The organism is Pauljensenia sp. UMB0895 (assembly GCF_030218905.1).
GTDB classification, from domain to species: Bacteria; Actinomycetota; Actinomycetes; order Actinomycetales; family Actinomycetaceae; genus Pauljensenia; species Pauljensenia turicensis_A.
Window position 1 is genome coordinate 57,672 of the sequence record NZ_JASOQR010000015.1, and the last position, 53,437, is coordinate 111,108.

The 53,437-nt window shown below is 58.9% G+C and carries 42 protein-coding genes, 1 tRNA gene and 1 CRISPR repeat array (1 of these 44 running past the window's edge); of the genes, 27 read left to right on the top strand and 16 right to left on the bottom strand.

The window, feature by feature from the left end; genetic code table 11:
- The 6 genes in view from QP503_RS08170 to QP503_RS08195 are tightly spaced (each overlapping or abutting the next) and all read right to left on the bottom strand, a layout consistent with a single transcriptional unit that may run on beyond the window.
- Positions 1 to 2,742: the 5' portion of a choice-of-anchor M domain-containing protein gene (locus QP503_RS08170; RefSeq protein ID WP_103631549.1), read on the bottom strand. It extends 327 nt beyond the left edge of the window; 2,742 of the gene's 3,069 nt are visible here — the first part of the coding sequence; it begins with the start codon at positions 2,740 to 2,742; its stop codon lies off the left edge, out of view.
- On the bottom strand, positions 2,739 to 3,617 hold the full coding sequence (locus QP503_RS08175) for an anchored repeat-type ABC transporter permease subunit (RefSeq protein WP_103631551.1): 879 nt from the start codon (positions 3,615 to 3,617) through the stop codon (positions 2,739 to 2,741). The genes QP503_RS08170 and QP503_RS08175 overlap by 4 nt, the downstream gene beginning before the upstream one ends.
- Positions 3,614 to 4,336 (bottom strand): metal ABC transporter ATP-binding protein, encoded by a 723-nt coding sequence (locus QP503_RS08180; RefSeq protein ID WP_103631552.1) that lies wholly within the window; start codon positions 4,334 to 4,336, stop codon positions 3,614 to 3,616. Before QP503_RS08180 ends, QP503_RS08175 begins: the two co-directional genes overlap by 4 nt.
- Positions 4,333 to 5,328 carry a choice-of-anchor M domain-containing protein gene (locus QP503_RS08185; RefSeq protein WP_103631554.1) on the bottom strand — a complete coding sequence of 332 codons (996 nt, stop codon included), beginning with the start codon at positions 5,326 to 5,328 and terminating at the stop codon, positions 4,333 to 4,335. The genes QP503_RS08180 and QP503_RS08185 overlap by 4 nt, the downstream gene beginning before the upstream one ends.
- Positions 5,325 to 6,974: an anchored repeat ABC transporter, substrate-binding protein gene (locus tag QP503_RS08190; protein ID WP_103631556.1), complete on the bottom strand. Its 1,650-nt coding sequence runs from the start codon at positions 6,972 to 6,974 to the stop codon at positions 5,325 to 5,327. Before QP503_RS08190 ends, QP503_RS08185 begins: the two co-directional genes overlap by 4 nt.
- Positions 6,971 to 8,599 (bottom strand): choice-of-anchor M domain-containing protein, encoded by a 1,629-nt coding sequence (locus QP503_RS08195; RefSeq protein ID WP_285069500.1) that lies wholly within the window; start codon positions 8,597 to 8,599, stop codon positions 6,971 to 6,973. The genes QP503_RS08190 and QP503_RS08195 overlap by 4 nt, the downstream gene beginning before the upstream one ends.
- A gap of 432 nt (positions 8,600 to 9,031) precedes the next feature.
- Between QP503_RS08195 and QP503_RS08200 the strand changes: the two genes are divergently transcribed.
- The 12 genes from QP503_RS08200 (at position 9,032) to QP503_RS08255 (ending at position 26,946) form a co-directional block, all read left to right on the top strand.
- Positions 9,032 to 10,363 (top strand): galactose-binding domain-containing protein, encoded by a 1,332-nt coding sequence (locus QP503_RS08200; protein ID WP_103632345.1) that lies wholly within the window; start codon positions 9,032 to 9,034, stop codon positions 10,361 to 10,363.
- 426 nt (positions 10,364 to 10,789) lie between these two features.
- Positions 10,790 to 14,476 (top strand): efflux RND transporter permease subunit, encoded by a 3,687-nt coding sequence (locus tag QP503_RS08205; protein WP_285101573.1) that lies wholly within the window; start codon positions 10,790 to 10,792, stop codon positions 14,474 to 14,476.
- Between the two features lie 152 nt (positions 14,477 to 14,628).
- Entirely contained in the window at positions 14,629 to 16,470 is a 1,842-nt protein-coding gene (locus QP503_RS08210; protein WP_103632347.1) for a cation:proton antiporter, read from the top strand.
- Between the two features lie 37 nt (positions 16,471 to 16,507).
- Entirely contained in the window at positions 16,508 to 16,690 is a 183-nt protein-coding gene (locus QP503_RS08215) for a hypothetical protein (RefSeq protein ID WP_285069498.1), read from the top strand.
- 26 nt (positions 16,691 to 16,716) lie between these two features.
- Positions 16,717 to 17,379 carry a DJ-1/PfpI family protein gene (locus tag QP503_RS08220; RefSeq protein ID WP_103632348.1) on the top strand — a complete coding sequence of 221 codons (663 nt, stop codon included), beginning with the start codon at positions 16,717 to 16,719 and terminating at the stop codon, positions 17,377 to 17,379.
- 1 nt (position 17,380) lies between these two features.
- Positions 17,381 to 18,820, top strand: a complete 1,440-nt coding sequence (locus QP503_RS08225; RefSeq protein ID WP_103632349.1) for an alpha-amylase — start codon at positions 17,381 to 17,383, stop codon at positions 18,818 to 18,820.
- Between the two features lies 1 nt (position 18,821).
- Complete coding sequence (locus QP503_RS08230; RefSeq protein ID WP_103632350.1) at positions 18,822 to 19,730, top strand: TatD family hydrolase; 909 nt, start codon at positions 18,822 to 18,824, stop codon at positions 19,728 to 19,730.
- A 217-nt stretch (positions 19,731 to 19,947) separates the two neighbouring features.
- Positions 19,948 to 21,072, top strand: coding sequence for a resuscitation-promoting factor (locus QP503_RS08235; protein WP_006680890.1), 1,125 nt, complete (start codon positions 19,948 to 19,950; stop codon positions 21,070 to 21,072).
- A 206-nt stretch (positions 21,073 to 21,278) separates the two neighbouring features.
- Entirely contained in the window at positions 21,279 to 22,733 is a 1,455-nt protein-coding gene (locus QP503_RS08240; protein WP_141089619.1) for an aggregation-promoting factor C-terminal-like domain-containing protein, read from the top strand.
- A gap of 105 nt (positions 22,734 to 22,838) precedes the next feature.
- A complete protein-coding gene (gene rsmA, locus QP503_RS08245) occupies positions 22,839 to 23,930 on the top strand; it encodes a 16S rRNA (adenine(1518)-N(6)/adenine(1519)-N(6))-dimethyltransferase RsmA (RefSeq protein WP_103632353.1) in 1,092 nt (363 codons plus the stop codon).
- Positions 23,923 to 24,903 carry a 4-(cytidine 5'-diphospho)-2-C-methyl-D-erythritol kinase gene (locus QP503_RS08250; protein ID WP_103632354.1) on the top strand — a complete coding sequence of 327 codons (981 nt, stop codon included), beginning with the start codon at positions 23,923 to 23,925 and terminating at the stop codon, positions 24,901 to 24,903. Before rsmA ends, QP503_RS08250 begins: the two co-directional genes overlap by 8 nt.
- Positions 24,904 to 26,946: an ABC-F family ATP-binding cassette domain-containing protein gene (locus QP503_RS08255; protein ID WP_285101577.1), complete on the top strand. Its 2,043-nt coding sequence runs from the start codon at positions 24,904 to 24,906 to the stop codon at positions 26,944 to 26,946. It begins immediately after the preceding gene.
- On the opposite strand, the gene QP503_RS08260 is transcribed toward QP503_RS08255, so the two are convergent.
- Genes QP503_RS08260 through QP503_RS08270 form a run of 3 tightly spaced genes read right to left on the bottom strand, consistent with a single transcriptional unit; the run spans position 26,921 to position 28,403 of the window.
- Positions 26,921 to 27,235, bottom strand: coding sequence for a DUF4298 domain-containing protein (locus QP503_RS08260; protein ID WP_285101579.1), 315 nt, complete (start codon positions 27,233 to 27,235; stop codon positions 26,921 to 26,923). The two genes, QP503_RS08255 and QP503_RS08260, sit on opposite strands and share 26 nt — an antisense overlap.
- A 2-nt stretch (positions 27,236 to 27,237) precedes the next feature.
- Positions 27,238 to 27,771 (bottom strand): MarR family winged helix-turn-helix transcriptional regulator, encoded by a 534-nt coding sequence (locus tag QP503_RS08265; protein WP_285101580.1) that lies wholly within the window; start codon positions 27,769 to 27,771, stop codon positions 27,238 to 27,240.
- Positions 27,768 to 28,403, bottom strand: coding sequence for a TetR/AcrR family transcriptional regulator (locus QP503_RS08270; protein WP_040318374.1), 636 nt, complete (start codon positions 28,401 to 28,403; stop codon positions 27,768 to 27,770). Before QP503_RS08270 ends, QP503_RS08265 begins: the two co-directional genes overlap by 4 nt.
- 122 nt (positions 28,404 to 28,525) lie before the next feature.
- On the opposite strand from QP503_RS08270, the gene QP503_RS08275 reads away from it, so the two are divergent.
- From QP503_RS08275 to QP503_RS08290, 4 genes are all read left to right on the top strand, one after another.
- Positions 28,526 to 28,596, top strand: a tRNA-Gln gene (locus QP503_RS08275).
- Between the two features lie 39 nt (positions 28,597 to 28,635).
- Positions 28,636 to 29,676, top strand: coding sequence for a bifunctional UDP-N-acetylglucosamine diphosphorylase/glucosamine-1-phosphate N-acetyltransferase GlmU (locus QP503_RS08280; protein WP_006680898.1), 1,041 nt, complete (start codon positions 28,636 to 28,638; stop codon positions 29,674 to 29,676).
- A 37-nt stretch (positions 29,677 to 29,713) separates the two neighbouring features.
- Positions 29,714 to 30,685 (top strand): ribose-phosphate diphosphokinase, encoded by a 972-nt coding sequence (locus tag QP503_RS08285; protein WP_285101583.1) that lies wholly within the window; start codon positions 29,714 to 29,716, stop codon positions 30,683 to 30,685.
- A 164-nt stretch (positions 30,686 to 30,849) separates the two neighbouring features.
- Entirely contained in the window at positions 30,850 to 31,440 is a 591-nt protein-coding gene (locus QP503_RS08290; RefSeq protein WP_103632358.1) for a 50S ribosomal protein L25/general stress protein Ctc, read from the top strand.
- Positions 31,441 to 31,890: 450 nt separating this feature from the next.
- Here the strand turns inward: QP503_RS08290 and QP503_RS08295 are convergent, their stop codons facing one another.
- Positions 31,891 to 33,993: an LPXTG cell wall anchor domain-containing protein gene (locus QP503_RS08295; protein ID WP_285101585.1), complete on the bottom strand. Its 2,103-nt coding sequence runs from the start codon at positions 33,991 to 33,993 to the stop codon at positions 31,891 to 31,893.
- 180 nt (positions 33,994 to 34,173) lie between these two features.
- Between QP503_RS08295 and QP503_RS08300 the strand changes: the two genes are divergently transcribed.
- The 4 genes from QP503_RS08300 (at position 34,174) to QP503_RS08315 (ending at position 37,244) form a co-directional block, all read left to right on the top strand.
- Positions 34,174 to 34,758, top strand: coding sequence for a hypothetical protein (locus QP503_RS08300; RefSeq protein WP_285101587.1), 585 nt, complete (start codon positions 34,174 to 34,176; stop codon positions 34,756 to 34,758).
- Between the two features lie 316 nt (positions 34,759 to 35,074).
- Positions 35,075 to 36,205: a succinyl-diaminopimelate desuccinylase gene (dapE, locus tag QP503_RS08305; protein ID WP_285101589.1), complete on the top strand. Its 1,131-nt coding sequence runs from the start codon at positions 35,075 to 35,077 to the stop codon at positions 36,203 to 36,205.
- Positions 36,206 to 36,251: 46 nt separating this feature from the next.
- Positions 36,252 to 36,980 carry an LOG family protein gene (locus tag QP503_RS08310; RefSeq protein WP_103632363.1) on the top strand — a complete coding sequence of 243 codons (729 nt, stop codon included), beginning with the start codon at positions 36,252 to 36,254 and terminating at the stop codon, positions 36,978 to 36,980.
- 99 nt (positions 36,981 to 37,079) lie between these two features.
- Positions 37,080 to 37,244 carry a DUF3117 domain-containing protein gene (locus QP503_RS08315; protein WP_006680905.1) on the top strand — a complete coding sequence of 55 codons (165 nt, stop codon included), beginning with the start codon at positions 37,080 to 37,082 and terminating at the stop codon, positions 37,242 to 37,244.
- Positions 37,245 to 37,309: 65 nt separating this feature from the next.
- Here QP503_RS08315 and QP503_RS08320 read toward each other — a convergent pair whose 3' ends face one another.
- The 4 genes from QP503_RS08320 to QP503_RS08335 form a co-directional block, all read right to left on the bottom strand.
- Positions 37,310 to 37,939: an O-methyltransferase gene (locus QP503_RS08320; RefSeq protein ID WP_006680906.1), complete on the bottom strand. Its 630-nt coding sequence runs from the start codon at positions 37,937 to 37,939 to the stop codon at positions 37,310 to 37,312.
- A gap of 189 nt (positions 37,940 to 38,128) precedes the next feature.
- On the bottom strand, positions 38,129 to 39,259 hold the full coding sequence (locus tag QP503_RS08325; RefSeq protein WP_179370237.1) for an Mrp/NBP35 family ATP-binding protein: 1,131 nt from the start codon (positions 39,257 to 39,259) through the stop codon (positions 38,129 to 38,131).
- 233 nt (positions 39,260 to 39,492) lie between these two features.
- Entirely contained in the window at positions 39,493 to 40,071 is a 579-nt protein-coding gene (locus tag QP503_RS08330; protein WP_103632366.1) for a DUF1003 domain-containing protein, read from the bottom strand.
- Positions 40,064 to 41,353 carry a magnesium transporter MgtE N-terminal domain-containing protein gene (locus QP503_RS08335; protein ID WP_040318376.1) on the bottom strand — a complete coding sequence of 430 codons (1,290 nt, stop codon included), beginning with the start codon at positions 41,351 to 41,353 and terminating at the stop codon, positions 40,064 to 40,066. The genes QP503_RS08330 and QP503_RS08335 overlap by 8 nt, the downstream gene beginning before the upstream one ends.
- A 95-nt stretch (positions 41,354 to 41,448) precedes the next feature.
- Between QP503_RS08335 and QP503_RS08340 the strand changes: the two genes are divergently transcribed.
- Positions 41,449 to 42,228, top strand: coding sequence for a YflT domain-containing protein (locus QP503_RS08340; RefSeq protein ID WP_006680910.1), 780 nt, complete (start codon positions 41,449 to 41,451; stop codon positions 42,226 to 42,228).
- A gap of 86 nt (positions 42,229 to 42,314) precedes the next feature.
- Here QP503_RS08340 and QP503_RS08345 read toward each other — a convergent pair whose 3' ends face one another.
- On the bottom strand, positions 42,315 to 44,036 hold the full coding sequence (locus tag QP503_RS08345) for a hypothetical protein (RefSeq protein ID WP_179370238.1): 1,722 nt from the start codon (positions 44,034 to 44,036) through the stop codon (positions 42,315 to 42,317).
- Between the two features lie 280 nt (positions 44,037 to 44,316).
- Entirely contained in the window at positions 44,317 to 45,864 is a 1,548-nt protein-coding gene (locus QP503_RS08350) for an aminopeptidase P family protein (RefSeq protein ID WP_460257174.1), read from the bottom strand.
- Between the two features lie 47 nt (positions 45,865 to 45,911).
- Here QP503_RS08350 and QP503_RS08355 point away from each other — a divergent pair, with 47 nt between their 5' ends.
- The 6 genes from QP503_RS08355 (at position 45,912) to QP503_RS08380 (ending at position 52,379) form a co-directional block, all read left to right on the top strand.
- Positions 45,912 to 46,757: a PHP domain-containing protein gene (locus QP503_RS08355; protein ID WP_179370240.1), complete on the top strand. Its 846-nt coding sequence runs from the start codon at positions 45,912 to 45,914 to the stop codon at positions 46,755 to 46,757.
- Positions 46,754 to 47,389, top strand: coding sequence for a MarC family protein (locus tag QP503_RS08360; RefSeq protein WP_006680914.1), 636 nt, complete (start codon positions 46,754 to 46,756; stop codon positions 47,387 to 47,389). Before QP503_RS08355 ends, QP503_RS08360 begins: the two co-directional genes overlap by 4 nt.
- A gap of 256 nt (positions 47,390 to 47,645) precedes the next feature.
- Entirely contained in the window at positions 47,646 to 50,012 is a 2,367-nt protein-coding gene (locus QP503_RS08365) for a glycogen/starch/alpha-glucan phosphorylase (RefSeq protein WP_285101595.1), read from the top strand.
- A gap of 461 nt (positions 50,013 to 50,473) precedes the next feature.
- On the top strand, positions 50,474 to 50,863 hold the full coding sequence (locus QP503_RS08370; protein ID WP_179370242.1) for a GntR family transcriptional regulator: 390 nt from the start codon (positions 50,474 to 50,476) through the stop codon (positions 50,861 to 50,863).
- Entirely contained in the window at positions 50,860 to 51,567 is a 708-nt protein-coding gene (locus QP503_RS08375; RefSeq protein ID WP_179370243.1) for an ABC transporter ATP-binding protein, read from the top strand. Before QP503_RS08370 ends, QP503_RS08375 begins: the two co-directional genes overlap by 4 nt.
- On the top strand, positions 51,567 to 52,379 hold the full coding sequence (locus QP503_RS08380; protein WP_179370244.1) for a hypothetical protein: 813 nt from the start codon (positions 51,567 to 51,569) through the stop codon (positions 52,377 to 52,379). The genes QP503_RS08375 and QP503_RS08380 overlap by 1 nt, the downstream gene beginning before the upstream one ends.
- 149 nt (positions 52,380 to 52,528) lie before the next feature.
- A CRISPR array of direct repeats spans positions 52,529 to 53,396; the repeat unit is 36 nt; unit sequence GCTGGGAATCAGTTACCAGAACTCTTGATATTCTTT.
- Positions 53,397 to 53,437: the final 41 nt, after the last annotated feature.

The following is a 53,437-nucleotide window of genomic DNA, read 5'->3' on the forward strand; positions in this document are numbered from 1 at the left end:
GTTCGACGACAGTAGTGAGCCGGATACGGTCGACCCACCGGTTACCGGGGTTCCGGTCTGCCCGGCACCCTCGGCGAGGCTCGCGGCGGCCGCGGTCGGGTTCTCGATCGGCGAGGCCGGGGCGCTCGCACTTGCTGAGGGGGAGCCCGTGGACGCTGATCCGGTTGACGGGGAGGTGCCCGGAGCGGGCGTGGGCTGGACGGGCCGCTGCGCACCGTTGTTCGGGTTCGTCCAGTTCCTGTGGGACTCGGCGTTGAGCTTCGCGACGAGTTCGTCGATGGGAAGGGTGTCGCCGGGCTCCGGGTTCGGTGCGGGCGAGGGGTTCGGCTCAGGCGAGGGGTTCGGTTCAGCGCCCCTCTTGATGGCGTCATCGCCGACGAGGAAGATCGCATGGAGCGTCTTCTCGATGGTGGAGCCGTCAGCGAGGTGCGCGGTGTAGACAAAGTCGGTCGAGTAGCGCCCGGGCTTTGTGAAGTAGAAGGCCTGGTGGTCGTGTGATCCAAAGAGGTAGTGGAGGACCATGTCGGGCTTCGTCGAGTCGAGTCGGGGCGTGAATCCCTCGAAGAGGGAGGAGACGCCGGTGACGAGGCGACCTGGGCCGGTGAAGTTCCTCATCGCGACCTCGACGCCCTTGCTTGAGAGCTGCGAGTAGTCGACCCGCTGGGTTGAGAAGCCGACCCAGGGGATGCCCTCGAGCTGGGTCTCGGGCAGACTCCACACACCTTCGGGCGCCGCAGCGGCGAGTTCGCTGTAGCCCTTCGCGCCGGCGGGGATCTTCGCGTGCGTCGAGTCGGGGACAGCGTAGGCGAAGGTTCCGGAGGCGCGGTGGACGGGGTGGCGCGGGTCGGCGGTGTCGTCGACGAAGACCTCCGCTTTCCCGTCCTTCAGGGACATCGCCTGATCCATGTGCCCTTCGGTGATGATGTGGATCGCCGAGTCGCCGGGACGGGAAGGGGTGGACGGGTTGGCAGGATCAGGTATCGAGGGATTGTCGGGCTGAACGCCACCGCTCGGTGGCGCATCGGCATCCGGATTCGCAGGGTTTGGAGAGGGCGAGGGCGCCTCGCCGTTGTTCTCCGCAGTGATCGCGCGCAGCGCCGAGATCGCGGCGTCGCCGACGACGAAGTGAGCGGAGCGGGACTTGTAGGAGAAGTTCCCGTCCTTGTCGCGTGTCTCGATGTTGAAACCGACGGTGTAGACGCCTGGCTTCGTGAAGACGTGGGCGAGGGGAACTGCGGCTGCATCGACGGTGAAGCCACGGTTGGGGTCGCGCGTCGTATCGAGGGTGACGTTCATCGCCCCGTCGGTGACGGTCCCCGCGATGTAGCGGCCGCCCTTGGGGCCGTCGAAGGTGTCGACGGAGTAAACGGCTGGCCCGGAGCGCAGATCGGCGGGCATTTGGGTGAAGTCGAATCCGAGCGATCCGTGCTCACCGGAGGTAGGCAGGACCCAGCGGTCGCCGTCGGCGGTCGTCTGCTTGAGTGAGTCGGGGATTTCGAGGATCGGTTCCCCGGGGATCGGCTTGTCGTTCGCGTTCACCTCGAGGGTCACCCGCTTGATCGGCACGCCAGCCCGCACATCGTCTTTGAAGGTCCCCTTGTAGACGTAGTGGGAGGGGGAGGAGGGTGAGGCTGGCGCCTTCGCAGTAGAGCCGAAGAGAGCTTCGATCTGCTTGCGGGCCTCGGCCTGGGTGAAGGGGGGCTCGGGCTCGGCGGGCGTCTCCTCGGCGGAGAGTTCGCCGGAAGCGATCATCTTTTCCTTCACCTGCTCGGTAGTCGTTCCGATCGGAGTGAGGGAGGTTGTGGTGCCTTCGGGCAGACCGACCTCGGCATCGGAGCCGACGAGCCACGTGATGGTCGAGGGCAAGGAATTAACGGCTCTCTGGGTCAAGGTGGACGTGTAGGAGGCAACCATGTCCAGCCGGTAGACGCCCGCTTTCGAGAAGGTCCAGTTCCAGTGGCCGTGGGAGCCAACCTGGAGGGAGAGCGGTGCGAGCGAGGGGTCGGAAGAGAGCCCTCGACTCAGGGAGTTCGTGCCGACGGTGCGCCACACCTCGACGGCTCCGGGCCCGGAGGAATTCGCGATCGAGAGCTTCACCTCGTCAAGAAGGATCCCCTCGGGCTGGGCGACCTCGTGCGCCGTGTCGAAGGCGCCGATGCCAGCCCAGACGGGACGCCAGTTGTCGATCTGCTCCTGGGGGGCACGCCAGACAATGTCGCCGGGCTTGCCAATGAAGTTGAAGAGGCCACCCGAGGGGACGACCATGCGTGAGACTTCCTGGGAGTCGGAGGTACGCGCGTCGGGGGCGAGTCGGACGCAGACGGAGTTTGGGTCCTTGACGACTTTGCGCCCGTCGACAACAGTAACGGTGAAGGTGTCGTCGACACGGGTGACGTAGGCGGCGTCAACATGCGCGTGGTGGAGGAGCTTGCGGCCAGCGCACACGTGGGGAACGCGGCCGTCGGGCCCAGGGGTCGCCTCCGGGTCGGCGCCGGGCGAGCCCGCAGGAACCGTGAGGTCGGCGGGCACGAGGTCCCCGTAGCCAGCCTCTCCGGGCAGGTGCTCGGGATCGTCGGGCGCTCCGGGGGACGAGGGTGCGGCCTCAGCGTTGGTCGAGCCGGAGGCGTACTCCGTGGGAGAGGTCGTTTCTGACGGGACTGCGTGCGCCACGGGTGCGGTGAGTATCGGCGCGGCGAGCAGGGCGGCCGCGGTGAGGAGGCCGGTGAACGGCAGGGGCCTCATGCGAGTGTCCTTTCTGTGGTCTGCGCCACCGGTCGGGCGCGAAGGAGGAGTCCGCGCCCGGGCGAGAGGAGCTGAGCGAGGACGAAGAAGAGGGTCGCGACGAGGACGATCGCCGCGCCCGAGGGGATGTTGAGCGACCAGGAGGCCCAGATGCCGAGGAAGGCAGAGACGGCACCGATGACCGGGCCGATGAGCATCATGGGGATGACGCGGTCGGTGAGGAGTCGCGCGGTCGCCGCGGGAGCGATGAGAAGCGAGAGGACGAGGACGTTCCCAATCGTCTGGATGGAGACGACGACGGCAGTAGCGATGGCGAGGTGGAGAAGCAAATCGATGCGCCCAACGTGCAGGCCCGCCGAGATCGCGAAATCGCGGTCGACACTTACGAGAACGATCCGGTCGTGGAAGAGCGCGAGGGCGATGCCGATTGCGGCGCACGCCCCGAGGGAGATGAGGACATCGGTGTTCGTCACGCCGGTGAGCGACCCGAAGAGGAGCGACTCAAGGGATCCCGTGTAGCCAGGCGTTCGTGCGACGACGACGAGGCCAAGGGCGAAAGCGGCGGCGAAGAAGACGCCGATGACGGAGTCTTCGCCGACCCGGCGGTTCTGGGAGAAGACGGAGATGAGGATCGCGACGAGGATCCCGGCTGCGGCTCCTCCCAGGAGGATCGACCCCTGGAGCGCGAAGGCGATCGCGATTCCGGGGAATACGGCGTGTGAGAGCGCATCGCCGACGAAGGAGAGTCCGCGCAGGACGACGTGCGCACCGACGAGGCCGCAGACGAGTGAGGAGAGGACAGCGATGAGGAGCGCCCTCGGGAGGAAAGCGAGCGAGGGGTTTGCGAGGTCGGAGAGGAAGTCGAGGAGGCTCATCGGCGCACCATCCCGAGGGAGCGGAGGAGTGCGGAGTCCTTAGAGACGTGGAAAGTCTCCATCCACGGCTCCGGCGAGCAGAGGGTGGAGGGCTCGCCCTCGGCCCTCACAGTCCCGTTGAGCATGACGAGTCGGTGGCAGATATCGACGGCCTGCCCGAGGTCGTGCGTTGACATGAGGATTCCGACTCCTGAACGGGCGAGGTCAACGAAGAGGCGCGATAGCGCGTCCTGATTCGGGTGATCAAGCCCGGTGAAGGGCTCATCGAGGAGGAGCAGACGCGGCGAGGTAACGAGCGCCCGGGCGACGAGGATCCTCTGCTTCTGACCGCCCGAGGTCTCGTTGATCGTCCGGTTGCGGAACGCGTACATGCCGACTGCGTCGAGAGCCCGGTAGACGGCCTCAAGGCGCGTCGCACCTCGAGGCGCGCGACGCTGACCGGTGAAGGCGGTCGCGACGAGCTGGGCGGCGCTCATCGGATAGTTCCAGTCGAGATCCTGGCGCTGCGGGACGTAGCCGATGACCGAGCCGCTCGCCTCGATGCTCCCGCGGTAGGGGATGAGTCCCATGATCGCGCGCATGAGCGTCGTCTTGCCAGCCCCGTTCGGCCCGATGAGGCCGACAAGCTCGCCCTCGTCGACTCGAAGGGACACATCCTCAAGGATCGTCCGCCCGCCAAGGTCGACGCGCAGGCTGGACACCTCCAGTGCGCGACTCATCGCTGAGACCCCCGGTCGTCGGCATCATCGGATGCTTCCGGCTTCGGCTCGACGGAGCCGGAAGTCCCATCCTCGACGATCCTCTCAGCGACCCGCTCGCGCTCGTGGCTGCGGCGACGGGCGACGAGGACGAGAGCGACAAGGACGAGGGTTGTGGCGCCGAGCCCCGCGGCGATCCACAGCGGGAGAACGGTCGAGCGGTCGACGGCCGACGGCGAGTCAACGGGAGCGGGCGACTCAGGGGCGTTCGAGACGCTCCACTGGGCTTCGAGTGCCTTCTGCGCGTCGGCGGCGTCCCCGACGGCAAAGCGGAGGACGCGAGTGTCCTCGACAGTGGTGCCGTCGGTGAGCTGGGCCTGGATGCTGAGGCGGATAAGGTGGATCCCCGGTTGCGTGAAAACCCAGTTCGCGTGGGTGTGCGTGTTTGCGTCAACGTGGATCGGCTGCGAGTTCGGCTTCGTCGAGTTCCACAGCTGCTGGGGGCCGGAGAAGTTTCCGGCCTGGACGAAGGCGTGGAAGTCCCCCTCGCCCTCGTGTCCCTCGAAGACGAGGGTCGCGCCCTGGGCGAGTCTGCCGACGACCTCGGGGTCCTGGGTGTTCCAGCCGAGCCACACGACGTTGGCGATCTCAGACTGGGGGACGGCCCAGACCGGGCCGTTCGCCGAGATAAAGGAGTACTGGTCGTCGGCGGGGAGTTCGAGTTTCGCGGCGTCGGAGACTCGTAGGACGACGTCGTCAAGGTGGCGCCAGGTCGGCGTCTGAGCGGAGTCGTCGCGGGCGAGGAAGGTCCACGTGCCGTCGAGGAACTTCGGTCCGAGGTCGACGTGCCCGGCGGAGATCTCGACAGGCGTGCCTTCGGGGGCGACGGTCTCGTTCGAGTCGACAACCTGGGTGAGGGCGGGGTCCTGCGTCGTCGTGTCTGTGGCGACTGAGGCGGGGGCCAGGGCGATGAGAGCCGCGGTGGCGAGCGCGAGTGCGTGCGTGAGTTTCACTGGTCTCCTCGGGTGGGATTCGGGATGGATGCCTCCGACTCGAAGGGCCAGGCGGGTAGCGAGGCGGGGTCGAGGCAGGACTTGATCGAGCGCGTGTTGAACACCATGAGGTCGAGGTAAGTGGGGACCTCGTCGGTGAGCGTGTCGGAGTGGAGCGAGCAGACGGACTTACCGGTCGTGTGCGCGAGTGCGACGAGCTCGCCGAGGTGGGAGCGGGAGATCGGTTCGAGGAAGACTCCGGCGGCTGGCGTCTGCTCGAGGACACGCGTGAGGTTAGCGAGTTGGAGGGCCGAGGGCTCGAGGGACGGGTTCGGCGCGACAAACCCGCCGATCCGCAGCCCGTAGGCCTTCGCGTAGTAGCCGAAGGAGTCGTGCGCGGTCACGAGGGTACGGCTCTTCTCAGGGATAGTGGCGACGACTTCGCGGATCCACCGGTTGAGGGCCTCAAGTTCGGCGTCGCGGGCGACAGCGTTCGCCCGATACTCGGCCGCGCGCGAGGGATCGAGGGCGGCGAGGCGGTCAGCGATGAGGTCAGTGTAGGCGATGGCGTTCTTCGCATCGTGCCACATGTGCGGGTCGATCTCACCGTGGACGTGGGTTCCGATAACGGCCTGGGCGAGGATGCGGGCGGAGGTGCCTGGTTCGGCGAGGAAGCGCCACCGATTGTCGGGGATCGTGGTCGTCGTCGTGTCCGGGACGGCGATGACGATCCGGTCGGGGTCGAGGTCGCCTGCGGGGGCGTCTGCGCGCAGGGTCATCGAGCCCTCAAGCTTCGCTGTGAGATCGGCGTGCCCGGAGTCGAGGACGCTCCGCCCGGTGGAGTGCGGGTCGACGCCGACGGCGAAGACGAGGGTCTTCTCACCGAGCGGAGTGTCGCCCGTCGGCGAGTGGAGCGTCGCCCGCAGAGAGAGCGAGTAGACGCCGGGCTCGGTGAAACCCCACGACATGTGGGTGTGAGCGTTGGTCGGGAGTTCGACGCGGTCGTTCGAGTTGATCCCATCCTTCGAGGCGATCCACGGGCGCGGTTCGCCGAAGGTGCCGGTCGTGAAGGCGGCGAGGTCGCCGGGGCCGGTCGCCGAGACTGCTTCGAAGGAGACGGTTGAGTCGGTTGAGGCGCGTCCGTCGACGCGCAGCCCGAGCCAGATCGTCGCGAGAGAGAGGTCCTCGACGAGGGGAATCGGACGTGCGCCGAAGGGGACGGACTCTTCGCCGAGGGCGACGTGCTGGGCGCCCTTTGGGAGGTTCGCGTCGATGGAGGAGGTGAGTGCGCTCTGCTCGAGGAGCAGTCCGTTGGAGAAAGCGATGTCGGCGTGCGCGATGTCGCGGAGGGCCGCCATCGAGGGCTCGAAGGAGTGCGGATCAACGCTTGCGGGGACGAGCGTCGCGATGCGCGCTCGCGGGGCGACCGCGCGCACGAGGTCGGCGATGATCGGCGTCGTCGCAACGATCCGAGGCTGCGACCCGTCATCGGCCACATCAGCACTGCCAGGTGCAGCGGACTCTGATCGTGCGCCGGGAGGCTCCTCGGCAGAGACTCCGTCGTCCGCGAGGACGGGGGCACATGCGCCGAGGAGCAGCGAAGGAGCGCCGATGAGGAGGGAGAGCACGAGGGCACCCCCAGCGCGACGCGCTCGGGTGCGCCTCACCTTCTTGCCCACCGTCGTGCGGCGAGCCCAGCGAGGGCGAGGAGCGAGGCGAGGACGACCGGGGTGGCGGAGCGTGCGCCGGTCGATGCGAGACCGCCGGGAAGGGCTGAGCCGTCGACGATCTTACCCTCGGCGCGCAGACGATCGATCGTCGCCTGGTCGAGTTCGCAGGGGTGCCCGTCGGCGGTGCGGCCGACGTAGACGGTCGTCGAGCCTGAGCTGCTGCCGCCGAACCAGCGGGCGCCGACGAGCAAACCGAAGTTGCCGGACTCGAAGACGGCGAGTGAACCGGGGCCGGAGACACCGTTGAGCGTCCAGGTGACATCGCCGGTCGTGCGGGCGAGGAGGCTGGGGTGCATCGTGTTTGCGCCGAGCCACGGGACGGAGGGGACCTGGCTTGAGGAGATCATCCAGATCCTCTGACCTTGCTTCGCGATGAACTCGATACCGGCGGGTGCAGTCGTCTCGGCTGCGGAGCCAAGCCCGAAAACGAGGGAGGAGGGAGCGACCCAGCGCGCGGGCTGCGAGCGGTCGTCTTTGACGAGCATGGAGATCGACGAGGGGCTGGCACTCGTCCCGATGTCGAAGTGGCCGGAGTCGGCGTTTCCGGCACCGCCGACGTTGAAGGAGAGGATGCCGGAGGTCGAGACGCGGGCACCGGACTTCAGGGTCGCGGTCTGAGTGATCGAGACTTTGTAGAGGCCGGGGGCGGTGAAAACCCAGTTCGGGTGGACGTGGGTGTTCGCTCGTATCGTGTGGGATCCGCCGACTGCGGTGCTGCTCCCGTTCGAGGTGACGGGGGTGGGGAGGCACTGCTCGGCGGCTGGCTGTACGGGCGCTTGGGGGGCGGTGGACTGAGGCGCTGGCGCGGGGGTCGGGGTCGATCCGGTGCCGGGCGTCGACGGCTCGACGGGAGCCGACGCTCCGGGGGTGGCCTGCGCGATCGCGGTGGCGCCCACGGCGAAGGTGTAGGAGGCTCGGTCAGAGACGAGGTGCCCGCTGGGGGTGTCGACCTCGCCGTGGAGAGTGAGGGAGTAGGTGCCCGCGTCTGTGAAGAGCCAGTTCGCGTGCTCGTGGGCGGGCGCGTTCTGGAGGATCGAGCGCCCGGGAGTGGCCTCGAGGGAGCCCTGCTCGAAGATCGGGGAGGTCGCGCCGAATGCGGCCGAGCGCCAGAGGAAGATGCGACCAGGCCCAGAGACCTCGTCGATGACGAGGCGGATCGCGGTTGGGCGCAGAGGGGCGATGGCGTTCGAGTCCCAACCGGGCCACAGGAGAGCGGGATCCTCGGACTGGGGGAGTGCATAGCCGGCGGTTCCAACGCCCTCGATCTTTTTGGTCGCGCTCGTTTTCGCGGCGTCGGTGACGCCGAGGATGAGCTTTGCGGGGTTGTGGTAGGTCGGTGCGCCCGGAGTGGTGACGTCCTCCTTGGCGACGAGGGAGATCGTCGGCCCGTTGGGGACGAGGGCGAAGACGTCGGCGTGCCCGTGGGTGAGGAGCGCTTTCGTCGTTGATTCTCCGCCCTGCGGGTCGGGCGCGGCGATCGTCGGCGTAGCAAAGAACGCGAGGGTGAGGAGCGCGGTGAACAGGGCGAGGAGGGGATGAATCCCGCGGCGGGTGGCGCGCATGATGAACCTTCTAGCGATAATGAGAACGACTTGCATTATCGTACGGGGTTGTCTGCGAACCGCGCAACCTCGAGTGTGAGGCCCGGATCACGCTCGCTGCGTGTAAGGATGTGAGAAGAGTAATTGATGCCGCCGAGGGGGTGGGCCTGCGCCCACCGCTACATCTGTGGACAATGTCGACGCGATGCCTTAGTTGGCTGGATGTACTTTCGCAATCATCGCAGACTCCACTCAGGCCTGCGACAACAAACCGCCCATCACACAATGAATCAACCACCTCGAACAGTGCACCTAGGGGTAAGTGTGAGTAACATGTGATTCTTCTTTCAAACAATGTAATAATCGATCGATAACCACTATCGTAGGAGCGCCTCAATAAGGGTCGGCCGACGACAGAGTTCATTGGCGAGAAGCATTTCGAAAGGTAAGAAGGTGAACTTCACGAGAACTATTTTGGGTGGGGCGACGGTTGCAGCACTCGCGCTCGCGGGCGCAGTATCCCCGACCCTCGCGGCTCCAGAGAATCTTGCGCTCGGCAAGACAGCGACGCAGGTTTCGACCGGTTGGTACGCCCCCGCCTCGCGCGCCAATGACGGTATAACCGATGGAGTCTTCGACAATGGTTCCGTCTCGCACACTAACTATGCGACCAACCCGTGGTGGCAGGTTGACCTCGGCGAAGAGTTCGCGCTCTCGAACGTCAACGTCTGGAATCGCTCGGACCGCGACCCCTGCCAAAAGGGGGCCTGCTATGAGAGCCTGAAGGACTTCTGGGTCGTCGCCTCCCGCGAGGAGCTACCGTCCAACTTTGATCCGAACGGCCCGCTTGCCGATGGCGTGAAGGCACTCAAGGTCAACGGCGTTGGTGGCTTCCCGTCGAGCGTCGATTTCGGCGGCTTCCAGGCGCGTCATGTGCGCGTTATCCTGCCGGGTCCCTATACCCAGCTTGCGCTCGCAGAGGTCGAGGTCTTCGGTGAAAAGATCGTTAACGGAGAAGCACCGCACATCTCGCCAATTTCGATCGAGTCGGACGACATGGATAAGGTCGAGATAGCGGGAGACGATCAGTTCCGCACCATCACCGCACCCGAGGGGACGACCCTCAACCTTGCGGCCGATGTGACGGGCGATCCCGCCCCGGATCTGCAGTGGCAGATCAAGGAGAAGGGCTTGGACCAGTGGGTTAACCTCGATGGCGACACTGGCCGGGCCACGTCGATCAAGGTCACTCCCAGCACCGACGGTGCCCAGATCCGCCTGCTCGCGGAGAACTCCGCCGGAACCGTCGAGTCCGGGATCGTCGAGCTCAAGCTGAAGGCCGCAGAGCCCGCCCCGAACCCCGGGCCAAACCCGAACCCCGGGCCAACCATTACCCTCGAGAAGAGCACCGCGAAGATCGGCGAGAGCATCGAGATCGTAGGAACGGGCTTCACTGCCGGTCACGAGATCAGCGCGGTTCTCCACTCCGATCCGATCACGATTGGTACCGCAGTCGCGGACGAGCGCGGAGTCGTGCGCTTCTCGTACACGATTCCCGCGACGACGCCGATCGGATCCCATGAGATCATTCTCACCGATGCGGCGACCGGGGTCAGCGTCAAGGTGCCTTTCCTCATCGAGGCCGCAACGACCAAGGAGGCCGCAACGGCCAAGAGCCGCGGGCTTGCCAAGACCGGCGCCGATGTGGCGGGTCTTATGGCTCTCGCCGCGCTCTTTGCCGCGACTGGAGCCGTTGTTTCGACGCGCGCCAAGCGCAGGAGCTGAGCGAGTAGTCGCAGAAAACGGCGTGAGCGGGTCGCCCCTCGGGGCGACCCGCTTCGTCATGCGCGGAGCATTGACAGATTTGTGAGTGTTTGGCGGTGCAGAACAGAGCATTGTGACCCGCCAAAGGTCGAGAAAGCCGCCACACGCGTGTTGGAGGCGGAGGCCGCCACTCACTGTACTGTTCGGGGAGGTTGGTTTGTGTGATGGGTGGGAGGTTCTCGCAGGTTGAGTGGGTGTGTGGTGATTGTGGAAGTGGATTCAGGTGGCCACAGCATCGCGCCGCGGTTGTCCTGAGGCGAGGTGTAGCATCGGGCGTAGGCTCAGCCCGTCAACCGAGCCCTCACCTGCCCGGATTCTCTAGCGTGTCGGACACGCCACCAGGTACCGTGTAAAAATCCGCATGTAATGGAGCAAACGGAGTCGTCAGTGCTGACCGCAAGTGCCAATTTCTTGGTGAGGTTCCGCCATCTGATCTTTGTCATCATGGTGGTGGCGACCGGTGTGTGCGCTGTCTTGACTCCCAGGGTTGGCGTTATCAATGACATGGTGGAGTTCCTGCCCGCGACCTCCCAGATGCGTGCCGGCACCGACATCATGGAGGTTGAGTTCCCCGGCTCCATGGACACGTCGTCGACGCGCGTCATGTTCACCGGCCTGACAGCTTCCGAAGAAGAGTCGACTTTGGCGAAGCTTCAGACGATCCCGAATGTTGATTCGGTGGGGTACGAGGCTCGGACTGAGGATTCAGACGGGATTTATCACCAGGGTGATCACACTCTGTTCATTGTTGAGTCCAAGCATGCTTATGGGTCGGCAGAAGACGCGGCGATCCAGCAGGCACTCACCGATCAATTCGCGATCAAGGGTGCGTTGATTGAGTCGGATAACCCGTCACCGACCTCAGAGCTTCCATTGTGGATCGTGATGGTTGCTGTTGGTTTGCTTGCACTGATCCTGTTTGCGATGTGCGCGTCCTGGCTTGAGCCGATTCTGTTCTTGGTCACAATAGGTATGGCCGTTGTCCTGAATTTGGGGACGAACCTGATTCGTGGGTCGATCGCAGATGTGACTTTCACGATCGGAGCGATCCTTCAGCTGGTCTTGTCCATGGATTATTCGATCATCCTGATGAATCGCTACCGCCAGGAGAAGACGCCTGATGGGTCGCGCCCAGAGGCGATGGTGCGCGCAATTCGGGGGGCTTTTTCGTCGATCGTTTCTTCGTCGATGACCACGGTTGTTGGCCTGCTGATGCTCTGTTTCATGTCTTTGCTGATCGGCATGGATTTGGGTATTGCTTTGGCCAAGGGTGTGTTCTTGTCGATGGTGAGCGTGTTTACGATTCTGCCGACGCTGATCCTGTGGTGCGATAGGGCGATTGAGAAGACCGCGAAGCCTTATCTTCGGGCAAACTTTCATCCTCTTGCACGGTTCGAATATAAAGCTCGTATTCCGATCCTCGTCGCCTTCATTGCTTTATTCGCTGGCGGTGGCGTGATGGCTGGAGGCGCGCCGGTTGCGTACACGCTGGCGAAGGCGGATCCGATTGCGGATGTTTTCGAGAAGGAAAACTCGATTGTTCTTCTGTATCGCAATGGCGATGATGCGATTGCGGGCCAGCTAGCTGAGCGTATTTCCGATACTGATGGGGTTCGCTCTGTCATGTCTCAACCGACGACGATCGGACGCCAGCGTTTTGTCGACGATATGTCTGTTGCCCTGAGCGAAATGGGGAGTGAGGACCTGAGTTTCGACTCGGACATGCTGTCTCTGGTCTACTTCTTAGCGCATGACGGCCAGGCAACTGAGCGTATGAGTCTGCCGGCGTTCATTTCTTTCATTCGCAATAATCGGCTGATCGTGTCACGCACGGATGAAGACACGTTGAATTCGCTGGCGCAGCTGGAGCCCTATCTTGACCGTGATGCTCTGCTGGGGGTGCGAGGCCCCGCAGATTTGGCGAACTTCCTGGGGATGAGCGAATCCGAGGCGCGCGGAATCTACCTGTATCACGCGATCTCGAACCCAAATATTTCGGCCGATTCGATGACGCTTGGCCAGTTCGCTGACTTCATCGTCAACGACGTGCCGAACACTCAATACGCGCCCATGGTCAGTGGTGATGCGCGGGCTCAAGCGGAAAACCTGCAACGTTTCACCGATGCTCAGGCGATGACCACTCCGATTTCTTTCAAACAGATGGCGAATCTGCTGGGGGTTGATTCGTCGCAGGTGCGCCTGCTCTACGCGAAGAAGAAAGCTGAAACGGGGGAGTACGCGAACGATTCGCGAACACTGAGGGCTTATGTTGAAGCGCTCAACGCGGTTGCAACAAACGAACCGCAGGTCAGTGCCCAAATGGGGGAGAGGTCAGCGCAGCTGGCAAGCCTGATGGCATTGACTGATACCACAACGCTCGCTACACCGATGGATGCGCAGGGGCTGGCTCAGTTCCTGTCAATGGAGCCCGAACAAGTGGGGCAGATCCTTGCGATGCGCGCCACGCTTTCGGGGCACGACCCTGCAACCGCGACTACGGCCAGCCCGTGGGAGATGATCGATTTCCTGAACACGCAGGTCCAGGCGGGAGAAGCATCTCCGCTGGCGGGCTCTCTGACCGACGACCAAAAAGCGGGCATCGAGCAGATGTATCAGATCGCTTCCCTTGCCGTGTCCGGTCAGCAGATCCCACTGTCAACGTTCGCGTCCATCGTGTCGATGAACTCGGCTCAGCTTCAGGTGATCATTGCGATTGCGGACTCGCCCGCCCATGCGACCGACTGGCTCTACACTCCGCAGACGATTGCCTCTGACTTGGCGAATGACTCGTCTCTGTCAGAACAACAGCAAGCCGAGGTCTCCACCTTGCATTCGATCATCGATGCTTCGGTTGCGGGCACCTACTTTACGCCCAGGCAATTGGCGAGTTTCCTTGGCATGGACGCCAACCAAGTTCGTCAGCTTTCCCTGCTCCGCACCTCGATGTACGGCGATACGAGTTCGTGGAATATGAGCGCCTATGACGCCGTGAGCTTCATCCTCGACACGATGGCGTACGACCCTCAAACGTCCGGGAATTTCAGTGAAAGCCAGGTGAGCCAGCTGAGTGCCCTGCGTCAGGTCATGCGCGCTGTCGTTGATGACAGTCAGCTGAACCCAACTGAGATGACAAGCCTGCTGGGACAGCTTTCGGCGCTGACCGCTTCAAGTCGCTCGCTCGATACGAATCACGTCGTGCTTGCCTACCTGATTCACGGCGCGCAAACGGCAACAGATCGGGGTGAAACCGCTGGTCAGACACTATCGATCGCGCAATTGGTGGACACGCTGAATACGCAGATTTTGGATGATGCGCGCTTTTCTTCGTTCATCGACGACAAGATGCGCACGGCAATCACCGACGCATCACACCAGATCCGACAGGCCAGAATTCAACTGGTCGGGGACACCTGGTCACGGATGGTCATCACTACGACCCTGCCTGAAGAATCCGATGCGACCGAAGCGTTGATCGGCCAACTGGAATCGGCGTGCGCGGAGGATCTGGGCGGGAACTGCTACCTGGTCGGCAACTCGGTGTTGGTGCACGAGCTCAAGTCGTCTTTCGATTCGGAAATGAGTCTGATCCAGTGGCTAACTGCCGGCTCAATCTTCCTTGTCGTCGCGCTGACCTTCCTGTCGCTGTCGGTTCCGTTGCTACTGGTTCTGCTGGTTCAGTGCGGCGTTTTCCTGACGATCGCCACGATCGGACTGCAGGGATACGACAATTACTATTTGGCCCAGCTGATGGTGCAGTGCATTTTGATGGGTGCGACGATCGACTACGGCATCCTGCTGACAAGCCAGTATCGCGAGGGTCGGAAAGAACTTGATATCCGGCATGCACTGGCTCGCGCATACGACAATTCGATGCACACGATCGCAACGTCCGGGTCAATCATGATCCTCGTGACCGGCATTCTTGGCTTCCTATTTGAGAACCCGACGATCGCGCAGATCTGTCGCACCATTTCGATCGGCGCATTGTGTGCGTCCGCGCTGATTATCTTTGTCCTGCCGGCGTTACTTGCTTTGGGGGATAGGTTCTTCGCAGGTCGTGAGCGTCTGCGCTGATAAATATCGCGCTGATGCCCGTGTGCGCTGATAATCCTCGTACTCACGATCATCTGCACTCGCAGTCATATGCTCTGAAAAGTGCCTGCGCTCAGAACCACCGGCGCTGAGACTGGCGAGAAAACCCGCGACCCCTTCAATAAAATGCGGGTATGAACACCCTGCTGATTGCCGTTGTCGCGTTGATCGCTATCGCTTTTGCTGCGCAGGTGTCGCAGAAAATCGGCGTGGCCTCACCGCTGATTCTGCTTGCACTGGGCATCGCAATCGGCTTTCTACCATGGGTTGATCCGATCGAGTTGGAACCCGATCTGATCCTCGAAGTCATCTTGCCCCCGCTCCTGTTCGCGGCCGGAGTGTCGATGCCAATCATGGATTTTCGGCGCGAACTGAGAATGGTCGCAGCCCTTGCGATCGGCTTGGTGATCATCAGCGCTCTGGTCGTCGGTTGTGTCTTGAACTGGCTGGTCCCGGCTATTTCGCTCCCGTGGGCAATCACGCTGGGCGCGGTGCTCTCGCCGACTGACGCGGTTGCCGTATCGATTGTGAAGAAACAGGGTGTCGCTCCACGCATCATCACCATCTTGGAGGGCGAGGGCCTGTTTAATGACGCGACGGCCCTTGTCCTGGTGTCGTCGGCAACGTCGGCTGCACTTCTGGGTGACGCCGATGCCCTCAACCCCGCGTACCTGCTGAGCGATTTTGTTATCGCGCTACTGACCGCCGTTGCTGTTGGCTGGGTGGTAGGCGAAGTTGGTAGCCGCATGCGTTCAAAGATTAAACAGCCCGCAGCAGACACCGTTTTTTCGTTTGCGATGCCGTTCATTGCCTCGATCCCCGCTGAACACTTGGGTGGTTCAGGCTTGGTCGCGGCCGTCGTTGCAGGTTTGATCGTTTCCTACAATCGCAACGTGCGCATGCCTGCTCTGAACAGGCGGTTTTCCCAGCAGAACTGGCACACGGTGGAATTGGTCTTGGAAGGCTTCGTCTTCCTGATTATGGGGATCCAAGCTTTCGGCATCTTCGAGAAAGTTGAGGAAGGCCAGATCGGCGTTGGATATGCCCTGCTCCTCGCCCTGCTTCTTGGCCTCATCGCGGTTGGTGTTCGCGTCCTCTTCCTCGCGCCCCTCTTGGCGTTCTTGAACCACAGTCAATCGCATGCTCGCGCGCGAATGGAACGTGACGAAGAACGTCTGCGTCTGCATGAAGAGCGCCTGGCGCACGCGAGTGATGTCGATCCTGAGCTTCTTGAAGCCCGAAACATGAGCCCCGAGCAATGGAATGCGGCTGTTGAACGGTGGCACCGCAGGGTTGAACGTGGCTGGCGCCAGCAGAGGCGTCGCGGAAACGACTTGGAATACTTCAACGCCCAGCCCTTGGGCGTGCGCGAAGGGTCGATTCTGGTGTGGGCAGGCATGCGAGGTGCCGTCACACTTGCGGCCGCCCAAACTCTGCCTTTCGCGACCCCGATGCGTAACGTCCTCCTGCTGATCGCACTGGTCGTAGCCGGCGGTTCGTTGGCATTGCAGGGCTTGACCCTGCCGTGGGTGATCCGCTTGGTAAAGCCTCAGATGGCTGCAGATACAGTGAATGAAGAAGAACGCGAGCACCTTCTTCACCTCATGCATTCCTCGCTTAAAGAGAGTGCTCTGGCCGAGGCCCTGCATCCTTCCGCTCTTAAGACACCCATGCCTTTCGGTGGGGTGATCGGAGCAACCATCGTCCAAGCGAGCGTCGCAGAGGGGGCATCAGAAACTGCCTCCACTAGTGAAAGTGATGGGCGTGACCCGGTGCCCGTAAACCCCAGTTCGGACATGAATCCCGAGCAAGGTGCCCTCACCATCGAACAAATGCGAGTCCTTGCCCTCGAAGCGATCCGCGAACAGCGTCAGGCTCTGCTCGAAGCACGTAATGAAGGCGTGTTCTCATCCGCCGCCCTCGAAACGGCAATGGAGCGCCTGGACCAAGAAGAAATCATGCTCAACATCGGTTGATCCTGTCGATCATGCGCAACTTCCCGTGAGTGCGGCGATGATCCTGATCACTATCTCCGTCCGCCCGACGGTGGTCGTCGGCATCGTCCCATCGCGTAAACCGCGCGTGAAGATCCCGTCGAGGCTCTGCGAAGCAAGTCATTTGGCGCGTAGACGCGGGGCAGTAGGTAGTTTCACGCTTGCTGTCAGTGAATTCGTCCATGGTCAGCGCGATACTTGAAGGCAGAAAGCTATTAGGAGGTCCTCATGCCAACCCCGACCACTGTCACAACCGACGCGTCCGTCGGCGTCCTCATCGCGCCCGGACTAGAGGAAGTGGAAGCGCTCGCGGTCGTCGACTGCCTGTATCGGGCGGGCGTGCGCGCTGACCTGATTGCCGTTCCGGCATCAGACAGTCAGGCCGTAGAAGAACCTCGTTCCAATCCTTTTGCTAGCGCGCCGTCGTTGCTGTCGCCTACCCGTTCCCTGTCCGTCACGTCGTCGCACGGCATCACATTGGTGTGTGACCTGCATCTTGATGACGCGGACCTGTCTGAATACACCGTGCTGTTCCTGCCCGGAGGCATGCCGGGCACCGTGAACCTTGAAGAAAACATGAAGATTCAGGCAGAGATTGCTCGTCGCATCGCCTTCGGCAAGCCTGTCGCTGCGATCTGCGCGGCTCCTTCGGTCTTGGCTCACGCTGGATTCCTCGACGGGCGAAACGCGACGGCGAACCCGGGCTTTATGAAGGATCTCGAAGTGGGCGGGGCGCGCGCTCTGACCGATTCGGTTGTCGTGGACGATAACGTGTTCACGTCGCGCGGAATGGGGACGGCTATCCAGCTTGGTCTGAGCCTCGTGAACCATCTGCTGGGCGAAGAGGCTGCCAAGGCGGTTGAAATCGCGATCGTGAAACAGGGCGACTGACATGAACGGCACTTTGTTGCAGGGTTTTTCGTGGTACGTGCCCAATGACGGCTCGCTTTGGCGTTCGATTGCTGATCAGGCGCAGCACCTGTCTGACCTGGGAGTCAGCGCCGTGTGGTTGCCTCCAGCATATAAGGGGCAGGCGGGCATTGATGACGTCGGATACGGCGTGTATGACCTGTGGGATCTGGGGGAGTTTGACCAGAAGGGCGCTGTTCGCACGAAGTATGGGACGCGCGAAGAATATGTGGGGACTATCCAGGCCTTGCATGATTACGGGATCCACGTGCTTGCAGACACGGTTCTCAACCACAAGATGGGTGCAGACGCGTCAGAAACGGTGACCGCAACCCCGATTGATCAGCAGAATCGCACCATTGAAGTCGGCAACCCTGAACAGATCCAGGTCTGGACGCGATTCACGTTCCCAGGTCGTGCTGGCACGTACTCGGATTTTGAATGGGACTGGACGTGTTTTCACGGGACTGACTGGGATGAAGCGACTGGGCGCAAGGGGCTCTGGCTGTTCGAGGGTAAAAAGTGGAACGAAAACGTCGATGACGAGTTCGGTAACTTTGACTACCTGATGGGCGCTGACGTCCACTTGACCGATCCCAAAGTCATGGATCACCTGGTCGAATGGGGAGCCTGGTATCTCGAAACAACGGGGGTTGACGGCCTGCGCATGGATGCGTTGAAACACATGGGACGCGACTTTACGATGGCATGGCTCGACCGCATGCGTGATGTTTCTGGCAAGGAACTCTTCACGGTCGGCGAATACTGGAGCGCTGACCTTGGTGAACTGCGGTCGTTCATCGGTGATGATCGCCGACTGAGCCTGTTTGATGTCCCGCTTCACTTCAACTTCCACCACGCGTCGCGCGCCAACGGTACCTTCGACATGGGCGGAATCTTCAACGGCACGCTGGTGGACGCGGACCCCACGATGGCAGTCACATTTGTGGAGAATCATGATACTCAGGATGGTCAATCGCTGGCGTCGCCGGTCGATAGTTGGTTCAAGCCCGCAGCCTATGCGCTGATTCTTCTTCGCGAGGCCGGCTACCCCTGTGTATTCCACGCCGACCTATTCGGGGCTGAAGGTGAGCATCCTATTGCTCCGGTTGAAGGACTAGAAACCCTGATGAAGATGCGTAAGACGCGCGCGTACGGTGTCCAGTGGGATGCGTTCGACGATTCTCACGTGGTCGGTTGGGCGAGGCAAGGGCAGATGGATGACGCTAGTGACGGTGTTGCTGTTGTTATTTCCGATTCTGGTGAAAGCGCAAAGACTCTGAATGTGGGTGCTCATCATGCCGGTCAGATCTGGGAGTGCGTGATCGGCGGATGTGAACCCGTCCAGATCGGTGACGATGGTTCTGCTTTGTTCCCGGTTCCAGATTCCGGATTGTCCGTCTATTCTCCGAAGGGGGTTTGACGTGGGTAAACGACGTCCTCGCACATGGCCAGAGGTCCCGGCTCCGCTGGCAGAGCCGGTCATGGATAATCACACGCACCTTCCCGTCCATGAGGGCGAAATTCCGAAAGCTGACGGTGTGAAGCTGTCCCTTGAAGAACAGATTGAGCGTGCTCGATCGGTGAATATCACCCGCCAGGTCTCCTCTGCCTGCGAGCTCCCTGACTTCGATCCGATGATTCAGATCGCTCGATCCTTCCAAGGTGTCCAGGTTTCGCTGGCGATCCACCCCAACGAAGCCGCTCTTCACGCTGGAGTCCAGGTCCCGTCACCCGACGGCTTAATCCCGACTCAACGCGATCATCACATTCCCCTTGACGAAGCGCTGTCAGAAGTTGAACGACGTTTAAGTGATCCGACGGTCGTCGCCGTCGGAGAGAGCGGGTTGGACTACTTCCGTACCGCAGACGAAGGTAAGCAAGCGCAAAAAGAATCGTTTGCCGCCCACATTCAGATGGCTGAGCGAGCCGGCCTGCCCCTGCAGATTCACGATCGTGACGCTCACGATGACACGGTTTCCGTCCTTGATGACGTGGCGCGCGCAGATCAGCTGATTGTCTTTCACTGCTTCTCCGGAGATGGGCAACTGGCAGACATCCTGGCAAAGAATGGCTGGTATGCATCGTTCGCGGGCCCCATTTCGTATCCCGCCAATGATCACCTTCGCCAGGGGCTTCTCCGGATGCCCCGCGAACTTGTTCTTGTCGAAACGGACGCTCCCTACCTGACACCCGTCCCACATCGTGGTTCGCCAAACTCTTCGTACGTGATGGCTCACACCGTCCGATTTATCGCGGATCTTTGGGAAGCCAGTGAAGAAGAGGCCTGCCGTCGATTGATGGAAAACTCGCTCAGAGTCTACGGAAAGTAGGGGGTGGGTACGCCTTTTTGGCGGTTGAGAACGCGCTAGCTTCGTCCCATGAGGCATCAAGATCGGTGATGAACCTCGTTAATTTGTTTCGTGAAGATAGACACGAACTGACGCACGCAGATAACAAAACGGTTACGGTAAGTGTGTTAGTCCGTTATCGGCTCACACGATGCACGCATCGAGTCACCCGAGCGGAACCTTCAAAGTCTGGAGCCGCGTGAACATTTCACACCCGAGTAAACGAACCGTCATCACTGGCGCGTCCGCGCTTGCCCTTGCAATGGTGGGAATCGCCGCGGGCGGAGTTGCCTCTGCTCATCATCAGGTCACCCTCGAACTCGACGGTGTCTCACTGCCGGTCGAAGGTTTCTACACCACTGTTGACGATGTTCTTGAATCCGCAGGTGTGAATATTGGCGAGCACGACCTTGTTGCTCCCGCGACCTCAACTCGCGTCCACGACGGCGACATGATCGTAGTCCGCATGGCCTCCGCATACGCGGTGAACATTGACGGTGAAGACCTGACTGCATGGTCGACCGCCGACAGCATCGACGGCGTCTTGGACTCCATCAACAGCGAGTCCACGATTACGTTGGCTGCGGATCGTTCCAAACTGCGTTCTGAAATGCCCGTTGTTACCGACGGTACGCCGATCATCCTTGACGTTGATGGCACACAAACCGAAATCACCGCGTCCGGTAAGGGAGCTGACAAGGTTCTCGCAGATGCTGGTGTCAGGCTCGGCGAATTTGATCGTTTCTCTTACATCTTCAGCGAAGGTAAGACCACGTTGAAGGTCACCCGAGTGAGCCGAGAAACCGTCACCGAAACCGAGGCGGTTGCTTACTCGACCCAAGAGCGTGAAGACGACACCCTCTACCAGGGCGAAACCTCGGTCGTTCAGGCCGGTGTGAACGGCTCTATCACCCGCAAGCTGTTCCGCGAAACAGTCGACGGGCAGGTCACCGTGAACCGTGTGATCTCTGAAACCAAGACCAAGGCAACCAGCGAGATCGTTGCCAAGGGAACCAAGGAGCGCACCGCTTCAACCGCTGCCGCTTCTGCCGGCGCTGGAAGCGCATACTCACTGTCTGCTGATTCTTCTGGTGTTTGGGCAGCCCTTGCGCAGTGTGAGTCGGGCGGTAATCCGGCAACGAACACGGGCAACGGATACTACGGTCTCTACCAGTTCACCTTGTCGACCTGGCGGTCAGTTGGTGGTACGGGGCTTCCGTCCAACGCGTCCGCTGAAGAACAAACTGCCCGAGCTCAAGCGCTGCAGGCGCGTGCAGGCTGGGGTCAGTGGCCGTCGTGCACTCGAGCAATGGGCCTGTACTGACAGGTGACGCGCCTGTACTAACCGGTCATTGGGTCTGAACTGACAGATTCTGCCTGAGTGACAACAGAATCCACGTTGCTGGGTGACGTTGATTCTCAACACGCCGCGGGTGAGCGTTGACTTTCTTAAAATAAGTGGGGTGTAAAGGATCACCTTGCACCTGTTCACCTGTGCAGTGCCCCCGGAATCACGTACCGTGGACACTGGTGAACTACTCACATTCCACTCAAGGAGCTACCGACCTCGTGATTTCACGTTCGATGCTTTCTGAAACCGTCCTGCACCCCACCCGTGCTTTCCTGGGCGGATTAAACCCAACGCGCAAAACAGTCGTTGCCACCGCATGGTTGGCGTCTGCGACGATGGCGGTTGTTGCTGGAGGCGGAATGATGTCGTCTCGCGCCGAGCTGACGCTCGAAGTCGATGGGGTTTCTCAGCCGATTACGACGTGGGGTGGAAGCGTCTCGTCGGTTCTGGCGCGCGCGGGTGTCGCGGTTGGTGAACACGATCTGATCCAGCCGTCGTTGAACACGGTTGCTCCCGATGGGGGAACGATCATCGTGCGTACCGCGAAGGAATACAAGCTGACCGTTGATGGGACGCCGACGACGATTTGGTCGACCGCTTCCTCCGCTCAGGCTCTTCTTGTCAGTTCATCATCCCTTGGTAGCGATGTTGCCGTTGCGGTGGATCGTAGGTCTGTCAGGAAAGATGTGACGAAGATTGTTGAGCGTTCGCAGAACATCACGGTTCAGGCTGACGGTCAGCAGACTACGGTTCAGGTCTCTCCTGAACAGCGTCCCGATGACATCGTCGCGCAGGCTGGAGTCCAGTTGACTCCCAATGACCGCCTGAACGTGAGTGTCCGGCCTGATCGCTCGATGAAAATTAACGTGGACCGCGTGACTCGCGGATACGTTGATGTGGATATCCCCGTTGAATTCAGCGAAACCACCCAAGAGTCTGCGGACCTGTTCAAGGGTGAATCGAAGATTACCCAAGCGGGTGTTCAAGGCGTTGCTGCTCAGAAGCAATGGCAGGAAAGAGTAAACGGCAGGCCCGTTTTTTTCGCCGTGATCAGTGAATTGGTGACAACCGCTCCCACCGCGCAGGTCAGGTCGAATGGTACAAAGGAAGCGACTCCTCAGGCGCTTGCTATCGCCGGAATCGACCCGAAGGCCACGTTGGAGACAACCGTGGACAGTGCGGGCAACTCGATCACCGCATACACGGCAAAGCTTGGAACGATCTCTACCGAAGACGAAGTGAACGCTGTTATTGCATCGATTGAAAGCGCGACGGATCGTGCGAAGGCTCGCGCTGCGTCCGTGTACGGTGTCAGCGTCGCTTCCTATGCTGCTGGCGATCCGCGTGGCATTGCCCAGGAACTGGTGGTCAGTTTTGGCTGGGACATCAGTGAATTCCAGTGCCTTGACAAGTTGTGGACTCGCGAATCTCATTGGAACCCCAGAGCAGAGAACGTGAGCTCGGGCGCCTACGGTATCCCGCAGTCGCTTCCCGGCTCGAAGATGGCGTCCGAGGGTGACGACTGGCGAACCAACCCAGAAACCCAGATCAAGTGGGGTCTGAAGTATATCAAGGGTCGCTACCAGAGCCCGTGTGGTGCATGGGCTCATTCTGAGTCTGTCGGCTGGTACTAATCCTCCGCGTGAATTGTGCGGGCACCGTTCATTGGCATGGCGAGCGCAACCTAGCGCACACTTTCCGCACCGCGGTCCAGCCTGCCTGACCAGTAGAATGACAGGGTGACTCGATCTCGTACCCGCACCCCGAATACTCGCTTGGATCCGACTCTTCCAGAGGGCGTCCAGCCGTCTGAAACCGGCTTGCTTGGCCCGCTTGAAGTGAAAGCGATTGCCGATGCGCTCGGTATTCGCCCGACGAAAGTTTTGGGGCAGAACTTTGTACACGATGCTGGGACGGTTCGTCGCATCGTTCGCGCCGGTGGTGTGGAAGCGGGGGACGAGGTCATTGAGGTTGGCCCCGGCCTTGGTTCGCTGACGCTGGCGATTTTGGAGACCGGTGCGCGCGTGCGGGCGGTCGAGATTGATCCGCCACTGGCTCGAGCTCTTCCGCAGACTGTTGTTGCTCGTATGCCTGAAGCCGCTGATCGTTTCCACGTGGTGAACGCGGATGCGACGAAGATCAACGGTGTTGCTGACTTTGGTGTGGATTGGCCACCTCCGACGAAGCTGGTCGCGAACCTGCCGTATAACGTTGCTGTTCCGGTGCTTCTGGCGATGCTAGAGAGATTCCCGACGCTGACGGATGTTCTTGTCATGGTCCAGTCTGAGGTCGCTGATCGCTTGGCTGCAGGCCCCGGGTCGCGAACCTATGGCGTGCCGTCGGTGAAGGTCGCCTGGTACGGTCAGGCTGAGCGTGCGGGCACGATCGGTCGCAGTGTTTTCTGGCCGGTTCCGAACGTGGACTCTGCGTTGGTTCGTTTGCGCCGCGATGGCGAGCCTCGTGGCGATGAAGACCTGCGTCAAGCAACCTTCGAGGTTTGTGATGTGGCGTTCGGTCAGCGCCGTAAGACTCTCCGCGCTGCGTTGAAGACGTGGGCGGGTTCGCCAGCTGCCGCCGAAGCGCTGTTGGACGTTGCCGGAGTGGAATCGACCGCCCGCGGTGAAGCACTCGGTATTGAAGAATTCGTGCGCCTTGGTCGCGCGGTCCTCGAACTGCGTGCGTGTGGGGTGCTGGCTGCTCGCGTCGATCCTCGTACAGGCAAGTCCGTGGGGTCTTCCCCAATAGATCAGGCCGCCTCCACTGCAGCCCTTGGCGCTGACAATGGGGCGGAGTCGGCGCTCGCTCAACAGCAGGATTCTGCTGATGCGTGAAGTGAGGGCGAGTGCTCCGGGCAAAGTGAATCTGACTCTTCGCGTGGGACACCCCACCGAGGACGGATATCACCCGCTGGTCACGGTCTTTGAAGCGCTCAATATGCGCGAGACAGTCACTGTTCGCACGTCGCGCCGTCTTGGTATTCACGTGACAACAACGGCGTACCTGTCTAACGGTCGGGTTGATGAAGCGACGACTGCTGCAATGGCGGAGTTGGATCCCGAAAACCACTTGTGCGTCAAAGCTGCACGTAGCCTGCAGAAACTTGCTGCGATGGGGCCGTGGGGACACACGGCTGCCGGCATTGAGATCCACGTGGAAAAGCATCTGCCGATGGCTGGCGGTATGGCCGGTGGCTCCGCGGATGCTGCCGCGACGCTTGTCGCTTGCAATGCACTCTGGGAGCTGGGCCTCAACAGCGATCAGCTTGAAATGATGGGACGAACGCTGGGGGCTGACGTTCCCGCATGCCTGACCGGTGGCATCGCGCTGGGAACAGGTCGAGGCGACCATATGAGTCTGCTTGCCGACGGTTCAGACGAACCGCGTCACCACTGGGCGATCGCCTTGGCGCACGGGGGTTTATCAACACCTGCTGTTTTCCATCAGCTTGACCAGATGGGCGGGCCTGGAGGCACGTGGGAGCTTCTTGAAGATCTCAGTGATGAAGCGGGCGCTCTACTGACAGGTTCTGCCGAGCAAGCCGCGCCCTGCCTCGTCAATGACCTGACCGAAGCGGCACTTGAATTGCGCCCCGAACTGGCTAAGACGATTGCTGGCGCGCGTCATGCTGGCGCCCTGGCCGTGATTCTTTCCGGATCCGGCCCGACAATCGCCGCCCTTGCCACCAGCGCGGAAGACGCCCACTGCATCGCCGACGAACTCGCTCAGCTCCCCGCCGTCTCCGCAGTGTTGACGACGTGGGGTGCCGCGCGTGGCGCAATGATTGAGCACGAGGACAACGCATAAATGGCTCACCTTCTAGGAACGCAATCCCTGGCCACAATGGCGGGATCACGCAAACTGCTCGATGATGTCACCGTCAGCCTGTTTGATGGGTCGCGCGTCGGTATTCTTGGCCCGAACGGCGCTGGAAAGTCGACCTTGCTACGCCTGGTGGCCGGGATTCAGGAACCGGACTTAGGCCTCATCACCAAGCGCGACGGTGTCCGCATCGTTGTGTTGGATCAGGTGGATTCGCTCGACCCGCAGATGAGTGTTGTCGACGCTGTCCACCCCGGGCTTGAAGAATACGAGTGGGCCTCGAACGCAACGATCCGCGACATCCACGCGGGTCTGCTGTCCGACATCGACACGCGCGCACTGATTGGGACCCTGTCGGGTGGGCAGAGGCGTCGCGTTGCACTTGCCCGAGTACTCGCCACCGAATCTGACATCGTCTGCTTGGACGAGCCGACGAACCACCTCGATGTTGAAGGCGTCGCGTGGCTGGCCCGTCACCTGAACGCGCGCTTCGCGAAGCCCGGCGCGAATGGTGCTCTGCTGGTTGTCACGCACGACCGATGGTTTCTCGACACCGTGTGCGAGCACATCTGGGAAGTCGTCGCCGGAGTCGACCCGGGTGGCGACCGCCCACAGATCGCTGGCCACGTCGAAATCTACGACGGCTCGTACGCTGCCTATACGCTGGCCCGCGCCGAACGTGTCCGCCAAGCCGATGTGGCTGCCCAAAAGCGCGCGAATCTGCTGACCAAAGAGCTCGCGTGGTTGCGTCGAGGCGCGCCCGCGCGCACATCAAAGCCGAAGTTTCACATTGCTGCCGCAGAAGCCTTGATCGCCGACGTGCCACCACCGCGCGACACCGTTGAACTGGTGAAAATGGCGACCGCGCGCCTGGGCAAAGACGTCCTAGACCTTGAGGATGTTTCGATCGCATTCACGCGCCCGAACGGCGAGGCGAACATCATCTTTGACGGTGTCACCTGGCGCCTCGCACCTGGCGAACGAGTCGGCATCGTCGGTGTCAACGGTGCAGGAAAGACAACTCTGCTGAACCTGCTGCGCGGAGACATCCAGCCTGACTCCGGTCGCGTCAAGCGCGGTAAAACCGTCGAAGTGGCCACGCTGTCCCAGGATACGCATGAACTGGATGCGCTCGCGGATATGCGAGTCGTCGAAGCCGTCGCCGAGGTCGCGCAGACCTCGATCGTCGACGGGCGCGAGGTCAGTGCCGCACAGATGACGGAACGCATGGGCTTTACCCGTCAGCGCGCCTACACGCGAATTAGCGAGATTTCAGGTGGTGAACGCCGTCGCCTGCAGCTGATGCGCCTGCTGATGGCTGAACCGAACGTGCTCCTGCTTGACGAACCGACGAACGACCTTGATACCGATACTCTGGCGTCGATGGAAGACCTGCTGGATTCCTTCCCGGGCACGCTCGTCGTCGTTTCGCACGACCGTTACCTGCTGGAGCGCGTCACCGACCACCAGGTCGCACTGCTCGGCGATGGAAAGTTGCGCGCCCTGCCCGGTGGTGTCGAACAGTATCTCGCCATGCGCGAAGAGGGGCTGGGGCTTACGACTTCTGGCAGTAATGCAGGGGCAACGTCGGCGAATGTATCCGGGAATTCGACAGGTAAGTCCGCGGGCAATTCTGCTTCGAATTCCGCGGGGAACGAGGCCGCCCCGACCATCTCTAACGCCGCCGCTCGCCGGGCGGCGAAGAAAGACGCCGATCGTATCGAACGTAAACTCGAAAAACTGCGCGCCTCGGAAATAAAACTGTCTGATCGCCTCGCCGATTTGGGTGCCCGCGTTGCCACGGATGCCTCGTTGGTCGATGAACTGACACAGGTGGCAGCCGAACATCGCCAGATTCTCGACGAGATCGATGAACTTGAAATGGCGTGGCTGGAAGCGGCGGAACTGTTGGATGAGTTGGGAGCTGACGGCCAGGACTCAGCGACCATCAGGACTCAGCCCAGGCACCGTCAGCACTTAGCCACCGATGAGGACGAAGAGCTCAGTCGCCCAGCAGATCGTTGGTGAAGAAACGGCTGGAATCCGCCAATAGTTTGGCCATGAGGGCGCACTGGCGACTATAGAGGTTCCACACTTCGTCTTCGTCGATCACGCCAAGGCGTTCACCTGCTTCGATTGCGACCTCACGGTTGTTCATCCACGACGACGAATACTGATCCATCAGTGGAATCATTGTCTGATCCAGTGTCTCAATACTGGCCAGCGCACCTTCTGTCTGATCCATCAGCGCGCACGCTTCGGTGTAGCGCTCTTCCATGTGGTGCAGGCGCTCCAACGCTTCAGATTCGCGAGTCACAGTCATTCTTTAGTTTCAAAGGGGGCCAGTAGAACTGTCAGAAGATCAGCGAGTTTCTCGCGCTCGCCAGATGACAGAGGAGCCAGGATTCCACGTTCAGAATCGAGTAGGGACGCAAGCGCGGTATCAACCTTCGTCTTGCCTTCCTCGGTCAGTTTCACCTGAACGACGCGACGATCTTCACGCGCGGAAGAACGCGTGACCAGGCCTTTCTCCTGCAGGCGGTCAATACGGTTCGTCATCGTGCCACTTGTCACCAAGTGCTCGGCGATCAAATCACCCGGACTCAGCACATAGGGTTCCCCTGCGCGACGCAGGGACGAAAGAACGTCAAATTCCCACGTTTCCAAGCCGTGGTCGGAGAATGCGGCTCGGCGGGCGCGGTCGAGGTGCTTGGCCAGACGAGTCACTCGCGACAGAACGAGCATCGGCGTGGGATCCAGATCTGGGCGCTCGTTCGTCCACGCTTCGACAATGCGAGCGACCTCATCGTGCGTCTCGTGCGTCGGGCAGGAAGCGCGATCAGCTGAAGTCATTGCACACAATCCTCCGATCGGACGACCAGCGAGGGGCTGGGACGCATATTGCGAATGCCGTTCCAGACTAGGTTTACAACGTGTGCGGCGACCTCGTCCTTCTTCATTCGCCGATCGTCCAGCCACCACTGTCCAACCTGCGCAATGAGTCCGACCAGCATCTGCGCGTACAGGGGAGCGAGGTTCGCGTTGATGTCCGTGTGCGAGAACTGTTCGGCCAACAGGTATTCAACGCGCGACGCGACATCGCCGAGCACGGAAGAGAATGAGCCCTGCGTGCGATCGGTGGGTGCGTCGCGAACCAGTACGCGGAAGCCGTCCGTGTGCGATTCGATGTAGTCCAACAGGGCAAGTGTTGCGTTTTCTAGAAGGATACGAGGCCTGGCGCTGGACTCCAACGACGTGTGAAGCTTCGTCACAAGCGCCTGAACTTCACGGTCCACGATGACCGCATACAGGCCTTCCTTGCCGCCGAAGTGCTCATAGACGATCGGCTTCGACACCTTTGCCTTCGATGCGATCTCTTCAACGCTCGTCGCATCAAAGCCTTTTTGAGCGAAAAGTGAGCGTCCAATCTCAACTAGCTGTTCGCGCCGTTCGAACCCGCTCATTCGCGTGCGTTTTTCACTCATACGGTCAGTATGTCATCTGAATCGGGTCACGCGGTAGGTGTGAGGTGTGGCGCGAACGAGCCTTTTGTACCCGGCCGACGTGGCACAGCAAGGGGTACATATGGCAGAATCAAAAGGCGTTTTCCGCCCTGGTGTAACGGCAGCACATGGGTTTTTGGTGCCTTTGGTCCGGGTTCGAGTCCTGGGGGCGGAGCTACAAGTGGGTCACCGCCACGATTTTGGAAGGTAAATCATGACCGTTCCTGCAGCTGTCATTGTCCTCGCCGCAGGTCAAGGCACTCGTATGAAGTCCTCTCTTCCCAAGGTTGTGCACCCCGTCGCCGGCCGGTCCATGATTGGACATGCCCTGAAAGCAGGCGAAGGCCTGAACCCCACGCACCTGGTTGCTGTTGTGCGCCACCAGCGTGACCTTGTCGAAGCTGAAATTAAGCGCGTCAGCCCCACCGCTATCGTCGCCGATCAGGATGAAATCCCCGGCACAGGACGAGCCGTTCAATGCGGCCTGGAAGAGCTGGAACGCCAGGTTGGCCAGATTCACGGCATTGTTGTCGTCACCTACGGCGACGTCCCCATGCTGAGCACCGAGACCCTGAAAGACCTCGTCGATGCCCATATCGAACAGGCGAATGTCGTCACCGTCCTGACCTCGCGCGTCGATGATCCCACGGGCTACGGTCGTATTATTCGCGATGCCGGTGGTCGTGTGACCGCCATCGTCGAGCAGCGTGACACCACCGAAGAACAGGCTCTCATCAACGAAATCAACGCCGGTATCTACGCATTCGACGCCGATTACCTGCGCGAATCCCTCGTCAACGTGGGAACCAACAACGATCAGGGTGAGGTCTACCTGACCGACGTCCTCGCGGCAGCCGCCCCCGCTGGAAAGCGTGCGGGCGCTATGGAACTTCTCGATGAATGGCAAGCACAGGGGTGCAATGACCGCGTGCAGCTTGCAGAACTCGGCGCCGAGTTCAACCGACGCATCTGCGAAAAGCACATGCGCGAAGGCGTTTCCATCATCGCCCCCGATTCCACGTGGATCGGCGTTGATGTTGAGATCGGAAACGACACAATAATCTGGCCAGGAACCGTGTTGCGTGGTGCGACGGTGATCGGATCCGAGTGTGAGATCGGTCCCTCAGCGACCCTTGATACCGCGATTGTCGGGAATCGTGCGGTTATCCACAACGCGTGCGTGTCCAACGTATCGGTTGCACCCGATACGATGGTTACACCATTCAGCGTCATCGGACAGTCCAGTCGGGACTGACCGATCCGGGTTCTTTAAGCAAGGGGAGGAACGCCGCATGAGCGGATTGGTCACCAGTGGAGAGAAGAGCCTCGTCCTCGTTTCGGGTCGAGCGCACTTGGAACTTGCCGAAGAGGTTGGCAAAGAAATCGGGTGCGGGCTTTCGCAAGTGACCGCCTACGATTTTGCGAGTGGCGAAATCTACGTCCGCTTCAATGAATCCGTTCGCGGCGCAGACGTCTTCGTCCTCCAGTCACACACGGGCGACATCAACAAGTGGCTGATGGAACAGCTCATCATGATTGACGCTGCCAAGCGTGCCTCAGCAAAACGCATTACCGCTGTCTCGCCGTTCTATCCCTACTCGCGTCAGGACAAGAAGCACCAGGGTCGTGAACCGATTTCGGCTCGCCTGGTCTCTGATCTGTACAAGACCGCCGGCGCTGACCGCGTCATGAGCGTCGACCTGCATGCCTCGCAGGAACAGGGCTTCTTCGACGGCCCGGTCGACCACCTCTTCGCAATGCCGGTTCTGGTTGACTACGTCCGTTCGCGCCTCGACCTTTCCAACACCGTCATGGTGTCCCCAGACGCTGGCCGTATTCGCGTCGCCGAAAAGTGGTCTTCGAAGCTCGGCGGTTGCCCGCTGGCATTCGTCCACAAGACCCGCGATACCACCCGCCCGAACGTTGCTATCGCCAACCGCGTCGTCGGTGAAGTTGCAGGCAAGGAATGTGTCCTGGTCGACGATATGATCGACACCGCTGGCACGATCACCGAGGCCGTCAAGGTCCTCAACAACGCCGGCGCCAAGAAGGTCATCATCGCCGCAACGCACGGCATCCTCTCTGATCCGGCAACGCGCCGCCTCTCCGAATGTGGAGCAACCGAGGTCGTCGTCACCGACACCCTGCCGATTCCGCCCGAGAAGCGCTTCCCGACTCTGACCATCTTGTCGATCGCGTCGCTGTTGGCACGCGCCATCCGCGAGGTCTTTGACGACGGATCGGTCACATCACTGTTCGACTGACTCGCTTTTCACCGCCCTCGTCGGGTACTCTGATTGAGTTGCTCCGGCGAGGGCGGTTTTCTGTATTCCGCCGTTATCGACAGGGCCTTTCGGATCTTTGCCGGTCCTGCCTGGGTTCTTCGACGCTTGAGCGTGAAACCTACATACTCAGGAGGACATTTCTTATGAGCGATAACCCGATCCTTGTCGCCACCACCCGCACCGAGTTCGGTAAGGGCGCCGCACGTCGCGCTCGCCGTGCGCAGATGGTTCCGGGCGTTGTTTACGGCCACGGCGAAACCACCCACCTTGACATTCCGGAACACGACCTGTTCCTGATCGTTCGTGGCAACAAGAACGCTCTTGTTGAGCTCAAGATCGACGGCACGTCGCAACTCGCACTTGTCAAAGACGTTCAGCGTCACCCGGTCAAGCGCAACCTGCTCCACGTTGACTTCCTAGCCGTCAAGGCTGGCGAAAAGGTTGACGTCGAGGTCGCAATCGTCGTCGTCGGCGAAGCAGCCCCCGGCACCACCCACAACGTCGAAGAGCACACCGTGGCCGTCAAGGCCCCGGCAACCGACATCCCCGAGGCTATCGAGGTTGACGTGACCGGCCTCGAAGCTGGCACCGTTGTCCGCGTCTCCGACCTGGTTTTGCCGGCCAACGTTGAGTGTGAACTCGACGCTGAGCAGGATGTCGTCATTATCTCCGAGCTCGCTGCAGAACCTGAAGAAGAAGAAGCTCCGGCAGAAGCCGAAGGCGACGCTGAGTGAACTAGCGCGTAGCGTTTTCTTTCAAGGCGGGCGGGTCGTATGTGCGGCTCGCCCGCCTTGCTGTGTCCAGGGGAGCGTGGAGCGGATCTTTGCCGAGGTAAGGTGCGGCCCCAGGTGGCGGGTGTCTAGTTTTGGGGCTAATGCCAATTGTGTGTTTTTTCCGGGCGTGTTGGAGTGGTTTAGTGTCCTGCCCAGCCTTTGCGGATGTGTAGGGATCCGAAGGTCTAATGCCCGAATAATACGGACTTGCCATAAATAAGAGGGGGTGGCTCATACTGTGTAGTACGAGCCGCCCCCTCTTGGATGTATCCGCTGCGGATTACGTTCTGTGTATGCCCCTGTACTATCGCCAGATCTAACAGTTGTATTGGATCTGGCAGTTATTGTCCATCAGTGATGGTCAATACAGATTGATGCATTACAGATCAGATTGACTTAATCCACCCTTTCCTATTCAGCTCGGCGTTTTCTAGCTCCAACGAGGCCAATGCCTAGCAAAGCGATACCTGCTCCCACGGGTAATAGGGTGATGTCTGCGCCGGTATTCGCAAGCTGTTTTGCCTTTGGCTGTTGGCTGTCGCGCTTGTTATTCGAATTATTCTTCTGCGCACCAGACGGGTCTGTAGCCTCAGAAAGCATTTTCATAGCCTGCAGCTGAGCGCGTAGTTCAGCTAACTTGCGCTCTAGTTCTTCGCTAGATTGTTTAGCTTTGTTAAATTCTGATGTGGCAGATTCAAGAGTAGCTTTAGCAGTTTCTTCAGCTTTTCTCAGCTCAGATAGGTTCTGCTGCGCTTGTTTTAACGCCTCGTTCTTAGCTTCCCAAGTTTCCCGGGCTTCGGCCAAGTTCAGCTTCGCTGCCTGAAGCGCTTCGTTGGCGGAGGCAACAGACGCATCCTTGTCCATGGCATTCTTCAAATCAGAATTCGCTTGGGAAAGCTTATCTGTTGCAGCTCGCTTTTTCTCCCTGGCTTTTTCCTCAGCTTCCTGATCTTGTTGAAGCTGCTTATCCTTCAAATCAGCGTTTTTCTGGGCCTGTTCCTTGTTGCTCGTCGCCAAATTCAGATTATTTTGGGCTTCAGCTAGTAGCCCTTCGAATTTCTGCTTTTCCTGCGTAGCTTCTTTTTCGTCTTGCTTGGCTTTTTCTAGCTTGTTTGCAACTGCCTCTAGCTCATCCGCAGTACGTTTTTTGTTCTCGTACTCTTTTGTGGCAACATCAGCTTGCTTTTTAGCTTCTTTTTGGACGTTTTCGGCTTCGTCTGCTTTTTGGAAGAGATTCTCGGCAGTGTGCGTTTTCGTCTGAAGGTCTTGATCAAGTTGTTTGATGTCAGCTTCTAGAGTTCCTCTTTCAACTTCCTTTTTCAGAAGTTCATTCCTTAAGGTAGGAATTCTTTCTTCCAAAGCATTAACCTCAGCTTTTAGGGCATCAGCTTCCTTTTCGGCTGACTCCTTCTGCTTTTCTGCTCGCTGTTTTTTCTCTTCAGCATTCTTAATTTTATTCTGTGTCTCGGCGGTAGAATGCTTCTTGTCTTCGGCTAGCGCTTCTTCATACTCTGATTGTGCCCGCTTGACATCCTCGTCAAAAGACGCAACTTCTTGTTGTTTCTGCTTTAGATTAGCCTGGAATGTATTTTTCGTATTTTCAAGCCTGTTAATTTCCTGAAGGCTCTGTTTGTTCTCTTCCTTAAGCTTCTCATGGGCAGCCCGTTTTTCTTCCAACTCCTTCTCCAGGGTTTGGACTGCGGACCTAGCGGATACTGCCTCTTCTACGAGCTTGTTATACTCGTTGGTCTTTTCAGTAAGGAATGCTTCCTTTTCTTTTTTGGTTTTCTCAGCTTCGTCTAGTTGACTTTTTGCTTTTTGCAAGTCACTATCAATATTCGGGTGATTTTTCTGTAACTGCTCAATGGTTTCCTTGAGCGTTTTTTGTTCCTGTTCAAGCTGGCTCAACCGGGTTTTAGCGTCATCAATTTTTTTGGTAGCTGAGAGAACTTCTTTTTCAAGCTCAGCAACTTTTTCATCGGCTAGCTTCTTCTCTTGCTGAGCTTTTTCTAGCTTCTGTTGTGCCGAACGCTCGGCTGTAGCCGCTTCCTCAGCCTCTTTTGCAGCTACTTTTTGAGCCTCTTCTAGCTTCTTAAGCTCGTCAGCAGCACCAGAGTCCTTGATAGCTTTGTCCAACTTATCTTCTGCGGCTTGAACGGCTTTTTCAGCTTTTTCTTTTTTCTGCAATAAATCTGCAATTTGCGTTTGCAAATCTTTAACTTCGGCGTCTTTGGCTTCTACTGCCGAAACGGCCTTGTCATATGTCTTCTTTGCCTCATTCAATAAGGCAGTCTTTTCATCAAGATTTTTCTTAGCCTGAGCAGCTTCGTTTGCAGCATCTTTAATAGCAGCTTGTAGCTGCTCACGGGTTAAGGAAGTCTTCGTATCGGTCGAAGAAACTGGGGTGGAGTCCGGTGCTGGTTTAATGGCTCCGAAAGCACTCGGAGTGGCAACCGTGAAACCGATACCCAGTGATAGTGCTGCAGCTAAGCATTTGGTTGTTTTAATATTCAACGCGGTGTTCTCTCTTTCTTTGCGGGAAAATCGCGGTGGAAATATCTTACAAAAATTGTACTTACCTCGCCGTGTCAGTCAACATTTCCCGATTTCCAGTGATATATCTTGCAGATACTTCCGGGCTAATGCCCGAAAGAATCGTGAAACAAAATCCTGCGAGTCGAAGCGAGAATACGAGTGAGTGAAACATCCGGGCCATGTCCGCTGGTGGGTGGTGTGAAGAGCCCGGCCTCGTACCCCAAGCAGGCTGATCCAACGACGTGTGGGATTGCGACGCTTGCTGTGCTTGCTGCCCGTGCGAACACGGATCCCGTGTACTTGTCTTTGCCGCCTGATAAGCGTGAGCGCGCGCAAATTTATCTGCATCGTGTTGCGTCGCGCGTGGGCGTGCCGTGGCCTCAGGCGCTGGGTACGTCGCCGTGGGCGCTGGCGAAATTGGCTTCGAAAGCGACAGGAGAGCGCCACCGTATCGTTGTGCGTGGGAAGCGCTTTCGTGTGGCTGTTGATTCCGCTCTTTGCCGAGGCCGGGATGTCTTGGTTTTCACCGGGGGCTGGGATATGCCCGGGTCGGCGTGGATCCCACGGCATGTGGTGCTTGTGCTTGCGGATGGCACGGATACGAGAATATACGCGGTGTTTGAGCCTTCAAGTGGCAAGGTGTTCCGCGTGAATGCGGATGATTTTTACGCCGGAGCGCCAAGCGCCCGCGCCTCGATGGGGCACTGGAAGAACGTACTGTGCGCGGTTGTGCCGACTGAGTAAGCGGCAAGACCCCAAGCACTACGTGCAAATACCTCGATGTCGCTCATGGGTTTAAGGCTAATATCTGGGCAGGTCACAGGGATATTTTGTGAAGAATTGGTCGGCGCCACACAATGAAACGTCTAGGGGTTTCTTCGCGTCGGGAAAGAAGGGGGAAGACCGGCGTTAGCCGTTCTAAGAAAACAACGAATGTGCGGGTACGTGAGGCTGAAGTGGGGACAAACACGTATCCTCAAAGCAGGTGCCGTCTTCGCCGTTGTGAAATGTGCGATGTCGGTGGTGAAGAACACGTTGTGGGCACTGAGAGGCGACAATCGTGACGCATTTGCGAACAGATGACGTGGTGGACCTGACCTGCGACCTCATCGATATTCCGTCGGTCAGCGGCGATGAAAAGAGGATCGCGGATGCGATTGAAGAGGCCCTACGTGGCGCCTCGCATCTGGAAGTCCTGCGTGATGGAGATGCGATTGTGGCGCGGACGAACCTGGGGCGTTCTCAGCGAGTGATCATCGCCGGACACATCGACACGGTGCCGATTTCCGGGAACGTGCCACACGTTCGCGAAGAAACAGAGGGGGTCGAGAAGGTTCGAGGCCGGGGTTCTGTTGACATGCTTGGCGGTGTGGCCGGAGCCCTGTATGCTGCGCTGAAGGTGAATGAACCGAAACATGACGTGACGTGGGTTTTCTACGATCATGAGGAAGTTGCGGCTCCCTTGAATGGGCTGGGGCGCGTCTATCGCAATCATCCCGATTGGATTGATGGTCAGTTCGCGATCCTCGGCGAACCCACGAATACTCAGATTGAGGGCGGATGCAATGGGACGGTTCGTGTGATTGCGACGGTTCCGGGTGTTGCTGCGCACTCGGCTAGGGCGTGGCGAGGCGATAATGCCATCCACAAGGTAGCGCCAATCATCGAAAAGATCGCCATGTTCGGCAATCCGGTGGTGAACGTTGACGGGTTGGACTTTAGAGAATCCCTGTCCGTCACCCGAATTGACGGTGGTATCGCAAACAACGTCATTCCCGATTCGGTGCGTTTGACCGTGAATTATCGTTTTGCTCCATCGATGTCGCCGGCGGACGCGATCGCTCACATCGAGTCCTACTTTGATGGGGTCGATGCACTCTTCGAAATTGACGACGAATCAGAAGGTGCTCGCCCCGGTGCGGACTCTGTTTTGGTGCAGGAATTCATCGAAACAGCACGTCGAGTCATGGCAGAAGAAGGCAAAGACCTCAGCGTGAGCGCGAAGGTCGGGTGGACCGATGTTGCTCGCTTTTCTGCTCGTGGGATCCCCGCGATCAATTGCGGTCCGGGTGATCCGCTTCAAGCTCATACTCAAGATGAAGCAGTTCCGGTCTCCCAGCTCCGCCACTACGCGAAGATACTGATTGATTATGTGGGGGCGGCCTCGTTGATCAGCGAAGAACGAAACTAGAATCGAAGGACGCGGTCGCCTACCGCCACTATTTCAAGGAGAAAATATGAGCGAAGCTGTACGTCACTCATACCAGCGTGGCCCGGTTGTCCTGCGCGGTAAAGCAATCCCGAAAGAAACATCGGACGCGAGGCTCTTGCAGGCGCAGGAGACCTCGGATTGGCTTCACGCAGACCCCTGGAGGGTATTGCGGATCCAAGCGGAGTTCGTTGAAGGCTTCGGTGCCCTCTCTGAAGTTGGGCCCGCGATCTCGGTCTTCGGTTCGGCTCGCACTCCGGGGAACGACCCCCACTGGACGGCCGCCTACGAAATCGGGCGTATGCTTGCCGAGCGCGGAATAGGTGTCATCACCGGTGGGGGTCCGGGTGCGATGGAGGCAGCGAATAAAGGCGCGTGGGATGCCGGTGGAACGTCTATTGGTCTTGGCATTGAACTGCCACACGAACAGGCGCTCAATCCGTGGATCACAGTGGGTATTAACTTCCGCTACTTCTTTGCACGTAAGACGATGTTTGTGAAGTATTCGCAGGGCTTCATCGTCATGCCTGGCGGTTTTGGCACCATGGACGAATTATTCGAAGCAATGACCCTAGTCCAAACTCGCAAGGTTGGTTCCTTCCCGATTGTCCTGGTCGGTACCGAATACTGGTCAGGGCTGATCGCCTGGATCCGCGAAAAGATGATTGGAGAGGGAACCATTTCCCCCGAAGATATTGATCTTGTGAAGATTGTTGACGATCCTGCCGAAGCAGTTCGTATTGCCTGCGGAGGATGATGAGTCTTTTTCCTCGCGAACTTGTGGTGATTACAGGTAAAATAGGGACGTTACCGTAACGCGACCGCGTTCGCGGACAGTAGGAGCAAGGAGCGGCACATGGCAGCCATGAAGCCAAGGACCGGCGACGGACCGTTGGAAGCCACCAAAGAGGGACGCGGAATCATCATGCGAATCCCCAGCGAAGGTGGTGGCCGTCTCGTCATCGAACTGACCCCGGACGAAGCTTCGGCTCTCGCGGAAGCGCTCGCTCAGGCGGTTTGAGCAGATTCTTATACAGCGCGGGCGTGACTAGCATAAATGCTAGTCACGCCCGTTTTGTTTGTCGCTCAGCGCTTCACCGCAACCGCCAGCCCATCGCCGACGGGCAACAGACAGGGCACGAAGTCTGGGGATTCGCGCAGGAAGCGGATCAGTTCGCGACACATGACGGTTTCAGCGTCGCGACGAGCCGGATCGCACACTTGGTCGTTCCACATGGCGTGCACGAGCGCGACGGTGCCACCGGGGCGCAGGATGCGCACGGCGTGATCCAAGTATTCGGGGGTTTGGGAGATATCCGCATCCAGAACAACTAGGTCGTAGCCTCCGTCGGTCATGCGGGGCAGAACGTCGAGCGCACGACCAGAAATGGTGCGGATACGTTCGGAGCCGATTCCGGTGCGGTTGAACATGGCTCGGGCCTGCTTGTGGAACTCGACTTCGGAGTCGATGGTGGTGAGGACACCGTTGGGGCTCATCCCGTCGAGGAGCCACAGGCTGGACACGCCAGCGCCGGTTCCGACCTCAAGAACCGCGCGTGCGCCGGTCAGGGCTGCGAGCATACGCAGGGCCGCGCCGGTGCCGGGTGAAACGGGGTTGGCGCCGAGTTCGTTTGCTGCGTCGCGGGCTTCAAGAAGAATCTCGTTTTCGGCGATGTAATCCTCGGCGTACACCCAGGATTGAGCCTTATCTGCCATCGAAGGGCCCTTCCATATAAAAGAATCAGTTGAAAGTGATGTCTAGGCATAGCCTAACGCCCTCACGCAAAGCGTGAGGGCGCCTAGTGGGGACAAAGTTACTTATTAAAGGATCCGCCGGGCGTTGGATGCCCAAGGAATCGACGTTGAGTAACGATGTCGAAGTGATTGCCCACGCAGGGCAATCGTTCAGTTCTTGATGGGGGAGACCCCAAGCGGGCGACCCGCTAGGCCTCGTTCCGTCTTGCCCAGTGCTGTTGCCAGCGCGACAAGTTCACTCGCAGCCGGACCATCATCAAGGGAAACGGGGCGTCCGGCATCTCCGCCTTCGCGCAACGCGATGTCCAGTGGGACCTGCGCCAACAGCGGAACCTCGTAACCGAGCTGAGCCGTCAGGCGAGCGGAAACCGATGCGCCACCACCGGCACCGAAGAGCTCCAACTGAGAGCCGTCGGGCTGAGGCAGGTAGGACATGTTTTCGACAACACCGATGACCTTTTGCTGGGTCTGCGATGCGATGGAACCTGCGCGTTCTGCGACCTCGGCGGCAGCAACCTGCGGGGTCGTGACGACCAGGACCTCGGAATTCGGCAGTAGCTGCGCGATTGAGATGGCAACGTCGCCGGTGCCCGGAGGCATGTCAATGAGCAAGACATCGAGATCCCCCCAGAAGACGTCAGCCAAGAACTGTTGGAGTGCGCGGTGCAACATGGGACCGCGCCAGATGACGGGCTGACCGTCGGGCACGAACATGCCGATGGACATGACCTTGATACCGGAAGCGCCGACGGGCGGAATAATCATGCCGTCGATGACCTGCGGGTCGTGGTCGACGCCCAACATACGCGGAATCGAGAAGCCGTAGATATCGGCATCCATAACGCCGACCTTCAGACCTGCCTGCGTCATCGCGGCAGCAAGGTTCGCGGTCATGGAGGACTTGCCGACGCCACCCTTACCGGAAGTAACAGCGATAACACGGGTCAGCGAATTGGGCTGAGCAAACGGGATTTCGCGCTCGGGGCGACCACCGTTCAGCTTCTCGCGCAGAGCCTTCTTCTGTTCGTCGGACATGACACCCATATCAACCTTGACGTTCTCAACGCCCTCAATGGCGCCAACAGCTTTGATGACGTCAGCGTTGATCGTGGTGCGTAGCGGGCAACCGGCGGTGGTCAGAAGAACCTCGACGGTGACGGTGGAGCCGTCAATGGTGACCTGCTCGGCGCTGGTCATGTTGAGATCGACGATGGGACGGTGAATTTCGGGATCGATGACCGTTTCGAGCGCGGCCATCACCTGATCGATTGAGACAGACATGCTCTTATCCTACGTTGGCGTGCGCGCGGGGTCGTTTCCTAAACCAGCCGGTGCACGAAAGTGAGTGTCAAAGCGTGGGTAACCGCCATTTTCCCGCCCCCCAAAGTCAGAAGCTCGTGGCGTGCGGATATGAGTAACGTGGGCGGTGGGTTATTCGAATTCCGCCCAACGTACAAGGCCACTTTCGCCCAAAGTACAGGGCCACGCTTACCCCAGCGGGCGGCCTCGTCCCCTCAAACCTGCGCGGAATCGAACGAGGTGGATTCTTCGGCGGACTCATCGTCGCCCGAAGCGGATTTCTGGGAGGCAAGCAGTTCGGCGTGCAATTCTTCGCGAATCTCCTCACGCAAGGATTCGACCAGATCACGCAACTCGGAACGCACGAAGTCACGGGTAGCAACTTCCTGGGCAGACAGGCGCAGGCTCGCAATTTCGCGGGTCAGATACTCGGTGTCAGCCAGATTGCGCTCGGCGCGCTGACGATCCTGCTGGGCCTGGACACGGTCGCGGTCATCCTGACGGTTCTGCGCAAGAAGAATCAGAGGAGCGGAATACGACGCCTGGGTTGAGAAAGCAAGGTTGAGCAGGATAAACGGATAGGGATCCCACGCATACTTCTGCGACACCTGGTACAGCACGATATTCGCCGTGATCCACGCGACCACGAAGATCGTCATGTACAAGATGAACTTCGGCGAGCCCATGAAACGGGCGGTCGCTTCGGCGAACTTGCCGAAACTATCACCCGATGACTTGCGACGCTTGAAGAAACGGAATCCAGCTTCGCGGGGAGTATCTAGACGTTCAGCCATCAATGCTCCTTGCCATCATGCGGTCAGTGACCTCGTCATCGTAATCACGCCAGTCTTCTGGCAACAGTTCGTCCAACACGTCGTCAACGGAGACCGCGCCCAGAAGGTGCGCGTCTTCATCCACGACGGGAAGGATTGTCAGATTGTACGTTGCCAACAGTCGCGTGACAGTTGCGACGTGAGCCTGCGGGGAAACAGCCTCAATATCAGAGTCGAGGATCGTGCCCAGCAGAGTCTGTGGAGGCTCGCGCAGGGCACGCTGAATGTGGACCATACCCAGGTACGGGCCGGTCGGAGTCTCTTCCGGCGGGCGAGTAATGAACGCGACGGTCGCAAGGGACGTGGGAATATCTTCACGGCGCACAGAAGCAAGCATCTGCGCCACAGTTGCATCCGGGCCCAACACAATCGGCTCGGTCGTCATCAGCGAACCGGCCGTCGACTCGGCGTAGGTGAGCAGTCGGCGAACGTCCTTAGCTTCCTCTGGCTCCATCAGGTTCAGCAGGTGCTGAGCTTGGGCTTCGGGAAGCTCGGAAACGAGGTCTGCGGCGTCGTCAGGCTGCATGACATCCAGAACGTCTGCTGCTCGGGCTGCTTCAAGGCCGGACAGAATGGCAACTCGGTCGTCGTCGCCGAGCTCTTCGAGGACGTCGGCTAGACGCGCGTCAGGCAGTTCCTTCGCAACAGCCATCTGGCGTTCGGCAGGCAGATCATGCAGGAAGTCCGCTAGGTCGGCAGCGCGCATATCCTCGGTCTGCTGAATAAGAGTCGCCGCAGACTGTTCCACGTCGCGACTACGCAGGCCGGTCACCTCAGAAACCGAGACGTTCAGCGTCTCGCCGGAACGAATGAACCCCAGTGCCGTCGTGCGCTGGCGCTGCACGTGAAGCTTCGAAATCACCCAATCCTTCGGGCGACGTCGCTCCATCGCAACGTCAAGGATCTTCACATCGCCCGAACCATCGTTCAAGGCAACAACTCGGTCGAACAGCTGACCAAGCACCAGTGTCTCCATGGGACGCAGTGTGAATGAACGCATATTGAGCAGGCCCGTCGTAATAATCGACCCGGACTCAATGGACGTCACGCGTGTCATTGGCAGGAAAACACGCTTACGCGGACCGACCTCGACGACGAATCCGATGACGTTCGCGGCTGATCCATAGCGGAAAATCACGACGACATCGTGGATCTTTCCAACCTGATCCCCGATGGGGTCAAAGACGGAAGTACCTGCGAGCTTGCCAATGTATACGCGTCGCCCGGCTGTTCTGAGTTCCATAGGTGCGCTGTTCACAGGGACAGCCTATGCCCTCGGGTGGAATGATAGTGGCTAGCACGTAGTGAAAACTGTTCAGTTTGTGAGGAATAAAACCCATGGCGCAACGCTCGAATGACCTGAACTTTGGCATGCCGGTAATGCCGACAGGGACCGAGGTGGCCTCATACCAGACCTACGCGGAAGCTCAGGGAGCGGTCGACTACCTGTCCGACCAGGAATTCGACGTCAAGTCGATTACGATCGTCGGCACCGACTTGCACCTTGTTGAGCGCGTGACCGGTCGGATGACGATGGGACGCGCGGCCCTGTCAGGCGCCTCTAGTGGCGCCTTGTGGGGTGCCTTCATGGGCTTGATGCTGTCCTTCGCGGCACCGAACGGATCGGCGTTCGTGTGGGTTGGCATTGGCATTCTGGGTGGCGCGCTCGCGGGCATCATCATGTCGGGTCTGCTGTATGCGATGACGAGTGGGCGTAGGGATTTCACGTCACAGTCACAGACTGTGGCGTCGCGATACGCGCTACTTGCGTCAGCGGATATCGATCGCGCGTTCCAGATGTTGCAGAAGACGCCGGGTAATCAGATGCGTCCGAAGCTGCGTCGAGTCCGCCCAGAATCCACCGGCCCGACCGAATACGGGTCGCGCCCGGACGAAAAGCCTCGTTTCGGTGTCCGCTTGAGTCATGCCTCTGCGTCTTCCGCATCTTCCGCTTCGGGGAACGAGGCCGATCCTGCTTCCTCAGACTCTCTTTCTTCCGAAGGATCGGAGCCTACTCGCGGTGGAGCCCACCCTGGCCAGCCCGCAGATGAAAAGGCTGATTCCAACGACGCAGACGATTCCAAGCCAGTGTATGGACGCCATCGGGCAGACGACTGAACAGCAAGGTGGGGAGCAGGCAATGCCTGCTCCCCACCAGTGCGTCTGATCCGGTTAGTTGCACTATCGATCAGTCAAGTAATGACTCAGTTGCGCTGTTTACGCGAAGCGAATGAGTTCACTCCCATCAGTGATGCTCCTGCAAGGAAGGTTGCAAGGGTTGTCACCAAGGCGGTGTACGTGTCTGCGCCGGTACGTGCGAGCTTTCCGCTCTTGGATGCTTGAGCGGACGTAGCGTTTGCCTGCTGAGCGTTAGCTACTCCAGATGGTTCTGTCACGGTGGTGCCCGTGGCTGGCTTCTCGCCCTTTTCGTAGAAGACAACAAGGGTTGTGCCGGTTTGAAGGTTTGCTGAAGTTGCAGTGAACACGACGCGTTGCTTCCCAGAAGAATCGCGCAGGACCTTTGCGAGCTGCAGGGAACCGTCGTCAGAGCCGTAGAGGAAATTCGTTGGCAGGTAGCCGGGGAAGTCCTTCACCAGCGGATCGGACAGTGGAATATTCATGTACTGACCGTCAACCACGGGAAGTATTTCCGTGATCGGGTTCTGTGCTTCATCGGTGAAGTATTCCTTGAGAAGAGGCGAGACACCACCGTCAGTGGGGTGTGCGTACATGACCTTGACTTTAAAGGCGCGCTTCGGGTCGAGTTTGACCTCATTCAGTCCTTTGAGTGCGGATTGCAGGGCATCAGTCAACTGTTGCACCTTCTGCTCGTCCATGTACTGCGGAGCCGTGAAAATTTCAGCTGCGGTTGCTTCGATAGCTGCGTGAAGGGCCTCGATCCCGTCCTTGCTGAACGTGTATCCGTCCTTCGGAGTCTTCGCCACTGCCTGGTCGTAGAGAGCCTTCAAAGCATCAAGATTCACTTGGGTGAACGGTTCGGTTTGAAGACCATCGATCGCGGCTCGCAATGCCTTTTCGCTCTCGTCGAATGCGCGGTGCGTGACAAGCGGTGAACCGTCGGCAGGAACCTTAATGGTGGTCAGATCTTTCAAGCTGACAAGCTGTTCTGCCTTTGCCAGAGCAGAGTTCAGTGCGTCGAAGGAATCCTTGGTGTAGCGAGTGGCGTTGGCTCCGTTTTGGTCAATCTTTTTCTGTGCTTCAGTGATTAAGGATTTCAGCCCGTCGCGCTCGTAGGGGAGTGGGAGAAGTTCGGCGTACGTTTCGTTGAGCTTTGTACGCATTGCTTCGATCTCTTCGATCGACGGCGGGTTCTCCGCCTTCTTGGCGTTCTCTACGAAAGCGCGTGCTTCGTCGTTGATGCGCAGATATGCATCAGCCGTTGTAGGGTCGAGCTTGATGCCGTCGTTCAGTGCTGCCTGGTATTCGTTCCAGTGCTCTGCAATTGCTCCTTCAAGGTAGCTGGTGTCGACTTCAGCGGTTTTTGCGGGCAGCGGGATGTCGAAGCTCTTATCTTTCAAGACAAGCTTCACCTTGTCGCCTTTGACCTGGATTGACTGATCAAGCTGGAAGATCGTTTTGTCGTACTTACCGGGCTTAGTGTCTTCCGGAGACACGAGCAGAGGGATGGTCACGTACTCGTTGTACTTGACCTTGTTGCTGTCCGAACGCAGGTACGTCTTGTTGTCAACATCTTCAAGACCAAGATCTTGGACGGTCAGTGGCATCTGTAGCTCCCCGTACAGAATGACTTCCTTCGCCTTGTTCAACGGGTCAACAGAAAGCGTCGCAACGTAGACATCAACGTTGCCGTCGTCCAACTTGACTACGGTCTTTTTGCCGTGGGTCTTGATCCACTCGAAATTGTGCTGGCCAGTGTCAGCAATGGCGGAACTGATTCCTGCCACGCTGCAGAGGATGGAAACACACAACGTCGTAACAATCGTGCGAAGAGAAATGCGTCGTTTTTGCACTCCTCGAGACGAATGCGTCATTAGGTTCTCCTTTTATGTCATAGGTAAGGCGCACCTAAATTAGCATAAGGATTGTGTTGCACTAAAATATTTTCCCCGTTCGCGCTGGAAGAACGAGTTGATATGACGCTGATATGAAAAGGCTGGTGGGGAGCAGGCGCTGCCTGCTCCCCACCAGCGGGAGTTGAAAACGGTCAGTCGAAACTGATGATGCTCAGCTTTGCTGCGCCGCCGCGATCCATGCCTCGACGTCTTCAATAGTGCGCGGGATATTCTCGGAGATTCGCGTGACCGAACCGTCTTCGTTCACGATCACATCATCTTCGATGCGCACGCCGATGCCACGGAATTCTTCCGGAATCAGTTCGTCATCGGCACGGAAGTATAGGCCGGGTTCAATGGTGAAAGCCATGCCCGGTTCGAGCAGTGCCTCCTGGTACATCTCGCGACGCGCCTGAGCGCAGTCGTGAACGTCCAGACCCAGGTGATGGCTGGTGCCGTGAGGCATCCAACGACGATGTTGCTGACCTTCGGCGGACAGGGATTCTTCAACGGTGACCGGAAGTAGACCCCACTCGCGCAGGCGAGTGGCAATGACCTGCATTGCCGCGTCATGAACGTCCTTGAAGCGGGTGCCAGGTTCGTTTGCTCGCGCAAGCGCAGCCTCGCACGCATCCAAAACAGCCTGGTAGACACGTGCCTGGACCTCGGTGAACTTTCCGTTGACCGGCAGTGTGCGGGTGATGTCGGCGGTGTAAAGGGAATCGACCTCAACACCAGCGTCAACCAGAACCAGATCGCCCTCGTTCACCGGACCATCGTTGTCGATCCAGTGCAGGGTGTTCGCGTGATTGCCCGATGCTGCGATCGTGTCGTAGCCAAGGCCGTTGCCCTCTTCGCGAGCAACCGCGCCAAAAGCACCCTCGATGACGCGCTCGCCACGGTGGTGACCGACGGCGCGGGGGAGAGCCTTCAAGATATCGGTGAAGCCCTGATAGGTGACATCGACCGCGCGCTGAAGTTCAGCGATTTCGAAGGGGTCCTTGCGCAAGCGGATTTCCGACAGGCGCTCTTCAAGCTTCTCGTCTGCTTCGCGGGCGTCGTCTCCGGCCTTCAATCCAGCCTGAGTACGAACCTCGTTCACCATTGCTTCAACGTTCGCGTCCACACCGCGCACGATGCGCACGTTGATCAGCCCAGCGTCCTTCGACAGAGCGTCGCGGAGCGTATCGATGTGCTCGCAGCGGAGTCCGGTCTCGGCGCTGACCTCTTCCAAAGAGGGGCGGGCGCCCACCCAGAACTCGCCGTAGGTTGCGTCGGAGTAGAACTCCTGGGAAGAACGTGAAGCGCGCGGGCGGAAGTACAGAACCGGCTCGTGCGGGCCGTCTTCGCGCGGTTCAAGAACGAGGACAGAATCAGGTTCGCGCTCGCCACCGAGGCTCGAAAGGTGTGCGAAAGCGGAGTATGCGCGGAAGCGGTAATCGCAGTCGTTACTGCGTACCTTGTATGTGCCCGCGGGGATTACCAAGCGCTCGCCCTTGAAAGGCTCGCCGGCTACTTTAGCGCGCTCGGGCAGATAGTCGGCTGCTCCACTGCGCTTCATTTCCGTCTGGATACGAGGCCCCCAACCGGAGCCCATGAACGCGCGGAACGCGTCCGACGAGGGGCGACGGCTTCGTCCTTCCCCTCGCTGAGCCATCGATGCGGGCGCTTCTTCCGCCTTGTTTTCTTGCGCTGACTGAGTATTCGTCGTGTCGTTCATAGTCTCCATGATGGCACTTTCGGGCGAAGGTCGATACTCTCAGTTTTATGCTCCGAATTGATTCCCACACTCACACCGCGTATTCAGATGGCACCGATACGCCAACTGAATTGCTTTTCAAGGCTCGCGATGCTGGTCTTGACATGATCGGATTGACCGACCATGACACGTTTGCCGGGTGGGATGAAGGTGAGGCGAGCGTCAAAGAATCGCACGTTGCGTTAATCCGAGGCGTTGAAATGTCATGCGCAGCCTCGGGAATTACGGTGCACCTGCTGGCATATCTGCCGGACCCCACGAACACCGGACTGCTTGATTGCTTCGAGAAAGCCCGAAATTCTCGCAAAACTCGCGCCCAGCGGATGGTTGAAAACCTTGCGGAAGACTACCCGATTACGTGGGATACGGTCCTCGAATTTGCGCCCGATGGTGGGCCAATCGGTCGCCCTCACATCGCGGACGCTCTGGTCGCAGTCGGCGTTTTTGAAAACAGGTCGCAGGCTTTTGAAAAGATCCTGCATCCGTCCGGTCCTTACTTCGTTCACCACTGGGCACCGGATCCTGTTGAAGCGACAGAGCTTGTTTTGAAGGCTGGGGGAGTGCCTGTTCTGGCGCACCCGAAAGCGCGTGCGCGCCAGCGTTTGCTCTCCGACGAAGTCATCTACGACATGAAGGATGCCGGGCTCTTCGGAATTGAACGCGATCACCGCGACCATCAGGCTGAAGACCGCGCGGTTGTCCAACGGTTGGCCGACGATCTGGGGCTTGCGATCTTCGGCTCATCTGACTACCACGGTTTGGGAAAACCGAACCAATTGGGTGAGAATTTAACGGATCCTGAAGTAATTTCTCAGGTTGAAGACGCAGGAACAATGGAGGTAATTCGCCCGTGAACGCATCGTCGTTTTTTGATGTCACACTTTTTGCGACGACGTTTACGACCCTGATCGTCATCCTCGATCCCTTCGGCGCGATCCCCATCTTCCTCGGTTTAACCGGTCGCCTGAAGCCACAGGCACAAAAGAAAGCCGCCAGCCAGGCAACGATTATTTCCTTCTGCATCATCTTGGCGTTCGCCGTTCTTGGCCAGCAGGTTCTTCGTCTCCTACAAATTTCGATGGAGGCGCTGAAGCTTTCCGGCGGTGTCTTGCTGTTCCTTGTCGCAATGGAACTGCTGATGGGCAAAGACAGTGATGAGCCCGATACTGGCGACCCGAACGTCAACGTCGCCCTGGTTCCGCTGGGCACGCCACTTCTGGCAGGCCCCGGCGCGATTGTTGCCGTCATGGTGTCCGTCGCGCAGGCTCACGCCTCTCTTGCGGGATGGATCGCCGTCGTGTCGGCGGTCGTTGTCGCTCACCTGATTATGTGGTTCGCCATGTATTTCTCGCTGATCCTGTCGCGTTTGCTTGGCACCGGTGGCATCATGCTCCTGACGAAGATCATGGGCCTTCTCTTGGCCGCTATCGCGACTCAGCTGGTCATGGGTGGCATCTTCGATTTCATTGCTGAAGCGGCAGTTTAAGGGTTTTTCCTCGAATAAGGGGTGTGTTCCTTTGGGATCTGTCCGGGTGAAACTCGGTTGATTCCCACCGGTAACGGAAACGTTTCCGTAAAACGCGCTACACTAGTCCCCGTGGGGCGAAAACTCCCACTGTGGCTCACCTTTCAAACGACCACTTTTGGCGAAATTGCCCAGAAATAGTCGGTAATCTCGTAGCCAGGGTGTCTTTGCCAAAGCAGCAAACGAGCCACGACAACATTGAACACTGGGAGTACCTATGACTCAGAACCTCAGCCAGACGCTGGCAACGCAGGTCCGCGCGGTCTCTGGCCGTCCGATCGCAAAAGCCACGAAGATGGAGCTCTGGCAGGGCCTGTCAGCCGCAGTCGTTGATCAGATTGCCGACTCGTGGGATACAACGACCGAAACCTACGCCAAGGGTCGTCAAGAGCATTACTTCTCCGCAGAGTTCCTCATGGGGCGCGCTCTGCTGAACAACCTGTCCAACCTGGGCCTTGTTGACGAAGCGCGCGCCGCACTCGCCGAACACGGCGACGATCTCTCTGTTGTTCTCGAAGAAGAACCGGACGCGGCCCTCGGTAACGGTGGCCTCGGCCGTCTGGCGGCCTGCTTCCTCGATTCCTGCGCCACGCTCGATCTGCCGGTCGCCGGCTACGGCATCCTCTACCGCTACGGCCTGTTCAAGCAGTTGTTCGACAACGGATTCCAGACCGAACATCCGGACCCCTGGATGGAAGAGGGCTACCCCTTCGTTATCCGTCGTGAAGAAGCCCAGCGCATCGTTTCCTACGCTGACCTGACCGTCCGCGCAGTACCCTACGACATGCCGATCACCGGCTACGGCACAAAGAATGTCAACACTCTGCGCCTCTGGCGTGCAGAGCCTGTCGAGGAATTCGACTACGACGCCTTCAACTCGCAGCGCTTCACCGACGCTATCGTCGACCGTGAACGCACCAACGACATCTCGCGCGTCCTCTACCCAAACGACACCACGTTTGAAGGCAAGGTCCTGCGCGTTCGCCAGCAGTACTTCTTCTGCTCCGCATCCCTGCAGGCCATCGTCGACAACTACGTCGAACATCACGGCAAGGATTTGACCGACTTCGCGAAGTACAATGCGATCCAGTTGAACGACACCCACCCGGTTCTGGCTATTCCGGAACTCATGCGCTTGCTCATGGATGAGCACGGTCTCGGCTGGGAAGACGCCTGGGCGCTCGTCGCCAAGACCTTCGCGTACACGAACCATACGGTTCTGGCCGAAGCCCTCGAAACCTGGGAAATGACGATCTTCGACCGTCTGTTCCCGCGCATCGCCGAAATCGTCCGCGAAATCGACCGTCGCTTCCGCATCGAGATGGCAGAACGTGGTCTGGAACAGTCGACCATCGACTACATGGCACCGGTTTCCGGCAACACGGTCCGCATGGCATGGATCGCCTGCTACGCCGCCTACTCGATCAACGGTGTTGCGGCCCTGCACACCGAGATCATCAAGCGCGAAACCCTCAAGGAATGGCACGACATCTGGCCCGAGCGCTTCAACAACAAGACGAACGGTGTCACTCCGCGTCGTTGGCTGAAGCAGTGCAACCCTCGCCTCGCATCTCTCCTCGATCGCGTCACCGGTTCTGACGAATGGGTCACGGACCTCTCCGTCCTGTCTCGCTACGTTGACTCTGCTTCCGAGGATGTTCTGGACGAACTCACCTCGATCAAACACGCCAACAAGGTTGACTTCGCGGCGTGGGTCAAGGAACGTGAAGGCGTTGACATTGATCCCGACGCCATCTTCGATGTTCAGATCAAGCGCCTGCACGAATACAAGCGCCAGCTGTTGAATGCTCTGTACATCCTTGACCTGTACTTCCGCATCAAGGATGATCCGACGCTGGACGTCCCGAAGCGCGTCTTTGTCTTCGGCGCAAAAGCAGCCCCCGGCTACATCCGCGCAAAGGGTGTTATCAAGCTGATCAACACGATCGCTGACCTGGTCAACAACGACGAAGACATCAACGGTCGCATCAAGGTCGTCTTCATCCATAACTACAATGTGTCTCCTGCTGAGCACATTATCCCGGCAGCCGACATCTCCGAGCAGATCTCTACTGCGGGTAAGGAAGCGTCGGGCACGTCGAACATGAAGTTCATGATGAACGGCGCCCTGACCCTCGGCACTCTCGATGGTGCAAACGTTGAGATTCTTGACGCCGTCGGTGATGAGAATGCCTACATCTTCGGTGCCACCGAAGACGAACTTCCCGAGCTACGTCAGAACTACGATCCGCGCTGGCACTACGAGAACGTCCCCGGCCTCAAGCGAGTCCTTGACGCTCTGACCGACGGTACCTTGGATGACTGTGGTTCCGGTTGGTTCCACGATCTGCGCTGGTCGCTTCTTGAAGCCGGCTACGAGCCCGCCGACGTTTACTACGTCCTCGGCGACTTCGCGGCCTACCGTGACGCGAAGGATCGCATGGCCACCGACTACCGCGATGCGCGCGCTTGGGCGCGCAAGGTGTGGGTCAACATCGCTCAGTCCGGTCGCTTCTCGTCTGACCGTACGATCACCGACTATGCGAACGAGGTCTGGAAGCTCGACGCAACGCCGATCGGCTGATCTGGCGACGCGCTAGTTTCTGCTAGCTTCTCGCTGGCTTTGTGTTGGCTTTGCGCCGGCGCTCTGCTGGCTCTGACTGTGGGGGCAGGTCCGAAAGGCCTTGTCCCCGCAGTTTTCTGTGTGCGGTCAGGTTGGGGGGGGCGGGATGCCTGCTGGGGTGTGTGCCTCTGCGTGGGGTGTTTGGGGGCAGGTTTGACCGTGTGAAGCGATATTTTCACGCTGTTTGCAGTGGTTCCCGGTTTCGTTGCCTCGTATGACGTTGTCGGTCGCGTACGTGGCTCCTGCGGTCGGGTTTGGTCGTGTGAGGCGCTGTTATCTCTGCTGAGAGCCTGATTTCGTTGCCTCGTATACCGAACGAGTAGAGCACCCACCCTCCGCGTCTGTATTAAGCGCTTGACACAGTGCCTCGCGGACTGTCATAGTATTACTGTATTAATACAGCGATACAGGAAGGAGGGGGTGTGAGTATCGACGATTCTCGACCAATTTGGGTCCAGCTAGTTGAAACGTTTCGGATCAATATCGTGTCCGGAACCTGGCCACCGTCCTCGAAGATTCCTAGTGTCCGCGAACTCGCACTACAAGCGGGAGTTAATCCGAACACGATTCAGCGTGCCCTCGGCGAATTGGATCGTCAGGGACTGACCGAAGCTGAACGTGCGCAGGGGCGTTTCGTCACCGCAGACCAACACGTGATCGATGTGACCAGGGCAGAGCTCGCCCTCGATGCAACTCGCGATCACATCACTACTGTCACGCAACTTGGGCTGAGTCTCGATCGGGCGCAGGAGTTGCTTGCTGAACAGTGGACCGACATCGAACGCACAACACGCGAAGGTGATGCGCAATGACATCAACACATGCACTTGTTCGGGTGGAAAACCTGATGAAAACCTATGCGGGTGGCGCGACTGCCCTGCAAGGTGTGAATTTTGAGCTCAAGCCGGGCACAATCACCGGCTTGGTTGGCGAAAACGGTTGTGGTAAGACGACGCTACTGAAGATCATGGCGGGCGTTCTTTCCGATTGGGACGGGACTGTCCTGATCGCAGGTGAGAAGCCGGGAGCCACCACGAAGGCACACGTCGCATTCCTTCCCGCCTCGGATTTCTTGGATCCGATGTGGGATGCGAATAAAGCGATTGACGTGTACTCGCGTTTCTATTCGGATTTCTCGGCCAAGAAGGCGCGTGAAGGAATCGACTACTTCGGATTGCAAGCGGATCAGCAGCTGAAGTCCATGTCGAAGGGCATGGGGGAGAAACTACAGATTGCTCTGCTGATGGCACGCAGTGCTGAGCTGTACCTGTTGGACGAGCCTCTGTCAGGTGTGGATCCAGCGGTGCGCGACACGATCATGCAGGGGATTCTGCGCGACTTTAACCCGGATTCGGCGATGCTGATTTCCACTCATTTGATTGCTGACGTGGAGCAGATTCTGGATGACGTCATCATGATGCGGGCGGGTACTGTGCTTGTTCACGCGAATGTGGACGATCTGCGAGCCGAGTATGGCCTGTCGCTGGAGGGTATTTTCAAGAAGGAGTACCGCTGATGTTTGGTACGTTGTTTGGGTATGAATTGCGTGAGAACGCGAAGGCGGTTGTGCAAACGTTAGGCATCCTGCAGGTCATGTGCCTTGTTGCCTTCGTGGCAGTCGCTGTTGATTTCCCCGTGTTTTCAGGCTTTTCTAGTAGCTTTGCTCTGCTTGTGGCTCCGATGATGCCGGTTGCTGTTCTACTTGTTCTGGCTCAGGCGTATTGGAAAAGTATGCACGGCCAGATGGCGTACTTTACGCATTTGCTGCCGGTTCGTGGCCGTGATCTTTTCTGGTCGAAAGTGCTGGTTGCCTTGGCGTATGCGTTAGTGGCGATCGTGCTAACCCTGTTGAACTGGGGTGTGCTGGCTCTACTGAAGGCTCACAAGGCGGAGCTGAGCGTGCAGGAGTTCTGGCATCGCACCGCTGTTATTTGGGATCTTCCGAGCTGGATTGTCTGGTTCGCTGTGGTGGCTGTTGTGGTGCAGTTGGTGACGATTGTTCTTGAGGTCGCTGCTGGAATGAGCTTGAGTGCCCGCGAGCGTTGGCAGAAGCATGGCTTTGGAGCTGCGATAGTGGGTTTCGTGATCCTCTATCTGGCGAATCAGGTGGTGACCTTTGTTGCGATGGCATTCTTCCCGCTGATGATGGATGTCAACACGGGCGAGTTACGTTTCGGCTTTTGGGTCACGGACCTGGTGAACGCGCTGTTAGCTGATACGGATCCGCAGTTTGTCGGCATTGGTGCGCCCGTAGGGGCGGTGTTGCTGGCAATCGGTGTCGCATGGTGGGGTGTGCGTTCGATCGAGCGCCACACATCGGTGCGTTAGTTCCACCTTCCGACTGTCGGGCTTCGTCACAATCGACGAGGTTCCGCACAGACCTTGGGGGTAGGGCGCAAATGCGCCCTGCCCCCAAGATGTATTGCATTTAAGTGTGCTTCCAGCTCTAATGGTGTTTTCTTAACTGAAATTATTATTTGGGGAATCAGTTACCAGAACTCTTGATATTCTTTGTATCCCGTGGTTCAAGTTCCACGACCTGCTGGGAATCAGTTACCAGAACTCTTGATATTCTTTTCAAGGCCGGGACATGCGTCGTAGTTTAGCTGGGAATCAGTTACCAGAACTCTTGATATTCTTTTCCTCGACAAAGACAGCCTGATCGACGTGCTGGGAATCAGTTACCAGAACTCTTGATATTCTTTGCCTGCACCGTGTCGGCCGCGAACCGTTGCTGGGAATCAGTTACCAGAACTCTTGATATTCTTTATTCAGGGCATACGGGATTAATGTTGTCGCTGGGAATCAGTTACCAGAACTCTTGATATTCTTTGCAGAACAGTTCCAGGACAAGGCAATTAGCTGGGAATCAGTTACCAGAACTCTTGATATTCTTTCGCCCCTGGGCGAACAAACGACGATCTCGCTGGGAATCAGTTACCAGAACTCTTGATATTCTTTCCCGGCCTGACGGGCACATATCCGCAGGGCTGGGAATCAGTTACCAGAACTCTTGATATTCTTTTCTACAGTCAGCCACCAACAATCCAAACGCTGGGAATCAGTTACCAGAACTCTTGATATTCTTTGTCCAAGCATTCGGGCTTGGGGGATGTGGCTGGGAATCAGTTACCAGAACTCTTGATATTCTTTCGAAGCACACGTCCCGACAGGGTTTTCAGCTGGGAATCAGTTACCAGAACTCTTGATATTCTTTTCGGCGGACTGCTCGCGGCCGCCGCCGTGCTGGGAATCAGTTACCAGAACTCTTGATATTCTTTCTACGGGGACAGGGTGCACATGTTGAGCGCTGGGAATCAGTTACCAGAACTCTTGATATTCTTTTCGGCGGACTGCTCGCGGCCGCCGCCGTGCTGGGAATCAGT

Coding starts and splice junctions, on each gene's coding strand:
- QP503_RS08175 (WP_103631551.1), bottom strand. CDS start 3,617: ATGAGCCTCCTCGACTTCCTCTCCGACCTCGCAAACCCCTCGCTCGCT.
- QP503_RS08180 (WP_103631552.1), bottom strand. CDS start 4,336: ATGAGTCGCGCACTGGAGGTGTCCAGCCTGCGCGTCGACCTTGGCGGG.
- QP503_RS08195 (WP_285069500.1), bottom strand. CDS start 8,599: ATGCGCGCCACCCGCCGCGGGATTCATCCCCTCCTCGCCCTGTTCACC.
- QP503_RS08210 (WP_103632347.1), top strand. CDS start 14,629: ATGAACACCCTGCTGATTGCCGTTGTCGCGTTGATCGCTATCGCTTTT.
- QP503_RS08215 (WP_285069498.1), top strand. CDS start 16,508: ATGATCCTGATCACTATCTCCGTCCGCCCGACGGTGGTCGTCGGCATC.
- QP503_RS08220 (WP_103632348.1), top strand. CDS start 16,717: ATGCCAACCCCGACCACTGTCACAACCGACGCGTCCGTCGGCGTCCTC.
- QP503_RS08225 (WP_103632349.1), top strand. CDS start 17,381: ATGAACGGCACTTTGTTGCAGGGTTTTTCGTGGTACGTGCCCAATGAC.
- QP503_RS08250 (WP_103632354.1), top strand. CDS start 23,923: ATGCGTGAAGTGAGGGCGAGTGCTCCGGGCAAAGTGAATCTGACTCTT.
- QP503_RS08255 (WP_285101577.1), top strand. CDS start 24,904: ATGGCTCACCTTCTAGGAACGCAATCCCTGGCCACAATGGCGGGATCA.
- QP503_RS08265 (WP_285101580.1), bottom strand. CDS start 27,771: ATGACTTCAGCTGATCGCGCTTCCTGCCCGACGCACGAGACGCACGAT.
- QP503_RS08270 (WP_040318374.1), bottom strand. CDS start 28,403: ATGAGTGAAAAACGCACGCGAATGAGCGGGTTCGAACGGCGCGAACAG.
- QP503_RS08280 (WP_006680898.1), top strand. CDS start 28,636: ATGACCGTTCCTGCAGCTGTCATTGTCCTCGCCGCAGGTCAAGGCACT.
- QP503_RS08285 (WP_285101583.1), top strand. CDS start 29,714: ATGAGCGGATTGGTCACCAGTGGAGAGAAGAGCCTCGTCCTCGTTTCG.
- QP503_RS08290 (WP_103632358.1), top strand. CDS start 30,850: ATGAGCGATAACCCGATCCTTGTCGCCACCACCCGCACCGAGTTCGGT.
- QP503_RS08310 (WP_103632363.1), top strand. CDS start 36,252: ATGAGCGAAGCTGTACGTCACTCATACCAGCGTGGCCCGGTTGTCCTG.
- QP503_RS08315 (WP_006680905.1), top strand. CDS start 37,080: ATGGCAGCCATGAAGCCAAGGACCGGCGACGGACCGTTGGAAGCCACC.
- QP503_RS08320 (WP_006680906.1), bottom strand. CDS start 37,939: ATGGCAGATAAGGCTCAATCCTGGGTGTACGCCGAGGATTACATCGCC.
- QP503_RS08325 (WP_179370237.1), bottom strand. CDS start 39,259: ATGTCTGTCTCAATCGATCAGGTGATGGCCGCGCTCGAAACGGTCATC.
- QP503_RS08330 (WP_103632366.1), bottom strand. CDS start 40,071: ATGGCTGAACGTCTAGATACTCCCCGCGAAGCTGGATTCCGTTTCTTC.
- QP503_RS08335 (WP_040318376.1), bottom strand. CDS start 41,353: ATGGAACTCAGAACAGCCGGGCGACGCGTATACATTGGCAAGCTCGCA.
- QP503_RS08340 (WP_006680910.1), top strand. CDS start 41,449: ATGGCGCAACGCTCGAATGACCTGAACTTTGGCATGCCGGTAATGCCG.
- QP503_RS08350 (WP_460257174.1), bottom strand. CDS start 45,864: ATGAACGACACGACGAATACTCAGTCAGCGCAAGAAAACAAGGCGGAA.
- QP503_RS08355 (WP_179370240.1), top strand. CDS start 45,912: ATGCTCCGAATTGATTCCCACACTCACACCGCGTATTCAGATGGCACC.
- QP503_RS08365 (WP_285101595.1), top strand. CDS start 47,646: ATGACTCAGAACCTCAGCCAGACGCTGGCAACGCAGGTCCGCGCGGTC.
- QP503_RS08375 (WP_179370243.1), top strand. CDS start 50,860: ATGACATCAACACATGCACTTGTTCGGGTGGAAAACCTGATGAAAACC.
- QP503_RS08380 (WP_179370244.1), top strand. CDS start 51,567: ATGTTTGGTACGTTGTTTGGGTATGAATTGCGTGAGAACGCGAAGGCG.